This is a genomic window from Tianweitania sediminis (assembly GCF_017813335.1).
Taxonomy (GTDB): Bacteria; Pseudomonadota; Alphaproteobacteria; order Rhizobiales; family Rhizobiaceae; genus Tianweitania; species Tianweitania sediminis.
The window spans coordinates 168,716-224,472 of the sequence record NZ_JAGIYY010000001.1; the positions used below are offsets into that span (position 1 = coordinate 168,716).

At 61.5% G+C, this 55,757-nt stretch carries 51 protein-coding genes, 2 tRNA genes and 1 pseudogene (2 of these 54 running past the window's edge); 21 read left to right on the plus strand and 33 right to left on the minus strand.

Annotated elements, in window-relative coordinates:
* The 7 genes from J5Y06_RS00775 to J5Y06_RS00805 form a co-directional block, all read left to right on the plus strand.
* A protein-coding gene (locus tag J5Y06_RS00775) for an HpcH/HpaI aldolase family protein (RefSeq protein WP_209333217.1) crosses the window boundary here: on the plus strand, positions 1–118 show its 3' end. Its footprint begins 674 nt before the window's first position; only the last 118 of its 792 coding nucleotides appear in the window; the start codon falls outside the window, past its left edge; its stop codon occupies positions 116–118.
* A gap of 23 nt (positions 119–141) precedes the next feature.
* The gene (locus tag J5Y06_RS00780; protein ID WP_245247498.1) at positions 142–1,086 is read left to right on the plus strand and encodes a DUF6282 family protein; all 945 of its coding nucleotides are present in this window, start codon (positions 142–144) and stop codon (positions 1,084–1,086) included.
* A gap of 26 nt (positions 1,087–1,112) precedes the next feature.
* Positions 1,113–2,045: a 3,5-dioxohexanoate:acetyl-CoA acetone transferase gene (gene kce / locus J5Y06_RS00785; RefSeq protein WP_209333218.1), complete on the plus strand. Its 933-nt coding sequence runs from the start codon at positions 1,113–1,115 to the stop codon at positions 2,043–2,045.
* Complete coding sequence (locus J5Y06_RS00790; protein ID WP_209333219.1) at positions 2,045–2,773, plus strand: NAD(P)H-dependent oxidoreductase; 729 nt, start codon at positions 2,045–2,047, stop codon at positions 2,771–2,773. The genes kce and J5Y06_RS00790 overlap by 1 nt, the downstream gene beginning before the upstream one ends.
* Before the next feature lie 12 nt (positions 2,774–2,785).
* Positions 2,786–3,517 carry an SDR family NAD(P)-dependent oxidoreductase gene (locus J5Y06_RS00795; protein ID WP_209333220.1) on the plus strand — a complete coding sequence of 244 codons (732 nt, stop codon included), beginning with the start codon at positions 2,786–2,788 and terminating at the stop codon, positions 3,515–3,517.
* A 639-nt stretch (positions 3,518–4,156) separates the two neighbouring features.
* On the plus strand, positions 4,157–4,822 hold the full coding sequence (locus J5Y06_RS00800; protein ID WP_209333221.1) for an HAD family hydrolase: 666 nt from the start codon (positions 4,157–4,159) through the stop codon (positions 4,820–4,822).
* Positions 4,823–5,614, plus strand: coding sequence for a DUF72 domain-containing protein (locus tag J5Y06_RS00805; protein WP_209333222.1), 792 nt, complete (start codon positions 4,823–4,825; stop codon positions 5,612–5,614).
* A 279-nt stretch (positions 5,615–5,893) separates the two neighbouring features.
* Here the strand turns inward: J5Y06_RS00805 and J5Y06_RS00810 are convergent, their stop codons facing one another.
* On the minus strand, positions 5,894–6,616 hold the full coding sequence (locus J5Y06_RS00810; protein ID WP_209333223.1) for an ArsR/SmtB family transcription factor: 723 nt from the start codon (positions 6,614–6,616) through the stop codon (positions 5,894–5,896).
* A gap of 131 nt (positions 6,617–6,747) precedes the next feature.
* Between J5Y06_RS00810 and J5Y06_RS00815 the strand changes: the two genes are divergently transcribed.
* Positions 6,748–7,077, plus strand: a complete 330-nt coding sequence (locus J5Y06_RS00815; protein WP_209333224.1) for an NIPSNAP family protein — start codon at positions 6,748–6,750, stop codon at positions 7,075–7,077.
* The gene (locus J5Y06_RS00820; RefSeq protein WP_209333225.1) at positions 7,074–7,421 is read left to right on the plus strand and encodes an antibiotic biosynthesis monooxygenase family protein; all 348 of its coding nucleotides are present in this window, start codon (positions 7,074–7,076) and stop codon (positions 7,419–7,421) included. The genes J5Y06_RS00815 and J5Y06_RS00820 overlap by 4 nt, the downstream gene beginning before the upstream one ends.
* 969 nt (positions 7,422–8,390) lie before the next feature.
* Here J5Y06_RS00820 and J5Y06_RS00825 read toward each other — a convergent pair.
* The 7 genes from J5Y06_RS00825 to J5Y06_RS00855 all read right to left on the minus strand — a co-directional run bounded on the left by J5Y06_RS00825 (position 8,391) and on the right by J5Y06_RS00855 (position 16,907).
* Positions 8,391–9,914 (minus strand): M81 family metallopeptidase, encoded by a 1,524-nt coding sequence (locus J5Y06_RS00825; RefSeq protein WP_209333226.1) that lies wholly within the window; start codon positions 9,912–9,914, stop codon positions 8,391–8,393.
* 8 nt (positions 9,915–9,922) lie between these two features.
* Positions 9,923–10,873, minus strand: a complete 951-nt coding sequence (locus tag J5Y06_RS00830) for an ABC transporter ATP-binding protein (protein ID WP_209333227.1) — start codon at positions 10,871–10,873, stop codon at positions 9,923–9,925.
* Positions 10,870–11,784, minus strand: coding sequence for an ABC transporter ATP-binding protein (locus J5Y06_RS00835; RefSeq protein ID WP_209333228.1), 915 nt, complete (start codon positions 11,782–11,784; stop codon positions 10,870–10,872). Before J5Y06_RS00835 ends, J5Y06_RS00830 begins: the two co-directional genes overlap by 4 nt.
* Positions 11,781–12,602 carry an ABC transporter permease gene (locus J5Y06_RS00840; protein WP_209333229.1) on the minus strand — a complete coding sequence of 274 codons (822 nt, stop codon included), beginning with the start codon at positions 12,600–12,602 and terminating at the stop codon, positions 11,781–11,783. Before J5Y06_RS00840 ends, J5Y06_RS00835 begins: the two co-directional genes overlap by 4 nt.
* Positions 12,603–12,605: 3 nt before the next feature.
* Positions 12,606–13,541, minus strand: a complete 936-nt coding sequence (locus J5Y06_RS00845; protein ID WP_209333230.1) for an ABC transporter permease — start codon at positions 13,539–13,541, stop codon at positions 12,606–12,608.
* Between the two features lie 81 nt (positions 13,542–13,622).
* The gene (locus J5Y06_RS00850) at positions 13,623–15,215 is read right to left on the minus strand and encodes an ABC transporter substrate-binding protein (protein ID WP_209334304.1); all 1,593 of its coding nucleotides are present in this window, start codon (positions 15,213–15,215) and stop codon (positions 13,623–13,625) included.
* A gap of 66 nt (positions 15,216–15,281) precedes the next feature.
* On the minus strand, positions 15,282–16,907 hold the full coding sequence (locus J5Y06_RS00855; RefSeq protein WP_209333231.1) for an amidohydrolase: 1,626 nt from the start codon (positions 16,905–16,907) through the stop codon (positions 15,282–15,284).
* A gap of 258 nt (positions 16,908–17,165) precedes the next feature.
* Between J5Y06_RS00855 and J5Y06_RS00860 the strand changes: the two genes are divergently transcribed.
* Positions 17,166–18,086 carry a LysR family transcriptional regulator gene (locus J5Y06_RS00860; protein WP_209333232.1) on the plus strand — a complete coding sequence of 307 codons (921 nt, stop codon included), beginning with the start codon at positions 17,166–17,168 and terminating at the stop codon, positions 18,084–18,086.
* A gap of 57 nt (positions 18,087–18,143) precedes the next feature.
* Here J5Y06_RS00860 and J5Y06_RS00865 read toward each other — a convergent pair whose 3' ends face one another.
* From J5Y06_RS00865 to J5Y06_RS00875, 3 genes are all read right to left on the minus strand, one after another.
* On the minus strand, positions 18,144–19,181 hold the full coding sequence (locus J5Y06_RS00865; RefSeq protein ID WP_209334305.1) for a DmpA family aminopeptidase: 1,038 nt from the start codon (positions 19,179–19,181) through the stop codon (positions 18,144–18,146).
* Positions 19,182–19,195: 14 nt separating this feature from the next.
* Positions 19,196–20,086: a D-amino-acid transaminase gene (locus J5Y06_RS00870; protein WP_209333233.1), complete on the minus strand. Its 891-nt coding sequence runs from the start codon at positions 20,084–20,086 to the stop codon at positions 19,196–19,198.
* Positions 20,087–20,236: 150 nt separating this feature from the next.
* Complete coding sequence (locus J5Y06_RS00875; protein WP_209333234.1) at positions 20,237–20,659, minus strand: Lrp/AsnC family transcriptional regulator; 423 nt, start codon at positions 20,657–20,659, stop codon at positions 20,237–20,239.
* Between the two features lie 129 nt (positions 20,660–20,788).
* On the opposite strand from J5Y06_RS00875, the gene J5Y06_RS00880 reads away from it, so the two are divergent.
* A complete protein-coding gene (locus J5Y06_RS00880) occupies positions 20,789–21,889 on the plus strand; it encodes a saccharopine dehydrogenase family protein (protein WP_209333235.1) in 1,101 nt (366 codons plus the stop codon).
* A 413-nt stretch (positions 21,890–22,302) separates the two neighbouring features.
* On the opposite strand, the gene J5Y06_RS00885 is transcribed toward J5Y06_RS00880, so the two are convergent.
* On the minus strand, positions 22,303–24,345 hold the full coding sequence (locus J5Y06_RS00885; protein WP_209333236.1) for a putative bifunctional diguanylate cyclase/phosphodiesterase: 2,043 nt from the start codon (positions 24,343–24,345) through the stop codon (positions 22,303–22,305).
* Positions 24,346–25,130: 785 nt separating this feature from the next.
* Between J5Y06_RS00885 and J5Y06_RS00890 the strand changes: the two genes are divergently transcribed.
* Entirely contained in the window at positions 25,131–25,613 is a 483-nt protein-coding gene (locus tag J5Y06_RS00890) for a LysR substrate-binding domain-containing protein (protein ID WP_342453375.1), read from the plus strand.
* 450 nt (positions 25,614–26,063) lie between these two features.
* Here J5Y06_RS00890 and J5Y06_RS00895 read toward each other — a convergent pair.
* Together J5Y06_RS00895 and J5Y06_RS00900 are read right to left on the minus strand one after the other, a co-directional pair.
* A pseudogene (locus J5Y06_RS00895) lies at positions 26,064–26,538 on the minus strand (SRPBCC family protein).
* A gap of 39 nt (positions 26,539–26,577) precedes the next feature.
* Positions 26,578–27,441: an SDR family oxidoreductase gene (locus J5Y06_RS00900; RefSeq protein WP_209333237.1), complete on the minus strand. Its 864-nt coding sequence runs from the start codon at positions 27,439–27,441 to the stop codon at positions 26,578–26,580.
* A gap of 105 nt (positions 27,442–27,546) precedes the next feature.
* On the opposite strand from J5Y06_RS00900, the gene J5Y06_RS00905 reads away from it, so the two are divergent.
* Entirely contained in the window at positions 27,547–28,437 is an 891-nt protein-coding gene (locus tag J5Y06_RS00905; RefSeq protein ID WP_209333238.1) for a LysR family transcriptional regulator, read from the plus strand.
* Between the two features lie 133 nt (positions 28,438–28,570).
* Here J5Y06_RS00905 and J5Y06_RS00910 read toward each other — a convergent pair whose 3' ends face one another.
* Genes J5Y06_RS00910 through J5Y06_RS00920 form a run of 3 tightly spaced genes read right to left on the minus strand, consistent with a single transcriptional unit; the run spans position 28,571 to position 31,514 of the window.
* Positions 28,571–29,323, minus strand: coding sequence for an ABC transporter ATP-binding protein (locus tag J5Y06_RS00910; protein WP_209333239.1), 753 nt, complete (start codon positions 29,321–29,323; stop codon positions 28,571–28,573).
* On the minus strand, positions 29,317–30,354 hold the full coding sequence (locus J5Y06_RS00915) for a FecCD family ABC transporter permease (protein WP_245247610.1): 1,038 nt from the start codon (positions 30,352–30,354) through the stop codon (positions 29,317–29,319). Before J5Y06_RS00915 ends, J5Y06_RS00910 begins: the two co-directional genes overlap by 7 nt.
* A 26-nt stretch (positions 30,355–30,380) precedes the next feature.
* On the minus strand, positions 30,381–31,514 hold the full coding sequence (locus J5Y06_RS00920; protein ID WP_209333241.1) for an ABC transporter substrate-binding protein: 1,134 nt from the start codon (positions 31,512–31,514) through the stop codon (positions 30,381–30,383).
* 98 nt (positions 31,515–31,612) lie between these two features.
* Between J5Y06_RS00920 and J5Y06_RS00925 the strand changes: the two genes are divergently transcribed.
* Together J5Y06_RS00925 and J5Y06_RS00930 are read left to right on the plus strand one after the other, a co-directional pair.
* Entirely contained in the window at positions 31,613–32,422 is an 810-nt protein-coding gene (locus J5Y06_RS00925) for a class I SAM-dependent methyltransferase (protein ID WP_209333242.1), read from the plus strand.
* 212 nt (positions 32,423–32,634) lie between these two features.
* A complete protein-coding gene (locus J5Y06_RS00930) occupies positions 32,635–33,942 on the plus strand; it encodes a cation:proton antiporter (RefSeq protein ID WP_209333243.1) in 1,308 nt (435 codons plus the stop codon).
* 378 nt (positions 33,943–34,320) lie between these two features.
* On the opposite strand, the gene J5Y06_RS00935 is transcribed toward J5Y06_RS00930, so the two are convergent.
* The 10 genes from J5Y06_RS00935 to J5Y06_RS00980 form a co-directional block, all read right to left on the minus strand.
* A complete protein-coding gene (locus J5Y06_RS00935; protein ID WP_209333244.1) occupies positions 34,321–34,686 on the minus strand; it encodes a DUF6538 domain-containing protein in 366 nt (121 codons plus the stop codon).
* Between the two features lie 93 nt (positions 34,687–34,779).
* Positions 34,780–34,864: transfer RNA gene (locus tag J5Y06_RS00940), tRNA-Leu, on the minus strand.
* Positions 34,865–34,987: 123 nt separating this feature from the next.
* The gene (locus J5Y06_RS00945; RefSeq protein ID WP_209333245.1) at positions 34,988–35,602 is read right to left on the minus strand and encodes a 2,3-bisphosphoglycerate-dependent phosphoglycerate mutase; all 615 of its coding nucleotides are present in this window, start codon (positions 35,600–35,602) and stop codon (positions 34,988–34,990) included.
* 44 nt (positions 35,603–35,646) lie between these two features.
* Positions 35,647–36,459, minus strand: coding sequence for a 4-hydroxy-tetrahydrodipicolinate reductase (gene dapB / locus J5Y06_RS00950; protein ID WP_209333246.1), 813 nt, complete (start codon positions 36,457–36,459; stop codon positions 35,647–35,649).
* The gene (locus J5Y06_RS00955) at positions 36,459–38,240 is read right to left on the minus strand and encodes an ABC transporter ATP-binding protein (RefSeq protein ID WP_209334306.1); all 1,782 of its coding nucleotides are present in this window, start codon (positions 38,238–38,240) and stop codon (positions 36,459–36,461) included. The genes dapB and J5Y06_RS00955 overlap by 1 nt, the downstream gene beginning before the upstream one ends.
* Before the next feature lie 179 nt (positions 38,241–38,419).
* Complete coding sequence (locus tag J5Y06_RS00960; RefSeq protein ID WP_209333247.1) at positions 38,420–39,442, minus strand: glucokinase; 1,023 nt, start codon at positions 39,440–39,442, stop codon at positions 38,420–38,422.
* Between the two features lie 55 nt (positions 39,443–39,497).
* A complete protein-coding gene (gene mepA / locus J5Y06_RS00965; RefSeq protein WP_245247500.1) occupies positions 39,498–40,517 on the minus strand; it encodes a penicillin-insensitive murein endopeptidase in 1,020 nt (339 codons plus the stop codon).
* A gap of 88 nt (positions 40,518–40,605) precedes the next feature.
* Entirely contained in the window at positions 40,606–41,484 is an 879-nt protein-coding gene (locus J5Y06_RS00970; protein WP_209333248.1) for an SDR family NAD(P)-dependent oxidoreductase, read from the minus strand.
* A 1-nt stretch (position 41,485) separates the two neighbouring features.
* Positions 41,486–42,637 carry a tRNA epoxyqueuosine(34) reductase QueG gene (gene queG / locus J5Y06_RS00975; RefSeq protein ID WP_209333249.1) on the minus strand — a complete coding sequence of 384 codons (1,152 nt, stop codon included), beginning with the start codon at positions 42,635–42,637 and terminating at the stop codon, positions 41,486–41,488.
* 4 nt (positions 42,638–42,641) lie between these two features.
* Entirely contained in the window at positions 42,642–43,334 is a 693-nt protein-coding gene (locus tag J5Y06_RS00980) for a glutathione S-transferase family protein (protein ID WP_209333250.1), read from the minus strand.
* A gap of 189 nt (positions 43,335–43,523) precedes the next feature.
* Here J5Y06_RS00980 and J5Y06_RS00985 point away from each other — a divergent pair, with 189 nt between their 5' ends.
* The gene (locus tag J5Y06_RS00985; RefSeq protein ID WP_209333251.1) at positions 43,524–44,330 is read left to right on the plus strand and encodes an undecaprenyl-diphosphate phosphatase; all 807 of its coding nucleotides are present in this window, start codon (positions 43,524–43,526) and stop codon (positions 44,328–44,330) included.
* Positions 44,331–44,346: 16 nt separating this feature from the next.
* Here J5Y06_RS00985 and J5Y06_RS00990 read toward each other — a convergent pair whose 3' ends face one another.
* Positions 44,347–45,321, minus strand: coding sequence for a complex I NDUFA9 subunit family protein (locus J5Y06_RS00990; RefSeq protein ID WP_209333252.1), 975 nt, complete (start codon positions 45,319–45,321; stop codon positions 44,347–44,349).
* Between the two features lie 257 nt (positions 45,322–45,578).
* Here J5Y06_RS00990 and J5Y06_RS00995 point away from each other — a divergent pair, with 257 nt between their 5' ends.
* The gene (locus J5Y06_RS00995; protein ID WP_209333253.1) at positions 45,579–46,028 is read left to right on the plus strand and encodes a DoxX family protein; all 450 of its coding nucleotides are present in this window, start codon (positions 45,579–45,581) and stop codon (positions 46,026–46,028) included.
* Between the two features lie 77 nt (positions 46,029–46,105).
* On the opposite strand, the gene rpsA is transcribed toward J5Y06_RS00995, so the two are convergent.
* The 3 genes from rpsA to aroA all read right to left on the minus strand — a co-directional run bounded on the left by rpsA (position 46,106) and on the right by aroA (position 50,073).
* Positions 46,106–47,806 carry a 30S ribosomal protein S1 gene (gene rpsA, locus J5Y06_RS01000; RefSeq protein WP_209333254.1) on the minus strand — a complete coding sequence of 567 codons (1,701 nt, stop codon included), beginning with the start codon at positions 47,804–47,806 and terminating at the stop codon, positions 46,106–46,108.
* Positions 47,807–48,008: 202 nt separating this feature from the next.
* Positions 48,009–48,659 (minus strand): (d)CMP kinase, encoded by a 651-nt coding sequence (cmk, locus tag J5Y06_RS01005; RefSeq protein WP_209333255.1) that lies wholly within the window; start codon positions 48,657–48,659, stop codon positions 48,009–48,011.
* Between the two features lie 58 nt (positions 48,660–48,717).
* The gene (aroA, locus tag J5Y06_RS01010; RefSeq protein WP_209333256.1) at positions 48,718–50,073 is read right to left on the minus strand and encodes a 3-phosphoshikimate 1-carboxyvinyltransferase; all 1,356 of its coding nucleotides are present in this window, start codon (positions 50,071–50,073) and stop codon (positions 48,718–48,720) included.
* A 283-nt stretch (positions 50,074–50,356) separates the two neighbouring features.
* On the opposite strand from aroA, the gene J5Y06_RS01015 reads away from it, so the two are divergent.
* From J5Y06_RS01015 to J5Y06_RS01025, 3 genes are all read left to right on the plus strand, one after another.
* Positions 50,357–50,755, plus strand: a complete 399-nt coding sequence (locus J5Y06_RS01015) for a TIGR02300 family protein (protein ID WP_209334308.1) — start codon at positions 50,357–50,359, stop codon at positions 50,753–50,755.
* Between the two features lie 164 nt (positions 50,756–50,919).
* Positions 50,920–50,995: transfer RNA gene (locus J5Y06_RS01020), tRNA-Ala, on the plus strand.
* Positions 50,996–51,119: 124 nt separating this feature from the next.
* Positions 51,120–51,434, plus strand: coding sequence for a hypothetical protein (locus tag J5Y06_RS01025; protein ID WP_209333257.1), 315 nt, complete (start codon positions 51,120–51,122; stop codon positions 51,432–51,434).
* Positions 51,435–51,467: 33 nt separating this feature from the next.
* Here J5Y06_RS01025 and J5Y06_RS01030 read toward each other — a convergent pair whose 3' ends face one another.
* On the minus strand, positions 51,468–53,888 hold the full coding sequence (locus tag J5Y06_RS01030; RefSeq protein WP_209333258.1) for a GcvT family protein: 2,421 nt from the start codon (positions 53,886–53,888) through the stop codon (positions 51,468–51,470).
* A gap of 191 nt (positions 53,889–54,079) precedes the next feature.
* Here J5Y06_RS01030 and J5Y06_RS01035 point away from each other — a divergent pair, with 191 nt between their 5' ends.
* Entirely contained in the window at positions 54,080–54,967 is an 888-nt protein-coding gene (locus tag J5Y06_RS01035; RefSeq protein WP_209333259.1) for a LysR substrate-binding domain-containing protein, read from the plus strand.
* On the opposite strand, the gene J5Y06_RS01040 is transcribed toward J5Y06_RS01035, so the two are convergent.
* Positions 54,968–55,757, minus strand: partial view of a 2-dehydropantoate 2-reductase gene (locus tag J5Y06_RS01040; protein WP_209333260.1) — the 3' portion only. Its footprint extends 122 nt past the window's final position; only the last 790 of its 912 coding nucleotides appear in the window; its start codon lies beyond the right edge, outside the window — the gene reads right to left on this strand; its stop codon occupies positions 54,968–54,970.

Consider the following 55,757-nt stretch of genomic DNA (forward strand, 5'->3'; position numbering starts at 1 on the left):
CCGCTTTCACGCCATGGGTGCGACCACGTTCATCGTCGCATCCGATCAGGGTTTCCTGCGCTTGGCCGCATCGAAAGCCTATGCCGACATTTCCGCCGTGGGCGCCAAGAGCGCCTGAGCGGAACAACGAGGAGACGAACAATGGCCGACAACACCACAGACTATCCGATGATCGTGCCGCTTCCGGAAATGACTCCGGAACGCGCGGCCGAAGTGGCCGAACTTCTGGTCGACGCCGTTGATCTTCATTGCCACTCGGGACCGGCGGCGATGCCGCGCATTCTCGGCCACCTCGAAGCGTTCCAAATGGCCGAAGATGCCGGCTTCAAGGCGCTGCTCTATAAGGACCATTATTATGTCGGCATGCCGCATTGCGCGGTGCTGAAGGACATCTATCCCGACTCGGAGGTCGAGCTGTATTCGGGCGTCGCGCTCAACAACGCGTCGGGCGGCATCAACCCGCATGCGGTCGACCACAACATCAAGCTCGGCGGCAAGATAGTCTGGTTCCCGACCTTTGCGGCCAAGAACCATATCGAGGCCTATGCCTCGAAGAGCTTCCCTAAAACTGCCAAGCCGATGCTGCCGCCCATCCCGCTCACCGTGCTCGACGCCAATGGCAAGCTGATCGACGAGGCCAAACAGATCTGCGACCTGATCGCGGAAGGCGACATCATCCTGGCCGGCGGGCACCTGCATGTATCCGAGCTGTTCGTGCTTTTCGAGGAAGCCGCAAAGCGTGGCGTCAGGAAAATGTTGGTGAACCATCCTTCCTACATCATCGGCTGTTCTGACGAGGATATCCGCGGGCTGGTTGGACTCGGGGCCTATATGGAACACTCGATCTGCATGTTCATTCCCGGCCGCGCCAAGCAGCACGAAACGGAAGACCTCATCCACATGATGGAGGTGGCGGGCGTGGACCGCACCGTACTCGGCTCAGACCTCGGCCTGACGCAGGCGCCGAAGCCGGTGGATGGCTACCGCATGATCGTGTCGGACCTGCTCGACCATCAGGTCGACAAGGCCGATATCAAGAAGATCATCTCCACCAACGCCACCGGCCTGCTCAATCTCGCAGCCTGAACAGAACCAATCGAGGAGGAAAAGGGATGGCTGCTGCTCGTAAAGTGATCATCACCTGCGCGGTGACGGGCTCGATCCACACCCCGTCTATGTCGCCGCATCTGCCGGTGACGCCGGAAGAAATCGCCGATGCCGCGATCGGGGCGGCGGAAGCCGGTGCTGCGATCGTGCATCTGCATGCGCGCAATCCGCAGGACGGGTCGGCCGACCAATCGCCTGAAGCGTTCGAGCCGTTTCTGAAGGTGATCAAGCAGCGTTCCGACTGCGTGGTGAATATCACCACGGGCGGGGCCGCGACCATGACAATCGAGGAGCGGCTGCGGCCGGTCTCGACCTTCAAGCCCGAAGTGGCCTCACTCAACATGGGGTCGATGAATTTCGGGCTTTACCCCATGCTGAACCGCTACAAGGAGTTCAAGCACGAGTGGGAGCGCGACTATCTCGAAGGCTCGCGCGACCGCATCTTCAAGAACACCTTCGCCGATATCGAGAACATCCTGACCACCTGCGCCGAGAACGGAACCCGCTTCGAGGTGGAATGCTACGATATCGGCCACCTCTACACGCTTGCGCATTTCGTGGATCGCGGCATCGTCAAGCCGCCTTTCTTCGTGCAAAGCGTGTTCGGCATTCTGGGCGGCATCGGCCAGCATCCGGAAGACGTTATGCATATGAAAAGGACGGCCGACCGGCTGTTCGGCGATCAGTATTCCTGGTCGGTGCTGGGCGCTGGTTCAAACCAGATGCGCATTGCGGCGCAAGCGGCGGCGATCGGCGGCAATGTGCGGGTGGGTCTGGAAGATTCACTGTGGATCGGACCGGGCCAGCTTGCAAAAAGCAATGCCGAGCAGGTCACCAAGGTTCGTGGCATCATCGAAGGGCTGGGCCTTTCAATCGCCACGCCGGATGAAGCGCGCGAGATCCTGCAGCTCAAGGGCGCGGACCGAGTGGCGTTCTAGTGGCGGCCAAGACCATCCTGATCGTTTACGCCCATCCCGAGCCCGCTTCCTTCAACGCAGCGTTGCGCGACCGTGCGCACGAGGCGTTGGAGGGGGCCGGGCACCGGGTTGTTGTGTCGGATCTTTATGCCGAGGGCTTCAACCCATTGGCTGGGCGGCACGATTTCACCAGCGTCGCCAATCCCGCCATCTTCCACTACCAGACCGAGCAGGCGCATGCGGCCCGCCACGGCACTTTTGCGCCCGACATCGCGCGCGAACAAAAGCGGGTCGCGGATGCGGATCTGATCCTCTTCCAGTTCCCGCTGTGGTGGGGCGGACCGCCGGCGATCATCAAGGGCTGGGGCGAGCGCGTACTGGCCTACGGCTTCGGTTACGCGGATGGGTTGCGCTACGACACCGGCGTGTTTCGCGGCCGGCGGGCAATGGTGTCGATGACATCAGGTGGGACGACCGCACGGTTCGGCGCGGGCAATGCTTATGGCGACCTCCAAAGCCAGGTGCTTTGGCAACTGCAGCATCTCGGGCTGGAATACATGGGCTATGAACTCGAAGAGCCCTTCGTCGCCTATGGCGCGCCCCGCACCGATCATGCAGGGCGACTTGAATATCTCAGCCAGCTGGAAACCCGCGTTCTGGCCGCCGCCGCAAAGCCGGTCGACCGCAGCCTGACGATCACCAATCCGCTCGACCTCGTGCCGGATGGCGCCTGGAAGCAACAGCGATAGGAGAGGGCAAGAATGGACAAGGGAAAGGTCGCGCTTGTCGCGGGCGGATCGCGCGGCATCGGCACGGCCGTTGCGCGTCGGCTGGCGAGGGACGGGTTGGCGGTTGCCGTGGGCTACCGCAACTCGGCGTCGGAAGCCGAGGCGATCGCGCACGACATCGAGGCAGCGGGCGGCCGGGCGTTTGCCGTTCAGGGTGATGTGGGGCGCGATGGCGATCCGGCGCGGATGGTGGACGAAACGGTCCAGCGCTTTGGGCCGCTCGACGTGCTGGTGAATACGGCAGGCATCGGGCCGTACCGCGCTCTGGATGCCGTGGATGAAGCTTACATCCGAGCGATGTTCGACACCAATGTCACCGGCGCGATCATGCTGACCAAGGCTGCCGCTGCTGTGATGCGGGAAGGCGGGCGGATCGTTCAAGTGTCTTCGCGACTTGCCTACAGCCCGATCCCGACCAGCACGGTTTATGCGGCTTCCAAGGCTGCCGTTCAGGCGATGGTGCATGGCTTCGCCAAGGAGCTCGGGCCGCGCGGGATCACCGTGAACGCCGTGGCGCCGGGAGTCATCGAAACCGACATGACCACGAAGATCATTGCCGAACGCGGCGATCAGATCCGCGCCACCACCCCGCTTGGCCGCACCGGCCAGCCCGACGATATCGCCGGCATTGTCGCCTTCCTCGCTTCCAACGATGCAGGCTGGATCACGGGACGAACGATACTGGCGGATGGTGGAATGACATGAGCCTGTTCAGCCTAGTTAAGGCACCTAGGACCTTCCTTTCCGCGCCGCGCGGTTAGGATGGGGTCGCATTCTTCGTCACCGATGCTGAACGTGCTCGGCTTGGCGCTGCCGCATTGGGGTCGCTGCCATGTTCGGTCCTTCGCAGGTGCTAAGCGCCTGATCAATATGGTCTTCGACACCTTGCTGGCTGCTGCCGGCTCTGCAGTCCTCTCGGCAATCTCAATCATTTTGGAAATTCTTGTCCTCCCATTCGCAGTTGGCTCTGGGGTGCAGTCGCGTTCGCGGTCTGCCTGGGGCTTGGATCAGGCATCAACAGCATCGCGCGCAGGGAAGCCTGCCGCTCTACCTGTTCAGATGGGGAGCTACGGAACATCACCGGAAACGAGCGGCGCTTGCGGATTATCGCGTAGGTCGCTTCATCCGCGACCAGTCCACGATCCGCTAGCCTCGCTGGCCTCCTTCAGCCCGCGGCGAGCTAGTAGGAGGAAGGCATGGAACAGACTTCAGTCCTTTAGGTTTGCTGGCTGAATTATCCTGGCCCGGAAGGCTGGGATGCTCCGGTAGGCGATGACATGGAAGCGATCCATTGCGACCTAGTAAGCGCCTGAGTTCATCGCCCCTATTTGAAGTCCCTGCCTTATGATTATCAAAGCCGTAATCTTCGACATCGACGGCACGCTCGTCGAGAGCAACGACATGCACGTCCTTGCTTGGCAGGAGGCTTTCGCCAGCGTCGGAGCAAAGTTCGATAAAGCCGCTATTCATGAACAGATCGGCAAGGGCACAGACATGCTCGTTCCGACCTTGCTTCCAGAGGCTGACGAAAAAATGCTGAAGAAGCTCGGAGAAGTCCATGGCGAGATCTTCAAGCGGAAGTTCCTTCAGGCCGTAAAGGCCTTTCCAGGCGCCCATGACCTTCTCGCCCGTGTCCGCGCGGCAGGCAAACTGGCGGTGCTGGCGTCCTCGGCGTCGGCTGGCGATCTCGACCACTACCTCGACCTTTTGAAGGCGCGTGATCTCGTGGCGGCGACCACCAGCGCGGACGACGTCGAGCACACAAAGCCTGCGCCCGACATCTTCGCGTCGGCTCTCGCAAAAGTGGCGCCACTCACATCAGATCAGGTTCTTGTGGTGGGTGACACGCCCTATGATGTTCAGGCAGCCACCCGATGCGGGATCGCCGCCGTTGCCGTGCGGTCGGGCAACTTTTCAGACGAGGTGCTTCGGCATGCCGGCCCCCTAGCACTTTACGACGACGTAGCCGCTTTGCTGGCCGGCTTCGACAACTCTCCGCTAGCCCAATAGATGGAGCCGAGCTTCGCCGCCGCTGAGGTAACGAATGGCGTCGGTCCCTGCACCTTGCGCGTCGGGACGGCTGGCTGGAACATCCCCAAAGCCGTATCAGACCGGTTCCCCGGTGAAGGGACGCATCTGCAGCGTTACGCGACCACGTTTCGTGCAGCGGAGATCAATTCGTCGTTCTACAAGCCGCACCGTCGTGTGACCTACGAGAGGTGGGCAGAAAGCGTTCCGCAGGACTTCAGGTTTTCAGTTAAGCTTCCGAAGTCAATCTCTCACGCGGCGTCAGCCGAAGAGCAGGACGCTCTCGTTCATCGCTTCTCGGAAGAAGTTCATGGCCTCGGACACCGACTGGGCGTCGTGCTCGTCCAGTTCCCGCCCAAGCGAAGTTTCGGACGTGCAGAGATGGATCGGCTCTTCGCGAGGCTATCTGCAACGTTCTCCTGCGCGATCGCCTGCGAGCCCCGCCATGTCAGCTGGTTCGAAGCGCTAGCGGAGCGGTTCCTAATCGACCGCCAAATTGCTCGGGTAGCGGCTGACCCTCCCCTGTTTTCTCAGGCAAGCGGTCCAGGCGGTTGCTCGGGGCTGCGTTATTACCGCCTGCATGGCTCCCCCATCGTCTATCGCTCCAGCTATGATGATGGCCGGCTGGAACAGATCGCCAAAACGCTCGAGGCCGCAGCCGCCTCGGGGGGCCAAACCTGGTGTATTTTCGACAATACAGCCGCCTCCGCCGCGGCAATAAACGCCTTGGCGCTCACCGACGTCTTATGCAAGTCCGTGGCGCCTGACGAATGAAAGCGAGTATCTCTGCTGGATTTCGACCACGTCCAACAGAACGGCTTAGGGATCGACCTACGACGGACTCGGCTTCAACGTCTCCTTCCCGTGGCTAACCAGGCACGAACAGCCTGTCCCGTTCCCACCAGTCCGAATCAATGGCGCCCGCTCAATCAGACGCGCTGGGAAATGATATCCTGAGGCAGATCTGGGGCCGGAAGCGGAGCGTCTGCTGTTGGGCTATCAGAGAGCGGAACGCTGAGGCTGGCCGGGCACAGGATGACGATCTCAGAAGGCTCAAGCACGTCGAGACTGAGGATCGCAGAGGAACATATCGAAGGTCGACGCAAAGCCGGATCGCCCAGGTACAGTAACCCGGAGAGCTCGGCTATCCGGCACGCGCTCGACCCACTTCAGTTCCAGAAAGCGATCAAGGAGCGCGGCACCGAGCTTACCGGCAATGTGTGGGCGTCGCTCGCTCCAGTCGAGACAGGTGCGGCACAAGGGTCGTTTCGACGTACCTTGGAGGGCGGCCAGATCGATCCCGAACCTCATAAAGAAGCGCTCGCCCTCAGCACTGACGAACCCTGCGCCGTCCGTCAGCGTCAGGTGCCCTCGTTCACAAAGCACGTCGGCCAGCGCAAGCGCCAATCTGCCCGCGAGATGATCGTAGCAGGTGCGCGCGTTGCGCAAAGCTTCGTCGCGCGGGCCGATCGGGTGGTGACGCTTCGGCCCGTTCGCCGCGACCGTCATCAAAGCATGGATCGCCTGTGCAACGTCGGGTGTCGCCAGCCGGTAGTACCGATGCCGACCCTGCTTCTCCAAAGCGACGAGCTCGGAGTCCGCGAGCTTAGCCAAATGTCCGCTGGTCGTCTGCGACGTGACGCCGGCATGGCGAGCCAGTTCACCGGCGGTGAGAGCCTGTCCGCCCATCAGCGCCGACAGGATGTTTGCACGGGCCGTGTCACCGATCAGCGCGGCGACTTCTGCGATCGTGTTTCCAGAGGCCATGTTTCCCATGTCTGATCCTAACAGCCGGATCAAGCTTCGTCATCACGGGACAGTTCGGCCGCGAGCGAAGCATTCGGTGCGTCACGTGAACTATGACAGGAGGGCCAACTTAGCTTTAGCCTTCTCGCGAGGAGTCTGCCGTGATTACCTGCTTCATCCGCTACGAAATCGATCCGTTCAAACGAGAAGCCTTCGAGACCTACGCGCGGACCTGGGGAGAAGCGATCCCGCGCTGCGGAGCGGATCTCGTCGGCTATTTCGCGCCTCACGAGGGTTCCAGCATCGTTGCATACGGCGTCTATCACGTCGAAAGTCTAGCGGCATACGAAGCCTACCGGGCGCGCCTCGCGGCTGATGCGGCAGGGCAGGAGAATTATGAGTTCGCCAAGCGGGAGCGGTTTATCCACCGAGAAGATCGAATGTTCCTGAAGCTCGTCTCGGCCCCACACAGTTCCCTGGTGCGGCGATGATCGCCGTCCTCTTCGAGGTCTGGCCTGCCGAGGGCGAGCAGGACACCTATCTGGAACTCGCCGCCAAGCTGCGCGCAGAGTTGGCCGAGGTGGACGGCTTCATATCCGTCGAGCGCTTCGAGAGCTTGTCCGAACCGGGCAAGCTCCTGTCGCTGTCCTTCTTCCGGGACGAGGCAGCAATCGAAAGCTGGCGGAACCGACCTGTTCACCGGGCGACACAAGCGCGTGGAAGAGCAGGAGTATTTCGGGATTATCGCCTGCGCATCGCAGCCGTCACGCGCGACTACGGGTTGGCAGACCGGATCGAAGCCCCATCCGACAGCCGGTCAGCTCATCCGATTTGACCAACGACAACAGCTAGCGTCCGTAGTCGAGCGGACACCGCTTACGATGATCCAGCATTTCGCCAATGCAGTCTTCTGCTGACGCCCTCTCCAAAGCCGAAAGTCAGGAAATCACCCACGCTCCGTCACTGGCGCCCGCTCCATTATCCCGCTTGGGAAATGATTTCCTGAGGCAGCTCTGGGGCCGGAAGCGGTTTGTCTGCTCCCAGGAACTAAGGCAGGGAAAGCAGACGTTTGTCTCGTGACCTAAAGTCGGCAGTTTCCGCCAAGAAATGGATCTGCTTCAGACCTGCCAGTCTGGAGGAGCCCACCCGACACCCTCTTTTGGCCGGTAGGCAAACTTTGACTGAAAGGGGGCCAACAGCGGACGGTTGCTCTCAGGATCCAGCACAACTGATAACTGCCATTCGTCTCCCAATCCATTGTCGGCAGGATATCTCAGTCGCTTGCCACTCAGCTGACCATTCGCCTCCTAAGCGCGCAGTAGGCCCGAAAGCACTACGATCATAGGACGTTGGCTGAGTGCAATGCAGCGATCAGCTTCGCGAAGTGGAACGGAGAGTGCTGCGATAATTGCAAACGCAAACTGGTCTTCCCGAGTGAAGGCGAACCGTTTTGGGCTTTCCGCGAAGAGCACACAGGCGGCGGCGGTTGCAGTTGCCGAAAGCGAGGTGGAAGTAGGCGCGGCCACCGCCCCTCCGGCGCCAATGGCGCCGCCCGGAGGGCGCCTGCCGGACTACAAGGACAACCTTGAAACACGCCTCCTACTCCTGCGGAGACGACTTGAAGAGAAGGCTGCGCCTGTCCAGCCCGTATGTATGGGTGCTGCCGCTCTCCATGCAGGGAGGGCCGGTTGCCGCGATGTCTCCGAATTCACTGACCGCGGATATTGTACCATGCTGGGCGGAGCAAAACGGTTGCCTTATTGTTCAGGCATCGTCTTTCCATCGATCCGCCCCGACGCTCCAGCTAAGCTAGCAGCTTGCCCGCGTCGGTCCGTTCGAAGTCCTTGTCGATCGGCCACAAGGGTCGAGGTACCTGGTTGTAGGCACGGCGCTCAGCCCTTGGCGTCGCCAAACCGCCGGCATCGCAAACGACCACCTTTCCGGCGATCGGCTCGAACGCCGCGCGAAAGTGCTGCATCGACTTCAGCGCGAGCACGCGGCGCGATTCCGGTTCGATGCCGAAGGCGCGCAACTGCTGCAGGTCCACCATCTGCTGGGCTTCGGATACGATCAGCACTTCGATGCCGTCCACGTCGAGCACGGCCGTCGGCCCGAAGCTGTGCTTCAAGCCACCCTGTATTGGCCCATCGCCGGTGTACTGACCGTCAGAAAGCTTGCGCAGAACGCCCGTGACGTTCAGAGGTCCGCCCCCGAACTTGGGATCGCCTCTGCCGCCAATCATAATCGTGACGATGTCCCCTTCCTTGGAGCGGTGCAACGTCTGCGCCGCAGAGGGATCGACCAAGGGCGCAAAGACCGCATCTTCAACCGCTCCGTCGATCAGCCCCTTCAGAAGCGCTGTTGAATCCCCGTAAGCACCCGCCCCTGGGTTGTCGGCATAGTCGGCGATTACGAGAGGCTTTTCGCCGCGCCAGTTTCGCGCTTCGGACACCGCTTCCTCGACGTCGATGAAGACGTTGCGCTTTTTCGTGCGCCCGTTCCAAATTCGGTCGGCGAGTTCCGATGTGACGCGCTTTGCTTTTGCTTCTGCATCCCGGTCAAGGCTGTCATAGGTCGCCAGAACCGTCGGACCCACACAGAACACGTCTGCGCCCGTGAAGGCGGCGTTTACCGACACCGCAAGCAACCCGTCAGCTTCTGCCGCGCGGGCATGGTCGTATAGCGCAAGCGTTTCCGGAACATCCGTGCGGCCGGAGTTGGCTTCATCGAGCATGGGGACGTGCGCCCGAATTGTACGCGGCGCGATCTGGCCCTCCATGGCGCGACCCAGGATCCGGCCAGCGTGCGCGCCGGTTTCACGCATGTCGACGTGGGGGTAGGTCTTGAAAGACACCAGGATGTTTGCGTGTCGCACCATGTCCTCGGAGACCATGGCGTGAAGATCAAGCGTGGCTGCGATCGGGATGCTGGTTCCGAGTTCTTCCCGCAGAAGGCCAAGGAGATAGCCTTCGCCGTCCTGGCAGAAGTCGGGCACCATGGAGCCGTGCAATCCGAGGAACACCCCGTCTAGTTGATCCTTGTTTGCGCGTGCCGCTTCCAGAACAACGCCTGCAATGTGCTCATAAGCCCGTTTCGCGACGCGCCCACCGGGCACGGCATGCGCCGACACGGCGTGGATGACGGTCCAGCCTGCTGGCTCCGCAACATCCATGAAGCCTGCGAGTTCGGTGTTGGCGTTGCGACGGACGCGGATCGCGTCATCGCCATAATGCAGTGTGTCCACCTGGAACTGCGGCATATCGGTGAGCGAACGTGAGAACGTGTTGCTCTCGTGCATGAACTCGCAGGTGAGAACGGTAAACGTCATGGCAGTCTCTATTTTGCAAGCCGGACCCGGTGGTCGGGCCCGATCGGGACAAGGTGGCTTGGCGCATCCTCCACGTGAGGATCGGCGGGGTGCGAGAGGTCTGGAAAAAAGATGGCGTCCGACGGAAGGTGCTCAGCATCCGGCACGGGGCGAGCACCCGTCAGAACAGCGTCTGGATCGGGAACCGAACCGATCAAGCGGCGCGTGTAAGGGTGGGTCGGGCGGCTGAAGATCGAATGCCAATGGCCCTCCTCCACCACGCGCCCGAAATACATGACGGCAACCCGGTCACTGACGTGCTCGACGACGCTGAGATCGTGCGAGATCATGATGTAGCTGAGCTTCAGCGTTTCCTGCAGGTCCATCAGCAGGTTGATGACCTGGGCCTGGATCGACACGTCGAGCGCTGAAACCGGCTCGTCCAGCACCAAGATCTTCGGGTCAAGCATCAAGGCGCGGGCTATCCCGATGCGCTGGCGCTGCCCGCCGGAAAACTCATGCGGGAAACGGTTGGCGTGATCGGGCGTCAAGCCAACGCGCGTCAGCATTTCGGCGACGCGGTGGTTGGCGTCGCTTCCGCTGGCGATCCCGTGCAGCGCAAGCTGGGAAGACAACATGCGGCCGATCGTTTGGCGTGGGTTGAGGGACGCGTAAGGGTCCTGGAACACCATCTGCGCAATGCGGGCGCGATCCTTGCGGGCCGGAGCGTTCGGTCCGGTCAGCGGCTTGCCCTTAAAAAGGATCTCCCCTGACGTGGGCTCCTGCAACCCCATGATGGTGAGGGCTGTCGTGGATTTGCCGCAGCCGGACTCGCCCACGATTGACAGGCACTCGCCCTGGTTCAAGGTAAGGCTGACGCCTTGCACCGCTTTCAGCGTCCGCTTGGGTGCAAACGGAAACGAGCGGGAAATTGGAAAGTGAACGTGGAGGTCGCGGACCTCCAACAAGGGCCCACTCACGGCGTCGCTCCTGAAAAAACACGCGGCGTCACCAGCGTAGGCTGGTCGCGTCCGCGCTCGTCGCTGGAAACAACTTCGTCGAGCTCCGTCAAACGACCGCGTTGCGCAAGCGTGCGGGACCCCAGCCTTGGGCGTGCCGCAAGAAGGCCCCTGGTGTAGGGATGCAGCGGCCTTTCAAAAAGCGCGCGGGTATCCTGTTCCTCCACAAGCCGTCCCTGATCCATGACGCCGACGCGCCGGCACATGTTGGCAATCACTCCCAGGTCGTGGCTGACCAGCAGGACGGCTGTTCCTTCGGCCTGGGAAAGCTCGGCAATCAGCTCGAGCACGCCCGCCTGCACCGTCACATCGAGTGCTGTCGTCGGCTCGTCCGCAATCAGCAGATCGGGGCGGCAGGCCAAGGCCATCGCAATCATGACGCGCTGGCGCATGCCACCGGAAAGCTGATGCGGATAGGAGCGGGCACGCTCTTCGGGGCTGGGCACGCGGACGTTCTCGAGCGCCTCGACCGCCTTTGTGCGCGCTTGCGACCAGCGGAGTCCGCGATGAATGACGAACATCTCGGCAATCTGCCGACCCACCGTCGCCAAGGGGTTGAGCGCCGTCATTGGCTCCTGGAAGACCATCGCCATGCGGTCTCCCCGCAAGCGCCGCCTGGCCCGGCTGTTCAAGGTCAGAAGTTCCTGCCCGCGAAACAGGATCGATCCGCCGGTTACTTGCAAGGGACGCTTCAGCAGCCCCATGACGGAAAGGCCGGTGATGCTTTTGCCCGATCCGGATTCCCCTACCAGGCCATAGGTTTCGCCGGGTAGGATATCAAAGGAAACCCCGTGCAGGATCGCGTTCTGTTTGCCGATCCCGATGCGCAGATCACGTACGGACAGAACAGGCTCGGACTCCTTGTGTGTCATACCTTTCGTGTCCTCATGTGAGGATCCAACAGGTCTCGCATTCCGTCGCCAAGGAGGTTGAAGCCAAGCACGGTGATGAAGATGGCCAAGCCTGGATAGATGGCAGCCCAGGGAGCGGCACGAAGAAGCTCGCGTGCGTCGGTCAGCATGTTGCCCCAGCTGGGCTGTGGCGGCCGAATGCCTACGCCGAGAAAGGAAAGCGCTGCTTCGGCCAGAACCGCACTTCCGATGCCAAGCGTCGCCATCACGAGAACCGGCCCGAGGATGTTCGGCAGAATCTGGGTTCGCATGATGTTGAAGTCGCCGAAACCTGCGGAAACGGCGGCCTGAACGAAGCCCTGGTTCTTGAGCGACAATGTGCTGCTCCGCGCGATGCGGCAGGTCCAGGACCAGTTTGTCAGCCCGAGTGCGATCAAGAGACTGGGCAGACCGGGTCCAAGCACTGCCATGATCGCGAGCGCAAAGACCAGCGAGGGGATGGCCAGCATGACATTGGTCAAGCCGTTGACCAGGTCATCCCACCATCCGCCAAAATAACCCGCCGACACGCCCAGCGCTGTGCCGATGAACGAGTTGATCAGCTGAGAAACGAGGCCAACTGTTAGTGACACCTGCGCACCATAGAGCACGCGGGAAAAGACATCGCGCCCTTGTCCATCTGTTCCCATCGGATGCTCCCAGCTCGGGGGCATTTCGGAATTCATCAGATCTGCATGAAGCACCGGATCGTAGGGCGCGATCCATCCCGCCCCGAGCGCGCATACGATAACAAGCAATGCGAGCGTCAGCCCGAGCACCAGATTGAACCGCAGCCGCATGGATCAGGTCACCTTGATCCGCGGGTCCACCGCGGCATAAGCCACATCAACCAGCATGTTGATGACCAGGAACCAGAGGACGATCACGATCACCGCGCCTTGAACAACAGGGATGTCGCGTGCGGCAACACTGTCCACGAGGAGCGAGCCAATGCCTGGCCAGGAAAACAGCTTCTCGATCACGATCGCCTGCCCCATCAGCGAGCCGACCTGCAGTCCGAGTGTTGTGAGAACGAGCACCAGCACGTTGCGGGCGACATGACTGCGGACCAGACGCGGCTCCGAAACACCCTTGGCACGCGCGGTGCGGACGAAATCGGCATTCATCACATCGAGCACGCCGGCGCGCGTCGTTCGCGCCAACAGGGCCATTGGAGATACGCCCAGCGCAATAGCGGGCAAGATAAGGTGCTGAAAGCTGTCGGCGTTGTAGCCAAAGCTTGGCAGCCATCCGAGCTGGAGCGCGAAAACATACATCAGCAACAGGCCGAACCAGAACTCGGGAAGGGACAGGCCCGAGATCGCCACCATCATCGTACCGGTGTCGATCACGCTCCCGGGCTTCAGCGCCGCGACGAAGCCAAGAGGAATTCCCACGAGCGCCGCGAAAAACATCGCCGCCAATGCAAGCTTGATCGAAGGCCAAAGCCGGGGTTCGATCACATTCCAAACCGGCTCGCGGGTCCGATAAGAAATGCCGAGATCGAAATGCGCCAGGCCCCAGAGATAATCCCACAGGCGAACCAGTAGCGGCTTGTCCAAGCCAAACTGCTGATTGAGGTGCGCCATCACGTCCGCATTCGTGGCATTGCGCCCTTCCGACATCAGGCTCGAAATGAAGCTGCCGGGAACGACGCTGAAAATGACGAAGATGATGAGCACGACCACAAGCAAGGTCGGAATCATCTGCAGCGTACGACGAAGGATGAAGCGCATCATGCGCGAAGGCTGCCTTTCCCCAAAGACCAGGTTGAAGGCAGGCGCCACCGGAACACCGGTACCGCCTGCCTTCATGCAGGCCTATTTGCGCGATGCCGGCGCGTCTGCGTCGATCCAGAGATCCTCATAGTCCTGGACCGCCAACTCCATGGCGTTCGGCTTCAAACCATGAACCCAGGGCTGGTAAGCCATGACAGCCTTGTTGTAGTTGAAGAACCAGAGCGGCGCTTCCTCCTGCAAGAGATTGTTGGCTTGCTTCAGAAGGTCGATCTGCTTGGCAGCATCGGTTTCACTGCCCGCTTGATCCAGGAGTTTGTCGAACTCGGGATTGGAGAACTTGACGTAGTTACAAGCGGTTTGCGGCGTTTGGGAATGGAAGCAGGTCAGGTATTTCAGTGCATCCGGGCCTGACGAATTCGACCAGATATAGGCTTGGAAGTTGTCGGACAGGATCTTGTCGGACAGAACGGCGCTTTCCACCGGGTCTGCCGTGACTTCCACGCCAACCTTCGCCAGCATTGGAATGATCGCTTCGACGATGGGGATCCCCCAGCTTTCGTTTGGCGTCGCCGTGACGGCAAACTTCAGGCCCGTTTCGAATCCGGCTTCCTTGAGAAGCTCCTTGGCCTTTTCCGGGTCATAGGCATATGGCTCCGCGTCCTTGTCGAAGGCGGGAGACGAGATCGGCAACCAGGAGACCGCTGGATAAGCCTTGTTCTTGAGCAGCTTCTCGACGATCAGATCCTTGTTGATCGCGTGATTGATTGCCTGCCGGACGCGCTTGTCCTTGAACGCTTCGACGTTCTGGTTGAAGCCGATGTTTCGCGTGTAAACCTCTGCCACTTCGAGGATGCGGTCCTTGAGAGCCGGATCTTCGCCGTAAGCCTCATATTGAACCGGTCCGAGGATGTTGACGTCGATCTCGCCGTTGCGGAAAGCGACGTCGCGTGCCGAAGCCTCACCCATCAGCATGATATCGAGCTTGTCGAGGTGCGGCTTGCCCCCCTCGAAGTAGTCCTCGAACTTCTCCAACTCGACTTTCGAGCCGGCAACGTAGTTTGCCAGCTTGAAGGGGCCGAGCCCGTTCGGCTTCGATGCAAGCTGGTCTTCCGGGTAATCCTTGGAATAGATCGGCGCGTAATTCGACATCAGGTTCCAGCCTGGATCAGCCAGGTTGGTGGTGGTGATCTCGATCGTTTTGTCGTCGATCTTTTTCAGTCCGGAAATTTCAGTGGCCGTGCCGGCCTGGAACTCGGCGACGCCGGCGATCTGCAGCATCTGTTCGGCGCCTGGCAGCGCCTTCTTGGGATCGGCGAGGCGGTTGTAGGACCAGATCACATCATCTGCGTCGAACTTGTCGCCGTTGTGGAAGGTCGCATCCTTCAGCTTGTAAGTATAGGTCTTGCCGTCTGCCGACTTCTCCACGGACTCCGCGAGATCAAGCTCAGGCTTGCCGCTTTCCGGGTTCCATTTGTAGAGCGAGCGATTGATGGCTTTGGCGACAATCTCGTCTTGCGTATGCGGCGTCGCCGTGATGTCGAGCGAGGTGATGGAGTTGCCGTAGGGCGCGGTGAACACGAGCTTGCCACCATCTTGCGGCTTGGCATCCTGTGCCAAGGCGATCGTTGCAGTCCCGAGCATCAATGCCGAGATCAGGCTCAATCTTGTCATCATCATCATTCTTGTTTCCCCTTGTGGTTCTGTGATCAGTCAGCCGTCGGACCTTTGCGCAGGCGTTCGTCACGCCCTCTCGTAAACAATGCGACCGTCGAGGATCGTCATCTCGCAGTACGTCGCCTGAAGGATATCCTCGGGCGAAGCGGTCAGGAGATCATTCGAGAACACAGCGATGTCGGCCAGCATCCCCGGCTCCAGACGTCCCTTCACCTGCTCCGCGCACTGGGAATAGGCGCCATGCTCAGTGTAAGCGCGGAGCGCCTGCTCCGGCGTCAGGATTTCCGAAGCGTCCATCACCGTCCCCTTGTGGGTTTTGCGGGTGATCATCGCGTATAGGTTCGGGAAGGGGTTCGGCGAACACACAGGCGAGTCGCTGCCGGTGGATGGTTTCATTCCAAGCCGGTCCCATGTTGCGATCGGATAGGAGCGAAGGCCGCGCTCCGGTCCTAGAACCGAGATGTAGGCATCGCCGAAGTCGTAGATGAAGGCCTGCTGCGGCGCGGGCAGAATGCCGGCTTGTAGCATCCGCTGGTTCAGTGCCTCATCGGCATAGCCGCAGTGCTCGATGCGGTGACGAAGAGAATGGCTCGACCCAGCCGCACGCAAACGCTCATAGGCGCGCACAAGCTGATCGATGGCAGCATCACCGATGCCGTGACAAACCATCGGGTAGCCCAGCGCCGTATAGCGATCCACCAGTTCAAACAGCTGCTCATCCGGCAGCATCTGGACGCCAAAATTCTGTGGTTCGCCGCTGTAGGGCTGCCGCATCCAGGCTGTTCGCCCACCCGCAGAACCATCCGTGAAAACCTTCACGCCGCCGATGCGGAACATGTCACTGCCGGAGCCGTAGACGAAACCTGCCGCGTGACAGGATTCCACGATTGTTGTGGCGGGATCGCCGAGAAGCGTAGCCCAGACCCGGACTTGCAGCCGGCCCGCTCGTTCGGCCTTTTGATAGGCGTCGATCTCGGTCATGCCGTCGATCTGGCCTGTGGCGGCATCCATGCAGGAGGTGATGCCGAACTGAAGCAGGTGATGACTGCCGGCTTCAATCGCGCCAACGATTTCATCCAGCGCCGGCGTCGGCTGCACGTTGTAAACGAGGTCCTGTGCGTTTTCTGCAAGCAGTCCCGTCAGATGGCCGTTTTGCCGCCCGATAACGCCGCCGTCTGGATCGGGCGTGTTGATGTCTATGCCCGCCAACGACAGCGCCCGCGAGTTGGCGACAGTGACATGGCCGCAAGCGCGCGTGACGGACACCGGATGATCTGGCAAAGCCGCATCGAGTTCTTGCGCGGTCGGCATAAGCCCGTCATCGTATCGCGTCTGGTCAAAGCCGCGCGCGGTGACCCAACCGCCCTTTGGAGTTTCGGCAGCGCGCTTCTGCAAGGCAGCCACCAAGGCAGCTCGCGTTGGCGCGGCAGCGGGTGTTGCATCAACTTTGCCCCGCAACAGCCCGGTGGAGATCAGATGCAGATGCGCATCGTTCAGGCCCGGCATCGCGAAGCGTCCATCCAGATCCACGATCTTCGTGTTAGGACCACACGAGGCTGCTACTTCGGCATCAGACCCTGTCGCCAACACCAAGTTGCCGCGGATCGAAACTGCTTCGACGATCGGATTGCCATAGCCGGTCCAAATCCTGCCTCCGCGCAAAACAAGATCTGCCTCATGAGAGGATTGCATGCTGCTATTGTTCTCCCCGGCAGTACCCGCAGGCACCATCCTCCCCCACCAGCACCGGGCCTGGCCTGGCCTGGTTTCGTTTCAGCTGTTGCCAGTGACTACTGCACAACTGCTTGTTGAACCTACGATGCGACGTATGCGCGGGCGTGGCCAATTCGCTTCTCGCAAAATCTCATGCAAATTTTGCATAGCGCAACCTTGAGCTTCCGTTATGGTCACGCCGCTTCTTCCGGCGGTCTGCAGCCCAGGAACTGTCCTATGGAAATCAAATGGCTCGAAGACTTCGTGACGCTTGCAGAGACCTCAAGCTTCTCGCGGGCGGCGGAAATACGCAACGTCACACAACCTGCCTTCAGCCGCCGTATCAAGCAACTTGAAACCTGGATGGGCGCGCCCCTGATCAGTCGCGCCACCATGCCGGCTGAGTTGACACCGGCCGGGCGGAACTTTCTTCCCCTGGCTCAGGACGCGATCCGGATGTTTTACACGGCGCGGGAAACGCTGCGTCCACCTGCAGAACAGGGCCTGGTGCGCTTTGCGGCACTTCACACGCTGACGGTCACCTTTTTTCCCGTCTGGCTGCAGAAGATCCAGCGTACAAGCCGCAGGTTCGGCACGTCGTTCATCGCCGACCGCGGCGGTATCGAAGCAAATCTTGCCGCTTTGATTGACGGCGAAGCTGACTTCTTTCTGACCTATGCGAGCCGCGAAGTTCCGTTTCATCTTGATCGCAAAAGGTTTGCGCATCTTGTGATCGGCTCTGACCGCCTGATCCCAGTTGCTGCGCCGGCACTGCACGTCAACCAGTCGGTGGCTTTGGCCGAGAACATCATGGATCAGCCAGATGCTGCCGAGCGCTTGCTGCCTTACCTCGGCTACGGCTTCAGTTCGTTCTTCGGAGTTGCCCTCGGCAACTTGTTCTCGAGGCGAACGCCGTTCAAGCGCCAAACCATTCACGAAAGCACGATCAGTGCTGGCCTCAAGGAGCTCGCCTTGACGGGTGCGGGAGTTTGCTGGCTGCCGCAGAGCCTCGTTGAGAATGACCTGCGCAAAAAGGCGCTTGTCGCCTGCTCGGCAGATCCCGGATGGACGCTCGATCTTGAGATCCGGCTTTACCGCAGTTCGGAAAACAAGCGCAGCGGCGTGCTGGAAGCGCTTTGGCAGGCCGCCGGCGGTTAACAGCGGCAGACGGTCCTTGATCTGAGAACCCACCAGCTTCCCGCCGGACGCGCGCCGTCAGAAGTCGGTGGCGTGTTGTGTCAGCCAGTCACCCAAGGCCGGCACCATGCGACCATCGCGCCCCCGTGCAGGCGACGCGAAGCACAAGGCGTTCAAGATCGCTTCGGTTGTGGCTTCCACAGCAGCTTCGAACACGAGATCAATGCTCCCATCGTGGATGCGCTCGATGGACATGAAGGGCGACGCCGAACTGTGCAGCACCGGATCCGCAGTCGTGAAGGCTATCGAGATATCTCCGCTACCATGCCCCCAAAAGGAGCCGAGGCGTGCAAGGCCGGCAGCAGCGCGACGCGCCACCCGACTGAGTTGCCGATTGTCCAGCGGCACGTCCATGCCAAGAATGATGATGATCGACCCGCTCTCAGGCTGCTTTGCTTGCCGAGGGTCGGCCCTGCGCCCGTCCGGCAGGATCAAGTCCCCGGCTCTGCCGAAGTTGGACAACACCAGTGCACCCACAGTGAAGGAGCGGCTTGCAATCGAAATCAGCCGGGATGCACTGCCTATTCCAGATTTGAAGCCGAAGGAGGTCATGCCGGTACCTGCGCCGACATTGCCTTGCTGCACGGAACCGGTGCTTGCCGCGTCCAGCGCAGCCCAAGCGTCCTTTAGGCTGACGCTCATGGCCTGGATATCGTTGATCCTGCCATCGTTGCATTCCAGCACAAGCGGATTGACGGTGCTTGTTTCACGGCCGATTCCGGGATTGCTTTCGACGGCACGCTTGATCAGCGCTTCCGCGCAGGTCGCAACGGAAAACGTGTTCGTCAGCAGTATGGGCGTTTCGATTGTGCCGAGTTCGGCCAGTTGCATCAGCCCGACGGATTTTCCGAAACCGTTGATGATATCGGCTGACGCTCTCACCTTGGTTTGAAACAGGTCGCCGCCGTGGGGCAATACAGCTGTGACACCTGTGGCTGTTGTGCCCTCTGCGAGCGTTGTGTGCCCAACCAGAACACCCGGAACGTCGGTGATCACGTTAAGAGCGCCCGGCGCAAGGCGCCCGACATGAAAGCCGAATTGCCGTGCGGCCATCATCTTGCCCACCCTTTTCATGCGAACGCTTTCGGTGCACCCGTCGGCCGGTCCAGTTCCCCTCGCGCTGCCCGCAAGTAGAGCTCCTGCAAACGACGCGTCAGCGGTCCTGGCCGGCCGTTGCCGATCACTTGTTCCGCTATTCGTACAACGGGCGTCACGAAGGTCGAGGCGGAGGTGGCAAAAGCTTCAGCGGCCTGGAACGCTTCTTCAGGCGAAAAGGCGCGTTCTTCAAAGAAGATGTCCTCTGACTCACACAGAAGCCTCAGAGCCTTGCTTGTACAGCCAGGCAACACAGCATGTGAATTGGGGCGTGTGATGACGCGGTTGTCCTTGGTCACGATGAAGGCGGTTGCCGAACCGCCTTCTGTCACTTGCCCGTTCTCGAAGAACCACACATCCTCGAAGCCGTCCTGACTGGCGGCGCGCTTGGCGAGCACCTGTCCCAGCAACATCACGGTCTTGATGTCGCGCCGCAACCAGCGCGGATCAGGAACCAGATCCACGGCGATCCCCTTTTCCTGCGCCTGCGTGGGAGAAAGCCGGCGGGCACTGGTGAACGCAACAAAGGTGGGCTCGAGATCGTCGGCAAAAAGGAAGTTGCGTTCTCCTTTCCCTCGCGAAACCTGCAGATACACAGTTCCTTCCACGAGCCGGTTGCGCGCCACGAGTTCCGACTGGACAGCTTCGATATCAGCCAGCGACAGGGGCAGCGGCATGCCGAGTTCCGTCAATGAGCGCTCAAGGCGGCTCAGGTGGAAATCGTTGTCGATCAGCCGACCGCCCAAAACCGCGGTGACCTCATAGATGGCGTCCGCGAACAGGAAGCCTCGATCGAAAACGCTGATCCGCGCTTCGCTCTTCGGCACGAAGGCCTTGTTGCAATAAACCTGCTCCGCTTCCGACATCCGTACCGCCCAGCATCCAGCCAACCCTCTTGTAGATGCCAAGGCTGCCGAAGCGGCGCCAATTCCAATATCGCAAGACTTGATGCCGAAAGCACCTAGCCTGTTCTTCCCGGCGACGAGAAGGTCTCCAGCCGCAGCGGGACGTGAGCCTCAACGCTCCACCTTCGTTGCAAGGATCACGGAGGTCTGCGTACGCTCGACACCATCCAGTTCGACGATCGCGTCGATGACCCGATCGAGCGCCTCGACCGACTCCGCTGCCACGGTCGCGATCAGGTCGAACTCGCCGCTAACCGAATGCAGCGTACGCACCTGATGCATGGCGGAAAGTTCAGCGATCGTGCGCGCCGCCGACTTTGGTTTCACGGTAATCAGCACATGTCCCTTGACCACCGCCTTCTCGGCCAAAGCGCCACGCCGCAGTGTGTAGCCTGCGATCACTTTGGTCCGCTCCAGTCGTTCGATCCGCGCCTGAACGGTTGTGCGTGACAGGTTCAGCCGGCGCGCCAGTTCGGCAATCGGAAGGCGGGCGTTTTCCGCCAGGAGCGACAACAGTTCTTCATCCTTGCTCATTGGTCACTTTGCTGACTTTGCTTGGCACATCGACGGAAACCTGCAGTCGAACTTATCACTTGCACGGTTTGAAATGCCAAGTGGGCTGTGTCCTTCTGGCTATGGGCTTACGGTCGGAAGGGCTTCCCTATGAAGAAGATTGTTGTTGTTGGCGCCGGAAACATCGGCTCCACGATCGCCAGCATGCTTGCCAATGCGGGAGATTACGAAATCACCGTGTGCGACCGCGACGCCAGCCGCTTCGAAACGATCGATCAGCATGGAGCGATCAGCACGCAGGTGGTGGACATCACCGACGCACAGGCGCTCGGCACCCTGCTTTCCGACCGCTTTGCCGTTCTGAGCGCAGCTCCCTTCCATCTGACGACCCGCATCGCCGATGCCGCTGCCGCTGCGGGCATCCACTATCTCGACCTGACCGAGGACGTGGCTTCCACCCGGCACGTCAAGCAGTTGGCAAAGGACGCTCGGTCGGCCTTCATCCCGCAATGCGGTCTGGCGCCGGGCTACATCTCGATCCTTGCAAATGATCTCGCTCGCCGCTTTGACGCGTTGGAAACGGTCCGTTTGCGTGTGGGTGCGCTACCGCAGTATCCGTCCAACACCCTCAACTATAATCTGACCTGGAGCACGGACGGCGTCATCAACGAGTATATCGAGCCCTGCGAAGCAGTGGTCGAGGGCCAGTTGACCAAGGTTCCAGCCATGGAGGAGCGGGAGGAGTTCTCGCTTGATGGCATGACCTACGAGGCCTTCAACACCTCGGGTGGCCTAGGCACGCTTTGCGAAACCTATGCCGGTCGCGTGCGCACCCTCAACTACAAGACCATTCGTTACCCTGGACACGCCGCGATCATGAAGACGCTGCTCAACGACCTGAACCTTCGCAGCCGTCGCGACACGCTGAAGGACATCCTTGAAAAGTCCCTTCCCTCCACCAGCCAGGATGTGGTCGTGGTTTTTGTGACGGTCAGCGGCTACAAGGCTGGGCGCCTCGTCCAGGAAACGCATGCGCAGAAGATCTACAGCGGCCTGATCGGCGGTAAGCTCTACAGCGCCATCCAGATCACCACGGCCGCGGCCATCTGCGCCGTTCTTGACATGCTGGCGGGCGGCGAACTTCCGCAAAGCGGTTTCGTGCGGCAAGAAGACGTAAGCTTGGAAGCTTTTCTAAAGAACCGTTTCGGCCAACACTACGCAATTGAAAGGGCTGCCCAGAAGGCAGCCTGATGCCGTGCAACCTCTTTCTGTCTGAACCCCGCCATCGCGCCCGGACCTCGTATTTAACGATATATCGACACTTCTTCTGTGATACATTGCCTCCTGCAGAATAAGATTGTTACTTTTTCGCAAGCCAGCATCATTGTTCGTTCTTGCTTGGTGTTATCAAGATTGGTTGCGGCTCTTTGCTGAAGCAGCGGCGGGACTGGCGGCGATCATTGCGGTGCCGAACCACGCAAGCAACTGCTCTGACTGTCCACCGTCAGCTTCTGCAACGTCTACGCTAAAAAGCCGACGGGCTGCTCCCACCCATTCTGGCCGCACAAGCTGGAGAACAGCTCTGCCTAACCTTGGGGCCGTCTCCAGACGGTCCGCTTCGAGGTTGTATTTGCAGGAAAGCCGTCGTTTTTCGCATAGGTGCTTCAAAGCGGCGAGCGGGCTTGGTTGCCCGTCTTCAGAAACAGTCCTGCATCCGGTTGTGCGCCAGCCTCTCCCCGATGCCTGCGGATCACAGGCTGAAGAAAGTAGACCGGCATGTTCTCAACCGGCAGAGGTCGAGAGAAGAGAAAGCCTTGCAGCTGATCACATCCGATCCCCTGCAGGAACTTCGCCTGCGCCTCTGTCTCCACCCCCTCCGCGGTAATAGACATGCCGAGCGAGCGTCCGAGAGAGCTTATGGCCCGAAGGATATCGCATGCGATCCGGTCATGCTCGATCGCGGAGACGAAGGAGCGATCCATCTTTAGGCGATCGAAGGGGAACTTCCAAAGGTAGGAAAGGCTGGAGTAGCCGGTCCCGAAATCATCCATTGCAACGGAGATGCCCATCCCCTTCAGTTGCCTCAGCTTGTCCAAGACGTCCTCGGGTTGAGCGATAAAAAGGCTCTCGGTTATTTCTAGCTCAAGCCGTTGGGGGTCTAGCCGGGCCTCCGTGATCGCGCTTCGCACTGCTTCGACAATGCTGGAGCCTTCGAACTGCGCCGGCGAAAGGTTAACTGCCACCTTCAGATGTTCCGGCCAGGATGACGCCGTTCGACATGCCTCCTCTATCACCCAGCCGCCAATCGCTTTGATCAGTCCAGTCTGCTCTGCAATTGGAATGAACGTTGAAGGAGGAACAAGCCCGCGGGTTGGATGCTGCCAGCGGAGGAGCGCCTCAAACCCGGCGGGTTCACCAGTACCGGCGGCAATCAGAGGCTGAAAATGAAGGCACAACTCTCCTGCTTCAAGCGCGCTCGCCAACTCAGACCCCAGAAGCCGACGCTCCTGGGCGATGTCATCCATCCCTGTATGGAAGAAGCAGAATGTCGAGCGACCAGCGTCCTTTGCCTGATAAAGAGCAAGATCCGCACTACGAAGAAGAGTTTCCCCATCGGCGCCGTTGGAGGGTGCCATTGCAATTCCAATGGACGCGCTGACCCTGAAGATGTCGCCGTTAACTTCGACTGGCAGGACCGAGGCGTCGATGAGACGCTGCGCCAAGGCAGCTGCGGCATCGGTGGACGTACCTGATCGCTGGAGCACGGCGAACTCGTCACCCCCAAGCCTCGCAAGAGTATCTGGCGGTGCAACTACGGATGAAAACCGAGCCGCGATCTCTTCCAGGAGTCGGTCGCCGGCTGCGTGTCCCATCGTATCGTTCACAGCCTTGAACTGATCAAGGTCGATGAAATGAACTGCGAAGCACGATCCGGAGCGACTTTGGGCAAAGTGATCCGCGATAAGATCGTAGAAACTCGCGCGGTTCACTAACCCTGTTAATGGGTCGAAATGAGCCAAGTACGATAGCCGCTGCTCGGCCAGCTTAGTGTCGGTTACATCAGACGCGACGCCCCTGTAACCGATGTAGGCTCCTGTCTCATCGAAGCAGGGCTCCCCTGTCACACGCCACCATAGCTGTTGACCGCCGAGGGAGATGGGGATGGTGACATCCTTGAACGCTCGACGTGCACGGATGTTCAGCAAAAGATCCTTGGCAGCAGCGGTGCCAAGAGACTGCAGCTTCTTCAGAAGCTTCTGAATCGACGCACCCTCTAGCTCTTTCTGATCCGTGCCAGCAGCTTCTGCAAAGCGGCTAGACACATCACGTAAGCGTCGCTCAGCGTCGATGCGCCATAGCCAATCAGAGGAATTTTCTTCGAAGCTCTTGAGCAGCAACTCGATAACGGAGGTTTTCTCCCGCGCCTCCAACTCGGCTGCAACGCGGCGGATCAACATCTTTGAATGGAGGAGCGAGCCTGCCATGATGATGGCAGTCAAAATCCCAAACATGATTGCGAAGATGCCGTTTACCGGCCCCGCATCTGTTATCATGAAAATCGCCGACCCGGCGATAAGCGGAACCATAAACCCCACGACGGCTTGTGGCAGCGCCGCCAGCGCGAAGGCTCCGCCGCAGATCATCCCCATGATGACGGTATTTACCAGCAGGCGCAGGGTCGGATCCTCGTTCCCGATGAGCAGCATCGGCAGGAGGCCCCAAGCTCCTCCGAGGAAAACCGCGTTGCGGATCGCCCGGCTTGTCGCACGGTTTCGATGCCTGGGATTTCGAGCTCGTTCTTTTGGCGACCGATCGGATTGCAACCGCAGCAAGCGTGACGATTAGCAGTAGCCAGGCAACCACGAGACTGATGCGGGGAGAATAGCGAAGGCTCCATCCGATGACCACGGCGATCGCGATGTTCGCGAGCATCATAGGCACCGTCAGGTGGGAAATGGAGGCTAGTTGCTGGGAGCGAAACCGCCCAGCCATGGCTTCGTCGGTGGCGTCTATCCCGACCTGCAGGTCCAAGGCATCATCGATAACTCTGAAGATCCCTGACATGTCTTCTCCGCGCAGCATCTCGCGCCAGCTTCGCCACTGAAGCACCGTCTCCTATAAGGCTGTAGAAGTCGTTAGTGGCCGCTTGCAAAATGTTCTCCTTCAGGCACTGAGCTGCCAACGACGACGCCGGTATCCCGCGGCGGTCTTCCCTGTGCCACTAAGCGCAACCAGTTCGACAAGGGTCGCGTTCAGGAGCCCACCATATTCGTCTCATCAATTGGGTTAGCAGAGATGTGGAGGTAGTTGCGGCATTCTATGGGAACGTCATGGAAGGCGTACTCCTTCGCGAACCGAGGACTTTTCCGGTGAAAAGGTCTCGCGAGGGAACGGGCTACCTGACTCTGGAATTTGCACGTCTGGCTCAAATTGCTGCAGCGAGGGCGGCCTTTTTCTGGATGCGCCTACGGCCAATCAACTCGACATCGAGATCGCTGCGGACGAAGTCGACACCAACGGGGTCGATGCGCAACCATTTGCGGAAATTCACGCTACGCTCGCCATCCCGCCGGGCCATCCTCCGGCGGAAAAGGTTGTCGTCCATCCAGCCGACCTCGACAAACTGCCATTCGTTGCGCTGGCTCCGGAGGATACGACACGTCACGAGGCCGAGGCCATCTTCCACAAATACGGCGTCGCACCTCAAGTCGTAGTCGAGACCGCCTATTCCAGTACGATCTGCGCGATGGTGCTAGCGGGACTGGGTTGCGGTATCGTTGATCCGGTGACGGCGATAGGTTTCACCGACCGTGGACTCGTCCTTAGACCATTCGCGCCGTCTGTCAGTTTCCGGACGCTGATGCTCTTCCCAAACCAGAAGCGCTCTAGGATCGTCAAGGAGATGGCAGATGCCCTGCATAAGGAGCGGACGCTGTTGAGCCAATCGCATGATATGGCATCGGGATCCACCTGACTCGTCAGCAGCAGCTTAAGGCTTGTGTCGCCCAAAAGCTGCCGGTCGGCTTTCGACCCATTCTCAGTCATTGGTGCCTGCTTACCAGTCGCCCGTGGGAAATGTTTCGCCACGGCTGGAGACAGGGCTGGGAGCGGACGGTCAGCTCTAAGGGTCAGCCACACGAATAGCTGCGTTCCAGTTAGAATCACACTTACGACTGCCTCCCAAGGAGGCCAGCGCCTCGCCGATCCCGGTGCCGCCGCCGTGATGAGAATTGTGTTGTCTTCATAGGTGACTCCTTCAGTATTCGGGTGCCAGATCGCTGGGCGTGCCATCGGCCTAAACCCGACTGCGGGTCATCGGCGCCATCGCGAGGCGGTGCGGCAGTGGCAGGTTGCCGAGCTTTATCGCGGACCAGACATCGGTCATGTGAGTTCTCCTGAGTTTTTGAATGATGAGGGGTGAGGATCAAAGCTTGCCTTCGGCGAGCATCTCGCGGGTGCGCTTCAGCGTTGACAGCAGGGCGGCCTTGTAACCCTTGTCGCTGTCGAACTGCGCCTGCTCGGCCCGTTCCTCGGGGCCGTTCGGCTCCTTGTCGCGGAGGCCGATGTAGCAATAGAACCGAAGCTGAAGCGCCCCGCTGTCATCCTCGAACAGCTCGTTGATGATTGCGCCTTCGCGCGGGCCGGTCGCCTGAAAGAAGGTCACCTTGTTCTGCGGCTCGAGGGTAATGATCTCGCGCAGATCGGCGCCGGCGATTGTGGCTTCGCGCACGAAGTGGGTATTGCTCTCCTCCACAATGTCGCAGCGCGTGCAAAGGCCAGCCGGGAGAAACAGGCGCGCATCGCGGGCTTTCAGCTCAAGACCCTTCCAGGCCTGTTCGCGCGTGAGCTTTGGTTGCGCCGTCGGGGTTCACCGGAACAGTTGCGCTCGAATAGATCATGATCGTGTTTCCTTGGATTGAAGATTGGTGGAGCAGGGCTCAAGCGGAGATCTGGGCGGCGTAGTCGCGATAAGAGCGCAGCGGACGGCCAAGCAGGTTGGTCAGCCGATCGACGTCGCCAGCGGCCGGGATCATGCCGTCAGACAGGAAGCGTTCTGCCATCAGGCGCATGTCGAGTGCCATCCAGCTAGGCATGAACTGGCGCAGGTTCTGCTCGAACCCTGCGGTGTCATCCCCCGGGTAGGCGATCTGCCGGCCAAGAACGTCTGACCAGATCGCCGCGGCATCAGTGCCCGTCAACGTGTCGGGTCCGACCAGATTGATGCGGTTGAGCGGCAGCGGCGTGGCAGAGTGCTCGCGTCGGATCAGTTCGATCGCAGCAATCTCGCCAACATCGCGGGCGTCGATCATGGCGATGCCCTTGTGGCCGATCGGCATCGGATAGATGCCGTAGCCGGTGATGACATCCTTGATCGTGATCTCGTTGTCCATGTAGTAGGCGGGACGCAGAATGGTGGCGTTCATGCCCATCTGCTCGATCATCCGCTCGACTCCGAACTTGCCGGCGAAGTGCGGGACGTTCACATACACGTCGCTGTGGATCACCGAGAGATAGACGATCCGCTCGATGCCGACCTCTCTCGCGATGGCCAATGCGACCAGCGCCTGAGTGTATTCCTCCGCCACCACTCCGTTCAGCAGGAACAATGTGGAGACGCCCGAGAAGGCACGGCGAAGCGAGTCCACGTCGAGCAGGTCGCCCTGGACGACTTCCACGTCTGCGGAAAAGCTGGCTTTGGCCGGATCGCGAACCAGGGCTCGCACTTCGGCGCCGCGGTTCACGAGTTGTTCGACGACGTTGCGGCCGACATTGCCGGTGGCGCCGGTTACGAGAATGGTCATGTGGTCACTCCTGGGTTGAGCCGTTTGGCTGCCCTGGAAGTTAGCGATCCACATGCGCCGCAATAGACGCTATTTTTGGATGGTCCGTCTCATGAGTGGAACGTAATGGACCTTCTTGCGCTTGCCGATTTCATCCTCGTCGCCCGCCACGGTGGGTTCGGCCGCGCCGCACGCGCCACCGGGCGGCCGAAGGCAACGCTGTCCCGCCGGGTGGCAGAGCTCGAGGCGACCTTGGACTTGCGTTTGTTTGAGCGCGGCGCGCGTATGCTCAAGCTGACGGAGGAAGGGCGGGCGCTCTTTGGACGCGCCGGGCAGCTCCTGCTTGAGTTGGAGGAAACCGCGGCGGCTATTTCCTCCGGTGGCGGAAAGCCGAAGGGCCGTTTGCGGATCAGTTCGCCCCTGCTTTTCTCGCAAACTGCGATGGGCAAGCTCGCCGCCGGGTTCGCACTGAAATACCCGGAGGTGCGGCTTGAGGTGACAACTGAGGATCGTGCCGTGGATATGATCGAGGAAGGGTATGACTTGGTGATCCGGGTCAACCCAAACCCGGACGAGAGCCTTGTCGGGCGGGTCTTCCTGCACGACCGTCTGGTTGTCGTGGCAAGCCCTGACTTGGCGCGTCCCTCAGACGGCAGCGCCATCGCCGCAGTGGTTCGCTCAACAGGTGACCGGGTGACGTGGCACCTGAAGGCGGAAAGTGGCCGCACGAGCATCGCGGTCGATCCGGTTCTCGGCCTTTCATCACTTGTTGCCGTTCGCGACGCCGTTCGGGCCGGTGTCGGTGCTGCCCGCCTTCCCCTTTCGCTGGTCATGCATGATGTAGCGGACGGCACATTGGTGACTTGGGGCGATGTGGACGCGCCCGACATTGCGATCTGGACACTTTATCCGTCTCGGCGTCTGCTCAGCGCGCGCGTGTCGGCGTTTCTTGATCATCTGAAGCAAGCCTTTCCGAAGGGAACGCCAGACGAACTCGCCGCCTACGTCGGCAGATAGACCGGTTCGCAGATCAGATTCCCCAGGCGGATCGTAGCGAATGATGTGACCATGGCGTAGGCGCCGAGAAGGGAGCGGACGACGTGTCCGAACGGATGACGCGTGGCGGATGAGGCAACATAGCGGCACGGGCTCATGCCGCGGTGTTGTCTACAATGAGGTGCGGCCGCCCGCGCGAGCAAGTCTCGACGCGCGCTTCGACGCGATAAATCTCGCGCAGCATCGCGGGCGTGATGACCTCGGCCGTGGCCCCACCTGCCCGCATGCGTCCATCAGCGATGACAATCGTATGCTCGCAATAACGCAGCGCATGGTTGAGGTCGTGCAGCGCGATAAGCACCGCCATTCCAGTTTCCCGGGCGCGCCGCTGCATGAAGTCCAGCACCTCGATCTGACGGTACAAATCGAGCGCCGAGGTCGGTTCGTCCATCAAAAGCACGCGCGGTCTTCGCACGAGAGCCTGGGCGATCGATACAAGCTGTCGCTGGCCGCCGGACAGTTCGCCGAGACCGCGAAACGACAAGTCGCCAATCTGAAGCGCAGCGAGGATCGCGTCGATCTCCCCAAGCTCGTGGTCGGCCACGCGCCAGCCGGATCCCTGCTTTGCCGCGAGGAGCACGCTCTCGTAGACGGTGAGAACCGCATTTCCGCCCGTGTCCTGAGGCATGTAGCGGATGGCGTCCTCACCCTCGGCCCCAGTCAGATGGATCCTGCCCGGCCCCGTCACCAGGCCTGCGATGCGCTTGAAGAGCGTCGACTTGCCGGCCGCGTTCGGTCCGATCACTGCTGTCAGCGAGCCTCCCGGCAGCGAGCCCGTTTGGACATCGGAGAGAATCGTGTTCCGCCCATAGCGAGCGCCGAGGCCTTCAAGGGCAATGGCTACCATGCGCGTTTTCGACTCGTGAAGATCAGCACGAAGAAGAAGGGCACGCCGACCAGCGCGGTGATCACTCCGATCGGCAGGATCGCGCCCGGCAGCAACGTTTTCGAAACGACGGATGTCACCGACAGGAGCAGCGCACCGCAAAGAACAGAGGCTGGCAGGAAGAAGCGCTGATCCTCGCCAACGAGCATGCGTGCCATATGCGGCCCGACCAAGCCGATAAAGCCGATCGTTCCCACAAAAGAAACAGGGATAGCGGCCAGAAGGCTGACCGTCATCATGGTTGTGAGGCGCAGACGCCGCACGTCCACGCCGAAGCTCGCCGCCTTCTCCTCGCCCAGGCGCAGGGCTGTGAGCGACCAAGCCTGACGAGCGAAGAGGGGGACCGTGACGATGAGAACAAGCGCCGTGATGGCGACTTTGCCCCAGGTGGCCTTGGTCAGGCTGCCCATTGTCCAGAACACAACGGCGGCAAGCGCCTGTTCGGAGGCGAGGTATTCCAGCAGCGACAGGAGCGCGTTGAAGGTGAAGACCAGAGCAATGCCAAGCAGCACGATCGTTTCCACCGTGACACCGCGCATGGTGGAGGCGAAATGGATGAACATCGCCGCCGCCATGGCCATCAGGAAGGCGTTGATCGGTACCATGTAGGTGACCGCGAAGGGCAGGATCGCGGTGCCCATGACAAGCGCAAGCGCAGCGCCGAAGGAGGCTGCGGCCGAGATGCCGAGTGTGAAGGGGCTGGCGAGCGGATTGGCCAAGATCGTTTGCATCTGCGCGCCCGCGACCGACAGCGATGCGCCAACGGTCACCGCCATCAGGGCGATCGGCATACGAATGTCCCACACCACAACCCGAAGCTGATCGCTGACAGACGCAGCGTTGAACAAGGCGGCGAGGATCTGCTGAATGGTATAGTTTGCGGGTCCGAGCGCCATGTCCACGCAAACGCTGATGCAAAGCGCTGCAAGAAGCGCAGCGAGGAGCGCAGTACGGCGAAGGGCGAGAGCGCGATAGCGCACCCGCCCGTCCATCAGCGCGCGGCTTGTCGCGATTGCGGTCACTCCTTGTCCGTCAGTGAAACGAAATGGCCCGGCTTGTAATCCAGCGGCAGGAAACGGGCGTGCAGTTCCTTGAATGTCGCTTCCGGATCAAGATCACGGAAGAGCTCAGGATGCAGCCACTTGGCGATCTCCTGTATCGCGACGAACTGGTAGGGGTTGTTGTAGAACTGGTGCCAGATGGCGTGGAACTCGCCATTCCTGACGGCCTTGGTTCCGGTAAAGGCGGCTCGGTGAGTGAGCGCCTCCAGCTTCCGGCGTGCCTCGCCCTTGTCCGCGCCGTAGCCGACGCCGACCCAGGCGCCGCCCGGGACATAGGCGCCCCAGTTGCCGCCAGTGATGATCACCTGATCGGGATCCGAGGCGATGATCTGCTCCGGGTTTACCGTGCCGAACGTGCCGGGGATGATGTCTTTGGCCATGTTCCGGCCGCCGGCGATCTCCACCATCTTGCCGAAGTTTTCATCACCGAAGCTCATGCAGCAGTCTTCGGAGTAGCCGCCGGCACGCTCCATGAAGACAAGCGGAACCTCAGGCTTTTCCCTCTCCAAGACATCTGTCACCGCAGCAATGCTCTTTGCACGGAAGTCGATGAAGTCCTCGGCGAGCTTTTCCTTACCGAACAGTTTGCCGATGAGGCGCATGGATGGTTCAGTGTTCACCATCGGCTTCTCGCGGAAATCGACATACACGAGCGGGATGCCGACCTTGGCCAGCGTTTCGATGTAGCCGGCCTCCTCGGTTGCGGTTTTGGCGTCCACATTCATCAGGATGACGTCTGGCTTGAGCGACACGGCCTGCTCGACGTCGAAAGTGCCGTCCTTCATGCCGCCGAAGGTCGGCAAGTCGGCCATCTCAGGATACTTCGCGAGGTAGGCCTTATAAGTTTCGGGATCGGCCTTGCCGAGATCGTCACGCCATCCCACGATGTGCTTGAAGGGTGCTTCGCGTTCCAGCGCCGCCACGAAGTAAATCTGACGTCCTTCGCCCAGGATCACCCGTTGGACGGGCGCCTCGACCTGAACCTCGCGACCTGTCACGTCGGTGACCGTGACGGTCTCCGCAAGCGCCATGTCTGCCGCCGAAAATAGATAAGCGACGACAGCCAGAATTGTGTGAAGGAAGATCCGCATACCAAGCCCCCTTGTGGACGACGCGGCCTTCTACGGATACTGGAACGATTTAGTCAACTATTATGATTTAGAACTATTCAAGACTGGAATGAGCATCGATGGGCGGACAAGCAACGCAAAGCAACTACGGTCTTCGCGACGAGATCCAAGCATTCTGGTCCGAGCGCGCTGCGACCTTCGACGAGTTCCCAGGACACGAGATTTTTTCGGAAGCCGAGCAGCACGCATGGCATCGGCTCCTGACGCGTCATCTTGGACCGGCGGGCGAGCGAACCGTGCTGGACCTTGCTTCGGGCACTGGTGTGATCTCCCACCTGCTCGACGATCTTGGTTTCCGCGTGACAGGACTGGACTGGTCGGAAACGATGCTTGCCCGCGCGAAGGCAAAGGCCGCTGCTCGCAACCGCCGCATCGATTTCCGGTTGGGAGATGTCGAGCGCATTCTGGACGCTGACTCCAGCTTCGATGTTCTCGTCTGCCGGCATCTTGTATGGACGCTGGTTGACCCTGCCGCCTGCTTTCGCGAGTGGTTCCGTGTTCTTCGACCCGGCGGCAGCCTGCTGATCGTGGACGGTGATTTCGTTCGTCTAAGTTTCGCGGAGCGCGTGATATCGCGCATTGATGCTTTCGCAAGGCGCTGGCATACGCCCAGCGCTTCCACGCCCTCCCTTGCCCCTGATCTTGCGGAACGGCATCAAAGTATTCTGTCCCGCGTCCACTTCCGCGACGGAGCAAGGGCAGGCGACGTCGCCGCGATGCTCGCGCAGTCCGGGTTCGTCGACATCCGGATCGACAGGCATCTTGGCGACATCCATCGAGCGCAGGCGCGACACATGCCGTTCACGAAGGGGCTGGCGAGGCAGTTTCAACACCGCTACGCGATCCAGGCTTCGAAATCAGCTCGATGAATTCATCGAAGTGGCGCGCCGACGACGCCACTTGTGTGACGCCCGCGCAAGCCGAGGAGCGCGCCACAGACCGCTTTGTTCTCGCGTCGCTTGAGCCACCGTGCTGCGGCGGGAGAGCTGAGGATTAGCAGCGCAGGAGCAAGGTTCCGCAGGCGGTGAGCCTGATCAGCAGCTTTGAAGGATCCGATCGAGTTCCCGACCGTTCAGGTGCCATGCTGGACCTCAAAGACTTGTCACCTGATCCCTACATCGCGGTGCTGACGGGGCTGGGTTTCTTGATAGCGCTTGTCGCTTGGCTGCCGCTCGCGCTGAAACGTCTGCCACTGTCACTCCCCATTGTTTGCATCGGGCTCGGTGCCGCACTCTTCTCGATCCCGCAGGTCACGGACGAGCCGCTGCCAGTGGCTTATCCAGAAATCACGGAGCGATTTACCGAATTCGTGGTGATTATCGCCCTTATGGGGGCGGGCCTCAAGCTCGACCGGGTGTTCAGTTGGCGACGCTGGTCGGTAACGTGGCGCCTTCTTGCGATAACGATGCCGCTCAGCATCGCAGCCATCACCCTCATCGGCGGATGGTTGGTCGGGCTCCCTTGGATCATCGCCCTGTTGCTGGGCGCGAGTCTCGCTCCAACCGATCCGGTTCTGGCCGCCGACGTCCAAGTCGGTCCTCCGAGGTCTGGCGAGGAAGACGAGGTGAGGTTCGGCCTCACGTCCGAGGCCGGGTTCAACGATGGGCTAGCGTTCCCGTTCGTGAATCTGGCCATCGCGCTAGGTCTTGCGGCATCCACCGGGAAGCCATGGGCGCTGCAGTGGGTCACCCACAGCGTTCTATGGGAGATCGGCGCGGGCGTCGCAGGCGGTTGGCTGGTGGGCCGAGCCTTCGGCTGGCTGACGTTCCATGTTCCCGCCGATACCAAACTTGCCAAGACAGGTGACGGGTTGATCGCCATCGCCGCCACCTTCATCTCCTACGGTCTCACTGAGATGATCCAATGCTACGGGTTCTTGGCGGTCTTCGTCACGGCGCTGACCCTTCGGCATGCGCATCGCAACCACGACTTCCATAGAGAGATGCATGACATCACCGAACAAATCGAACGCCTAGCGATGATGATCCTGCTGCTCATGTTCGGAGGTGCCCTGGTGAAAGGTCTTCTCGCGCCGCTCACCTGGGTCGACATTGTATCTGCCGTCGTGATCCTGCTCGTCGTCCGCCCTGTGACCGGGCTCCTCGGGCTGATCGGGGTGAAGGCGGCATGGAGCGAAAAGCTGACGCTTGCCTTCTTCGGCATACGCGGACTCGGGTCCTTCTACTACCTGGCCTACGGGCTCAACCACATGGATGTGGAGGGCGGCGAGCGCCTTTGGGCGATCGTCGGATTGGTGGTCCTTCTGTCTGTGCTGCTGCATGGACTGACCGTGACACCCATCATGCGAGCCCTCGATCGGCTGCAAGGGCGGGATCCGGACGCAGACGAGGCCATACCGCCGCCCGGGTTGCAAGGTCCGGCGACCTGAACTGCCACCGGGGAATCTTCGACCCGTCTCTGCAGATGCTGGAAGCTGAATATCTACTGGCTCATCCGCTGAAGGGGCGCCCGGGAAAAGGCGCGTCGTAGCATCAACGCAATGTGACTGCCTAGCGGTAGGACTGGCAAATCGATGAGCGGAAGCTAGCGACATCCACCAAGCTGACTGGTGGCGCTGGCTTCACCTATGAGGACAAGGCGGTCGCCTACTATTTGGCCGCGCCTCTTCGCGGTGAACGGTCGATGCTTCAGGCAGGCATCGTCGAGAGCGTGGCGGTCCAGCAGGACGGTCACGGCCATCTTATGGATAGGTGAAGGCGTCGCTCTCACCGTAGCCGAAGTCGGCGGGCGTCGGAAGCCGGACGATCTAACCTCGACACAAGCGACGCGGGTCCGCCGTCGCTACTTCAAAGATGCGGACGCGTTCGGCAAAGGACTGATCTTCGACCTCGACGCCGAACTGGCGCACGATCTGCACCAGCGCTTGTTGATGATAACCACCGGCGTCGTGGCTCATCGCCTCTCGTGTCTTGGCCGTACAAATCGCTTCAAACTGATTTTCTAGGTCGACGGTTGCACGCGCCAACCGCTGCTTGGCCGTCCGCAGGTCCTGCGTGCGCAGCGACGTTACGACGAGTTTCCGGCCGAAGCTGGGAGCGACCTCGGCTGGAACGCAGACGCGGCAGTAGAAGGTCTTGCCGCGGATCATCAGGCGCTCAGGCAGCGCCGGCATGTGAAGAGCCCACTATAACACTTCCTGCTACAAGTGGGCTGGATGCTTGGTAGGAGCTACTCACCTCAACAGAATCAACGACTTACGCGTTGATGGTGCCCAGGAGAGGACTCGAACCTCCACGCCTCGCGGCACACGGACCTGAACCGTGCGCGTCTACCAATTCCGCCACCTGGGCAGGTGAGCGAGGCCGATGTACGTGCCCCGCCGATGCGTGTCAACGACCAAATCCGCCAGCCGCGGCCTTTCTTTGCCCCGGCGAGCCGGCAGGTGCCGAGCGACGCGGCACCCATGCGGGCGCCTAGAGAACTTCCTTAGAGGCCACGGTGGAATCGGCGTTGAGCCGGTACAAGATGGGAACGCCCGTGCCGAGTTCCATCGACACCACTTCTTCTCCGCTCAGGCCGTCCAGCGCCATGATCAGGGCGCGCAGCGAATTGCCGTGGGCCGCCACCAGAACCGTTTCGCCGCGCAGCACATGCGGCTGAATGTCGTGCAAGTAATAGGGCCAAACGCGGGCGCCCGTGTCGCGCAGGCTTTCGCCGCCCGGCGGAGGAACATCGTAGGAGCGGCGCCAGATATGCACCTGTTCCTCGCCCCATTTGGCACGCGCATCGTCCTTGTTGAGGCCCGACAGATCGCCGTAATCGCGTTCGTTCAGCGCCTGGTGGCGCACGGTGGGAAGCGCGTCCTGCTTCAACTCACCGAGGATCAGCGCGCAGGTGTCCTGCGCACGCTTCAGCGAAGATGTGAAGGCGGTGTCAAACCGGAGCCCCTGCGCCGCAAGCTTGGTGCCGGCAGCAATCGCTTCCCTTGTTCCCTGCTCCGTCAAGTCGGGATCGCGCCAGCCGGTGAAGAGGTTCTTCAGGTTCCATTCGCTTTGGCCGTGGCGCACGAGCACGAGGGTGCCGGACATTTCGCTTCTCCCAGGTGGATATCAGTTGATCGGCTTGAAGTTCGTCATGCGAGACCAAGAACGTCGCGCATGGAGTAAAGGCCTGGCTTGCGGCCGCGGCCCCAGAGCGCTGCAGCCAAGGCTCCGCGGGCAAAGATCGCGCGGTCTTCCGCGACGTGGCCAAGCGTGATGCGTTCGCCCGTTCCGGCCAGGATCACCGAATGGTCGCCCACAACAGAACCGCCGCGCAACGTCGCAAAGCCGATCGAACCAGCCTCCCGCGGGCCGGTGTGGCCATCGCGCACGCGCACGCTCTGGTCGGCCAGCGCGATTTCGCGCCCCTTTGCGGCGGCTTCTCCCAGCATCAGGGCCGTTCCGGATGGCGCATCCACCTTTTGACGGTGGTGCATTTCCAGAACCTCGATGTCGAAGTCGGCGGCGGGAAGCGCCTTGGCTGCTTGTTCCACAAGGGCCGCCAGGAGATTGACGCCGAGGCTCATATTGCCGGACTTGATGATCGTGGCGTGGCGCGCTGCGGCGTTAATGCGGGCATCATGCTCCGGCGCACACCCGGTGGTCCCGATCACATGCACGATGCGTGCCTGCGCGGCATAACCGGCGAACTCAACCGTAGCTGCGGGCGAAGTGAAGTCCAGCACGCCATCGGCCTTTGCAAACACCGGCAGCGGATCGTCAGAAACCGGCACGTTCAACGGGCCGACACCCGCCCCTTCGCCGGCATCGCGCCCCAGAACCGCGGAACCGGCGCGTTCCACTGCCCCGACCAGCACGGCATCGTCCGATTGGGCGATCACCCGGATCAGCGCCTGCCCCATTCGGCCGCCGGCACCCACCACAACCAGGCCCATTCTGCTCATCAGCTCAGCTTCCTCATGGGCGCAGCGGTCGGCTCTTGGCGAGGGTTGCGATCATCCACCAGTTCCAAGCCGTTCTTGTGGCCCTGGAGGCGGTGGAAGCGTGCGTAAATGCCGTTTGGATCTGCCAGCAGTTCCTCGTGCCGTCCTTGTTCAACGACCTGGCCGCTGTCCATCACGACGATCTTGTCGGCGCCCACCACGGTCGACATGCGATGCGCGATCACGACGGTGGTGCGCCCCTTCATCACGCGTTCCAAGGCAGCCTGCACCTTGGCTTCGCTTTCGTTGTCCAGCGCAGAGGTTGCCTCGTCCAGCACAAGGATCGGCGCGTCACGGATGATGGCGCGGGCGATCGAGATGCGCTGGCGCTGGCCGCCGGACAGCGTGGCGCCGCTTTCCCCAACCAGTGTCTCATAGCCGTCCGCCTGCGCCCGGATGAACTCGTCGGCAAAGGCGATCCGCGCGGCTTCCTCGACCTCTGCATCCGTGGCACCCGGCCTGCCATAGCGGATGTTGTCGCGAATGGTGCCTTCGAACAAATACGGCTGCTGCGACACATAAGACAGGCGGCTGCGGAGCGACTGCTTGGTGACCGCTGCGATGTCCTGACCATCCACCAGGATGCGGCCTTGGTCGAGATCGTAGAAGCGCAGCAACAGCGCGATCAGCGTGGACTTGCCGGCACCGGAACTGCCAACGATGGCCGTGGTTTCGCCGGCGCGCGCCTCGAAGTCGACGTCGCGCAGGATGGGCAGGGCTTCCTCATAGGCGAAGCTTACGCGCTCGAAGCGAACCGCCCCCTTCTCAACCGCCAGTTCGGTGGCGCCGGGCGCATCGCGTTGGTGCGGCTCGATGTCGAGGATCTCGTAGATCATGCGCGCATTCACCAGCGCTTTTTCCAGATTGACCTGGACGCGCGCCAGCCGGCGCGCCGGATCGTAGGCCAGCATCAAGGCCGTGATGAAGGCGAACACGGCACCGGGCGGCAGCTGCTCGTAGGCTGCGCGGTAGCCGGAATACGCGATCACGCCGGCGACGGCAAAGCCGGCCAGGATTTCAGCAATAGGCGTGGTGCGCTCCGATACCCGCGCGATCTTGTTGGCGCGCTGCTCGGAATCGGCGATCAAAAGGCTGATCCGTTGCGACAGCTGCTCTTCCATCGTGAAGGCCTTCACGATGGCGACGCCCTGCGTGGCTTCCTGGATGGCGCCCACGAGGCGGGAATTCACCACCACGGCCTTGCGGGCTGCCTTGCGCAGCCGCCGCATCAGCGTGTTGACCGCGAAGATCAGAGGCGGCCCGATCAGAAGCGCAAAGGTGGCAAGCAGCGGGTCCTGGTAGATCATTACGGCCAGGAGGGCGATCAGTGACACCGCATCGCGTGCTACGGAGGTCAACGTCATGGACAGAAGGTCACGGACGCCGTTGACGTTTTCGGTGATGCGAGCGGCCAGCTGCCCGGAGCGCTGGTCGGTGAAGAAGCCGATGCCGAGCTTCATGAGGTGGTCGAAGATGCGCTTCTGGTAACGCGCCACAAGGTTGTTGCCGACGCGCGCAAGGATAACCGACTGCGCGTAGGTGGCTAGTCCGCGGATCAGGAAGGCGGCAAAAATCGCGCCGCTGATGACCGCGATCAGGTCAGCGCGGGCATTTACAAAGATCTCGTCGATGACATCGCGCATGATCCAGGCGCTGAAAGCCGTGGTCGCCGCGATGGCGAGAAGACACAGGATCGCCAGAACATAGGACCAGAAATAATCGCGGCCGTTTTCAGCCAGCATGCGCTTCAGGATGGCGAAGGTTTCGCCACGGAAGATGCCAGGCTTCGGCGAACTCGTTGTTGGATGTGGCGCCAAACGGGTGGTCCAGGTCTCGTTGATGTGGCTTGGGAAAGCCACCAGAACGACTTCATAAGGAGGTCGGACGCGGTTTGCCAGCCACGAGCGCGCCAGAAAGAAGATCAGGCCTTCCAGCGCCGCCCCTGTGTTTCCACGCCAAACAGGGCGGGCGTGCGCGCAAAGGCGGCGAGCCCCACCAGCGCAGCCATCGGATGTGTGATCACGTAAACCGGCATCGTGCGCAGGAGATGCGTATGGGGCGCCTTGTCTTCGAAGGCTGCACGGAAGGCGCCGGATTTCAGCGCCGGCACGATCTTCTGAGCAATGCCGCCTGTCAGGAACACGCCGCCGCGGCTCATGAACACCAGCGCCAGATCTCCGGCCGTGCGGCCAAGGCAGGTCACGAACATGTCCACTGCTTCAACGGCCACGGGATCGGACTTGTCGAGTGCGGCACCGGTCATGTCAGCCGGCGTTTCCAGCGCCACCGGCTTGTTGTCGGTCAAGGCCACCGCCCGGTACAAGTTCACAAGCCCGCGACCGCACAGGAGCTGCTCGCCCGAAACGCGGCCCTCGATCCGTTCCAGGTGTGGCCAGACGGCGTAGTCCCGCTCCGTGCGCGGCCCTATATCCATGTGGCCACCCTCGCCCGGCACAGGGATCCAGGTGTGGCAGGCATGGATCAGCCCGGCAACGCCCAAACCGGTGCCCGGTCCAAGCACGACACGGCTTGCCACGCCTTCGCTTGGCTCGCCGCCGATCTGTTCGAGATGATCGGCGCCCAATGCGACCACCGCCAGAGCCTGCGCTTCGAAGTCGTTGAGGACGATGAGCTCCGAAAAGCCCAGATCGGCGAACAACGTTCTTGGGCGAACCACCCAAGGGCAGTTGGTGAGCCGGATTTCGTCGCCTTCCACGGGTCCAGCAACGGCAAGCACAGCAGACACAGGACGAAGCGAGGTCTTGTCGAGGATCGATGCCTGGATCGCCTCGTCCAGCGTCGCGAACTCTGCCGTTTTCACGACGGGATACTCTTTCGGCTCCGCGTGCGGGCCGGTCAGGATGGCAAACCGCGCATTGGTGCCGCCAATGTCGCCCACAAGGATCGGGAAATTCAGCACGGTGTCTTCGAAGGGCTTGGCCATGGCGATCTCCTCGTCCGGTGCTGACCTAGCTCGCTTTGAAGGTCGCGCCAAGCGCTTACTGCGCTGGTCGATCGGAAGGAAGCGGTGGCAGACTGGGCAGTTCCTGCATCGCCGATGGGACTGAGGTCGCTTCCACCGGGTCCGCCGTTGCGCTCAAGCCAACCGTCACGGAGGCTTCCGAGCGGGGCGACGGCGCGTCGAGGACGACGCGGCATTCCTTCGGAAGCGCCTTCATCGTCATGACGTCACGGGCACGCGGCTTCTGCGGACCGGTGGCGGGACGCCAAGGCTCTTCCGTGAACCACCAGGCCAGCGACTTGTCGCACCCATCCCCGCTGCCGGTGGATTCCTGCTCCTTGCAGCCGACGGAACCAGCCGGGCAGCCGATGCGCACGTGGAAATGGTAGTCATGTCCCCAGAAAGGCCGGATCTTGTTCAGCCAGCCACGATCGCCCTTCACCGTCTCGCAGAGCTTCTTCTTGATGCCTGGATGCACAAGAATGCGCTCCACATTGCCATAGCTCGCCGCGCGCTTGAGGATCGCGGCATGGGCCGGCGTCCACAAGCGATCGTCAACGGTCAGCCCGCCGTCCTGGATCATCGACTTGGGCGCAAAGCTTTCGCGCTCTGGCACACTCAAGCGGCGATCCGGCATGGGCGTGAACCAGATGTCGGCGTCGAGCCCGATCTGATGCGAGGCGTGGCCGGACAGCATGGGCCCGCCGCGCGGCTGCGACAGGTCGCCGATCATCAGGCCGTTCCACCCATCCTTTGCCGCGCCGTCACGGGCGAGGCGCTCAAGGGTCTGCACGAGCTCAGGATGCCCCCAGCGGCGGTTGCGCGACAAGCGCATGGCCTGCCAGTTCGGTCCATCAACCGAAATCGCTACGCCGCCACTGAAGCAGCCCTTGGAATAAAAGCCATAGGCTTTGGGAGGCATCGCCGCAGGAAGCGGCTTTGATCCGAAAAGATCCTTTGCCAAAGGCTCGGCTGCAGTGGCCGGCACGTGTGGAGCCGAAACGGCCAAGGCCAGGGCCGCGATCACGGCACGGATCCATTTGCTTGCTGGCATCATGGTGGATCGTCCTCCTATGGGAGCTTCCGGAAAAGCCTTCAACCGTGAAGGTTAACGCATCCTTAACAGTGGCCGCAGCGGAACCGCGTTACTGCTCGTCGCGCCATTGCTTGCGTGCGACCATGTCAGACAGAGCGGTGCGGTAGTCGGGATAACGGAACTCATAGCCGGTTTCGCGCAGGCGCGCATTGGAAACCCGCTTGTTGTCGCCATAGAAACTTCGCGCCATGGGCGACATTTCGGCCGCTTCGAAGGGCACCTCAGGCGGCGCTTCGACGCTGAGGAGGCTTGCAGCAAAGGCAACCACATCCTGCGGCGGCGCGGGTTCATTGTCCGTGATGTTGAACGCTCCACCCAGCTCCTTTTGTGCCAGCAAGGCGGTGGCGCCAGCAATGTCGTCCACATGGATGCGGTTGAAGACCTGGTTTGGCTTGATGACCCGCTTGGCCGTGCCTTCCGCCAGATTGACGAGCGCGTTACGGCCCGGCCCGTAGATTCCCGCGAGCCGGAGCAGCGCGACCGGAACACCACGTCCTGCGCCGAAGCGAAGCCAGGCCTCTTCAGCAGCCACACGCTGGCGTCCGCGTGTGGAGGTCGGATCCAGCCGATCGTCTTCCGCAACCCAGTTGCCGCCGCGGTCGCCGTATACGCCGACCGTGGACAGGTAGCCGATCCAACGAAGGGCCGGCGTCCCGACGCCGAGGTCTCCTTCCAGCGCATTCAGCACCGGATCACCCTCAGCAGAAGGCGCAGCGGACAGGATCAGGTGGGTGGTTCTTGCGAGTTCGGCCCGAAGCTCAGGCGTTCCCTGCACCCCGTCGAACACGAGCGGCTCCAAGGCAGCCAGCCGCAGCCTTTCGAGGCGCTCCGGCGAGCGCGTCGTGCCCACCACAGGATGGCCGTCGGCTGACAATCTTCGGCCGATCGCGCGGCCGGAAAAACCGGCACCAAAGATCAGGACGCGCATCTCAGGCTTCTTCCATCACCGGGACGGCAACCTGCCATTCGGACCGCACGGAGGGATCGGTTTCGTTCCCGTGCTTCTGAGCCAGGTGCCGGAAGGCTCCCCGCTCCATCAGGCGGGACAACGCCCAGACGGCAGCACCGCGCACGATCGGATTCGGATCACTGAGGTGCTTCTGGCACGGAACAACGAGGCTCCCGTCAGCCGAATTGCCGGCGGCAACCAGAACATTGCGCAGGAAGCGGTCGCGCCCGATCCGCTTGATCGGCGAGCCGCTGAAGAGTGCGCGGAACCCGGCATCGTCGAGCGCAAGGAGGTCTGCCAAACGCGGCGCCCGAAGATCCGGGCGGGCCGCAAACTTCAGCTCGGCTGCTTGCTGGGCGAACTTGTTCCAGGGGCAAACAGCCAGGCAATCATCGCAGCCATAAATTCGGTTGCCGATCTTTTCGCGGAGCTCGAGGGGGATCGGCCCTTTGTTTTCGATGGTGAGATAGGAAATGCAGCGCCGGGCATCGAGCCTGTAGGGTGCGGGGAAGGCGTTCGTCGGGCACGCGGTCTGGCAGGCGTTGCAGCGCCCGCAATGATCCTCGTCGGCTGCGTCCGCTTCCAGTTCGGCCGTGGTGAAGATCGAGCCCAGAAACAGCCAGGATCCGAACCGTCGGTTGACCAGGTTGGTGTGTTTGCCCTGCCATCCCAGCCCTGCTTTTTCCGCCAGCGGCTTTTCCATCACAGGCGCCGTGTCGACGAAAACCTTGACGTCGGCATCGAGGCGGGCAGCCAGCTTGCCAGCCAGCGTTTTCAGCTTGCCCTTCACCACGTCGTGGTAATCGCGGTTCTGCGCGTAAACGGAAATCGCGCCACGATCCTTCTGCGCATGCACGGCGCGCGGATCGTGATCCGGACCATAGTTCATGCCGAGCATGATGATGCTGCGCACGTCCGGCCAAAGCGTGCCGGGGTCAGCCCTCTCGCTTGAGCGCACTTCCAGCCAGTCCATGGAGCCGTGGTGGCCGTCCGCCAGAAAGGCTTGCAAACGCGCCGGCGCCTGCCGGATCGCGTCAGGACGCACGATCCCAACTGCTTCGAAGCCAACCGCCCTTGCTTCGGCCTCCAAGAAAGACCGCGAGCGCGCTGCCTTTCCGGAAGCGCCAGCCATCGGCTCAGAAATCCAGATCGGCGTAATGCGACACGGGCGAAATGCCGCGCACGCGATCGGTTAGGAGCGGACGGAAGGATGGGCGCGATTTCATGCGCGTGTACCAATCCTTCGCGGCCGGGCATTCCGACCAGTTGATCTCGCCAAGATAGTCGAGCACCGAGAGCACACCGGCGGCGGCCATGTCGGCATAGGTGATCTTGTCGCCGGCGAGCCAATTGCGGGTGCCTGCCAGCCAATTCGTGTATTTCACATGCTGCTTCAGGTTCGAGCGCGCCGTGCGGATTACCGCGGCTTCCGGCGAGCCACCACCTTCGCCGGCCGGCATCAGCGGCTTGAACACCCGTTCGCGCACAAGATGGCGTGTCACTTCGTTTTCGGCCTTGCCCAGATACCAGTCGATCAGCCGGCGGATTTCCGCCCGATCCAGCGAGCTATCGGCAAACAAGCGACGGTCTCGCTTCAGCACGCCACGCGTTTCGTCGACATATTCGGCAATCACCGTACCGCCCGAGATCGGAACATCGCCTTCGGCCAAAAGAACGGGAATTGCGCCCGCGGGGTTCAAGGCAAGGAACTCCTTGCGGCGCGCCCAGGGCTTTTCCTCGATCAAGGCAATCTCTTCGCCGTATTCCGCGAAGATAAGGCGAATGAACCGGCTTGAGGCGGACATTGGGTGATGGAAAAGGGTCAGCATTTCCGCTTTGGTAATGAGAGGCTGGCGATAAACCGTTGAAGCCGTTAAACGGCGCCGGAATGGGAGCGTCGCGCGATTGTCGCTTCTATAAGTTCCCTTGTCCGGCCTGACAAGCAAATGGCTGGGACAAGCTTGGGGTGACAAGGTCCCGCCGCCCTCCCCAGCCTTTCCATCGAGGTACTTTTCATCATGGCAGACCAGTCGATCGTGGAAGCGCTGCTCCTTGGCGCGCTGGAAGGCCTGACCGAGTTTATTCCGGTGTCTTCCACTGGCCATCTGCTGCTGGCTGGCCATTTCCTCGGCTTCGAATCGACAGGCAAGGCCTTTGAAGTTCTGATCCAGCTGGGTGCTATCCTCGCGATCCTGACCGTTTACGCGAGCCGTTTGTGGGAAATCGCGGTGGCACTGCCTCGCAGCCGTCCGGTGCAGCATTTCGTGCTCGGCATCCTGGTCGCCTTTCTTCCCGCCGCCATCATCGGCGCCCTTGCCCATGACTTCATCAAGACGGTGCTGTTTGAATCGCCGATGACCATCTGCATTGCGCTGATCCTCGGCGGCCTGGTTCTGCTTTGGGTCGACCGGCGCGCGGAACAGCCGCGTTATCACGATCTCATCGACTACCCGCTGTCGCTTTGCCTGAAGATCGGCTTCTTCCAGTGCCTTGCGATGATCCCCGGCACGTCAAGGTCGGGTGCGACCATCGTCGGCGCGCTCCTGATGGGCGCCAGCAAGCGTTCGGCGGCCGAGTTCTCGTTTTTTCTCGCCATGCCCACGATGGCCGGCGCTTTCACGCTCGACCTCCTGAAGAACTGGGACGTGCTGACGGCAGCCGACCTTCCGATCATCGGGGCCGGCTTCATTACGGCGTTCATTGTCGGCGTGTTTGTTGTCCGCTCGCTGCTCGATTTCGTGTCGAAGCGCGGCTACGCCCTGTTCGGCTGGTGGCGCCTGGCGGTGGGAACGGTTGGCCTGCTCGCTCTGCTCGCTTTCGGCTGAGCAGAGCGGGGAACGCTCAGGCCTGCTTGCCGACCCGCGTGTATTGCCCGGCCAGTCGGTAGCGCCACAGATAGCTCGGCAACAGGGCGTCGATGGATTCCGGCGTGATGCCGAGGCCCAACAGCGTCCGGCCGGCCTGTTCCGCTTCTGCTGAAACCACATTGTCGCGTTGCAGCAGCTTCACCTGGTCGCTGGTGAGAAGCTTGCCCGGAAGCATGCCCAGAACAGCACCCTGCAGGCGCGCGATCGGCCAGGGGATCGGGATAAAGACGCGCTTGCGGTCGATTACCTGGAGCATGTGTTCCATGCATTCGCGGAACGTGAGGACCTCGGGGCCGCCGAGTTCATAAAGGCCCGGCGCGACGCGATTTTCACCAGCCATGCCGACCACTTCGCCGATATCGCCGGCATAAACCGGTTGTAATCGGGTGTGGCCGCCGCCAAGCAGCGGCAGGAAGGGTGAAATGCGAGCCATGTCGGCGAAGCGGTTGAAGAACTGGTCTTCGGGGCCGAACACGATCGACGGCCGAAGGATCACCGCATCGGGAATCACCTCCCGCACGCCCTGCTCGCCACGCGCCTTGCTTTGCGCATAGCCCGACTCGGAGTTCGGGTCCGCACCGATTGCAGAAATATGCGTCAGGCCTGCGCCCACGGATCGGGCGGCCTCCGCAACCGCACGCGCTCCTTCATCCTGAACCGACGAGAAGCTTTGGCGACCGCTTTCGGCTAGCAGCCCGACGGCGTTGACCACGTAGTCCGCGCCTTCCACGGCACGATCCACAGACCAGCGGTGGCGCAGATTCGCCTGCACGGCATGGATCTGGCCAACATTGCCCAGCGGCTGCACATGGCCGGCCAGTTCCGGCCTGCGGCACGCGACGCGCACCTGGAAGCCCCGTTTTGCCAGCGAGCGAACGATGTAACGGCCAAGGAAGCCCGAGCCGCCGAATACCGTTGCAAGCTTCGGGGTGGACTTGATGGTGGTCATTGTCTGGGTCTCCGGCGCGGATGCCTGTGCTGGGCAGCGATATATGCGCTTTCCTCGGCGAGGCAAAGCGCGTCTTGCCGCTCTTGTCAGTGCTTTTCAACGCGCTTGAAGGATGCTCTGTCCCGCGAGGGATGAACTTCAGCCCAACAGCCGTCGAACAGTGCGTCTCAACGTTTCAAGGCTTGGTGAGTTGACGTTGCATCGGCTTTCGCCTTGGTCGCGGGTGTATCACCCTCTTGATCCGGAGCTTATTCCACATGCAACCGACCCCCGCGACGTCGTCGCGCCTGTTTATCCCCGCGCTCGGCCGCTTTTACCTTTTCGCCCACGACGGCGTCGAAACGCTGCTGCGCGTGGTGGTTGGCCTTGCCCTTGTCACCCATGGAACAGGCAAAATCGCGAACCCTTTCGGAGCGGCCGGAATGGTGGAAAGCCTCGGCTTTTATCCGGGCTCCTTGTGGTCGCTGCTTCTGGCCTGCACCGAGTTCTTCGGCGGCATCTTCATCGCCATCGGCTTCCTGACCCGCCCTTCCGCCTTCGCCGCCTTCGTGGTCTTGATGGTGACCGTATATTTCCACTGGATCGTCCAGAATGAGGGCTATTCGGGCGCCGAGCTGTCGATCATCTGGGCCGCCGTAATGCTGTTCTTCGCCGTGCGCGGCGCCAATCGCTACTCAGTGGACGCGAAGATCGGGCGGGCCTTCTGAACTGAGCCAGCCGCAAGACAACAAAAAACCCGCCGGATCGCTCCGGCGGGTTTTTATTTTCGATCGTGAACCGGAGCTTAGTTGCCGCCGCGGTTCTTGAGGGCCGCGCCCAGGATGTCGCCGAGCGACGCGCCGGAGTCTGTGGAACCGTATTGAGCCACGGCTTCCTTTTCTTCGAAGATTTCCAGCGCCTTGATGGAAACCTGCAGCTTGCGAGTCTTCTTGTCGAAGGCGATGACGCGCGCGTCCACCTTCTGGCCGACCGAGAAGCGCTCCGGACGCTGCTCATCGCGGTCACGCGACAAGTCGGCGCGACGGATGAAGCTGTCGATGTCGTGGTCAACGAGGCGAACCTCGATGCCGCCATCGGTGATCGCCGTCACTTCACAGGTCACAACCGCGTTCTTGCGCAGTTCACCCGAGGAAGCTGCTTCACCAACGGCATCCTTGCCGAGTTGCTTGATCCCGAGCGAGATGCGCTCCTTCTCGACATCGACGTCGAGAACCTGTGCCTGCACCATGTCACCGCGGTTGAACTCCTCGATGACCTGCTCGCCCGGACGGTTCCAGTCGAGATCCGACAGGTGGACCATGCCATCGACATCGCCATCGAGACCGATGAACAGGCCGAACTCGGTCTTGTTCTTGACCTCGCCTTCGACCTGGCTGCCAACCGGATGGTTGCGTGCGAAGGCTTCCCATGGGTTCTCGAGCGTCTGCTTGAGACCGAGGGAGATGCGGCGCTTGGACGGATCGACCTCGAGCACGACAACATCGACAGCCTGCGTGGTCGACAGGATCTTGCCCGGATGGACGTTCTTCTTCGTCCAAGACATTTCCGACACGTGGATCAGGCCTTCGATGCCCGGCTCCAGCTCAACAAACGCACCGTAATCGGTGATGTTCGTGACGGTGCCGGAGATCTTCTTTCCGATGGGGAACTTGGTGCCGATGTCGGACCACGGATCGCTCTCGAGCTGCTTCATGCCGAGCGAGATACGATGGGTTTCCTGGTTGATGCGGATGATCTGCACCTTGACCGTCTGACCGATGTTGAGGATCTCGGTCGGATGGTTGACGCGGCGCCAGGCCATGTCGGTGACATGGAGCAGGCCGTCGATGCCGCCCAGATCAACGAACGCACCGTAATCGGTGATGTTCTTGACCACACCCTCGACCACCTGACCCTCTTCGAGGTTCTGGACGATCTCGGACCGCTGTTCAGCGCGCGACTCTTCAAGAACCGTGCGGCGTGAAACAACGATGTTGCCGCGACGACGATCCATCTTCAGGATCTCGAACGGCTGCGGGTTGTGCATCAGCGGGGTGACGTCGCGGATCGGGCGGATATCAACCTGGGAGCGCGGCAGGAACGCCACTGCGCCGTCGAGATCGACCGTGAAGCCGCCCTTGACCTGGTTGAAGATGACGCCTTCGACGCGCTCGCCGGCGTTGAACTTCTCTTCCAGGCGAACCCAGCTTTCTTCGCGGCGAGCCTTGTCGCGCGACAGCATGGCTTCGCCCAGCGCGTTTTCGATGCGCTCGACGTAAACTTCAACGGTGTCGCCCACCTTGAGCTGACCGTCCTTTGCCTTGGCGCCGAATTCTTTCAGCGGCACGCGGCCTTCGACCTTCAGGCCGACATCGATGATCGCCATGTCCTTTTCGATGGCGGTCACGGTTCCCCGGACAACGGCGCCCTCGGTGGAAGCGTTTTCAGAAAACGACTCTTCGAGAAGGCTTGCAAAATCGTCGCGGGATGGATTGGCTTTCGACATATAATCTCCTGGAGGCCGCGTGTCCCGTATCCCGGGTGCGGCAGCGCCATGGGTTTGCGTTGCGTTTGCCTGCCGAACATCCCGGGCATCTTGGTGCCCTGCCGCTTGTCGGCGGCTGGTTCGGCGCAGTGGAATGCAGGCAGGCGGTTTCAATCTCGATCGGCGGTTCGGTTCCCGCAGGGGAACCGAAAACGTGCCGAAGCTAGATCTTGCGTTCGGCAGCCAGAGCGTCGTTGATGATCACTTTGGCTGCTGAAAACGCGGCTTCTATATCCATTTGCGACGTATCCAGCAAGTAGGCGTCGACAGCTGGTCGCAAGGGCGAGTCGTCGCGAGCCATGTCCCGCGCGTCTCGGCGCTCGATGTCGGCGAGGATGGCGTCGAAATCATCGCTGCCGTTCTTGGCGAGCAGTTCCTCGTGTCGTCGCCGTGCGCGAACCGGTGCGGCAGCGGTAACGTAAAGCTTCACCTTGGCCTGCGGGCACACAACCGTGCCGATGTCGCGCCCGTCGAGCACAGCTCCAGGCATTGCCGACGCAAACTCCCGCTGCTTGTCGACCAGGATGCGCCGAACGGAGGGCATCACCGCGATCTTGGAAGCGGCTTCTCCGATCTCGTGCTGCGACAGGGTCGTGCGATCGAGGTCATGGAGATCGACCTGCCGCGCCGCCGTTTCGGCAGCCGACAGGTTTTCGAGCGGCAGGCCGTGCTGCAACAGGCGATGCGCCGTTGCCCGATAGGTCAAACCCGTGTCGAGGTGGCGCAAGCCGAGATTTGCCGCGAGCCTGCGCGCCAGCGTCCCTTTTCCGGATGCTGCCGGGCCGTCGATCGCGATGATGAGAGGGGTCTGCATCGTGGGCTCAGATCCAACCTGCACGCATGATGTTTGATCCTTTCGCGCCAGCGCCTGCTTACGCAGCCCGGTCGGTCTGGATTTCGGCACCAAGGCCCGTCATCAAATCCATGAATTCGGGAAAGCTCGTGCTAATCATCGTTTGATCATCCACCGTGACGGCTTTCTCGGCGGCAAGGCCCATCACCAGAAACGCCATGGCGATGCGGTGATCGAGATGCGTGGCGACGGTGCCGCCGCCGAGTCCTTTTCCATCAGGCTGACCGGTCACCGACAAGGACGCTTCGCCTTCGCGGCATTCGACCCCGTTCGCCTTCAGGCCAGCGGCCACCGCGGCGAGCCGATCCGATTCCTTCACCCGCAGTTCGTCCAGACCCTCCATCACCGTTGTGCCTTCCGCAAAAGCGGCTGCCACGGCCAGCACCGGGTATTCATCGATCATGGAGGGCGCGCGCTCCGGCGGAACGACCACGCCGCGCAGATCGGACGAACGGACCCGCAGATCCGCCACGTCCTCACCGCCGGCACTGCGGCGGTCGAGGAGATCGATCGAAGCACCCATCTCCTGCAGGGTGAGGATCAGGCCCGTGCGGGTTGGGTTCATCAGGACATTCTCGATCACGATGTCCGAGCCCGGCACCAGAAGGGCGGCCACCAACGGAAAGGCGGCCGAAGACGGGTCGCCCGGCACGGCAATGACCTGCCCGGTGAGCCGGCCCTGGCCCTGAATGCGAATGGTCCGCAGGCCATTTGCGTCCGTTTCCACCTCCAGCTCGGCACCAAAGCCGCGCAGCATCTTTTCCGTATGGTCCCGCGTCATCACCGGCTCAAGCACCGTGGTGACGCCCGGCGTGTTCAGGCCGGCGAGCAGAACGGCCGACTTCACCTGCGCCGATGCCATGGGCACGCGATAGGTGATCGGCGCTGCGTGTTTTGGTCCGCGCAAGGTGATCGGCATGCGATCGCCCTCGGCCGCGCGCAGCACCTGCACGCCCATTTCCCGCAAAGGGTCGAGCACGCGCGCCATTGGCCGCTTGGACAAGGACGCGTCGCCAACAAAGGTGGTTTCCATGTCGTAGGTGCCCACCAAACCCATGGTCAGCCGCGATCCCGTGCCGGCATTACCGAAATCAAGCGGGGCTTCCGGTTGCAAAAGGCAGCCATTGCCGGTGCCCTGGATCACCCATTCGTCTCCGGTCCGGCTGATCACCGCGCCCATCGCCTTCATGGCTTCACCGGTGCGCAGCACATCCTCGCCTTCCAAAAGGCCGGTGATGCGTGTTTCACCGGATGCCAGCCCGCCAAACATGAAGGCCCGGTGGGAAATTGACTTGTCGCCAGGCACGCGCACGCGGCCCTTCAACGGCGCGCCCTTATGCGCGGTGGCTGGCCTGGCTTGGGTTGAATGCGACATGGGCGGAGCTTCTGGTGCTTGCACGGGTGGACACTGAGTGAGCGCCTCCTAACACCCTTTGGGGAACCGGTCATCCCTGGTTGCCCCTGCTGTTTCCCGCCTTTCCAGGCCCTGCGTTGCCCACTCTTTCGCGCGAGCCCGGCAACACCGGGCCGGTGCCGGTCCAAAGCCTTTGACAGGTGGGGGAACTGTTTGTATGGGGACCCCACTTTTTCAACAGGACTGGCATGAGCATTCCCGGCGGAGGGGAGTGCCGCATGGCTCCATGAGACACGAGGCAACCGTGGCAAATCCAGAGCTGGGCACCAAGCGTGTCTGCCCCGAAACCGGGCGCAAGTTCTACGATCTCAACAAAGATCCGATCGTTTCGCCTTATACCGGCAAGAGCTATCCTTTGAGCTTCTTTGAAACCACCGCGGCGCCGACGCGCGCTGCGGCCCGTGCCGAAGAACCGGAAGAGAAGCCTGAAACGGAAGAGGCCGAAGATGCGGTCGAAACCATTTCGCTGGATGATGTCGACGAAGAGGGCAAGGACGACGAGAACCTGCCGGACATCGACGAAGACGAAGATGACGTGGATCTCGGCGACGATGACGACGACACCTTCCTTGAAGACGAGGAAGATGAAGACGACGACATGAACGACATCGTGCGCGGCGGCGACGACGAGGACGAGGTCTAGGACCTGCCCAAGCGGCAGCCCTGGCATCCCCGCCCAACTGCTTTTACGACGAACCTTCTCGCGAGGGCTTGATCTTCGCGAGAAGCACGGCTAGAAGCCGCGCACCACGATGGCACCGACCGTCTGGCCAGCACCAAACGGCGACACAAGCGCCGTAAAAATCTGGGGCCATAGCTCAGCTGGGAGAGCGCCTGCATGGCATGCAGGAGGTCAGCGGTTCGATCCCGCTTGGCTCCACCATTTCCCTTCCAGAATGTTCCCTCTCATTTGCTTCGAGGCCGAAGCGGCGCTTCGACGGAACGCAGTGCCGGCTCACGGGTTGTTCCGCGCGGTGCAAAGGGTGCCGCGTTTTCAGGAGCAAGCCATGTCTGACGACAGCACAATCACCCTCGTGGGAACCTTCGCGACGCGCGAAGCCGCTGATATCGCGATTGAACACCTGGTGCAGGATTACGGTGTCGAGCGCACGGATGTCTTCGTGCAGGCTTCCGATGCCGAAAACTCGGCCGGAACACAGGTGTCCGGCGGTGATGCTTCCGAGGACGACGCAGAAGGCTCGAAATTCGAGCCCGCGCTCAGCGGCTCCATCACCGTATCGGCCGACATCAGCAAGGACGAGCTCGATCGCGCCCGCACGGCCTTCAAGGACGCAGGCGCAATAAAGATCGATACCAAGTAAGCGGCTCCCGCTGGCTGTACGACGACCGCGATCTCATGCGCGAAGCTTGCGGCCTTCCGGGTCAAACGGCGGCTCGTGCAGGATCACGGCCTTGTGCGGGCGCCCCAGAATGGCGACCGTGACCTCATCGCCGGGCCCAGCGCGGTCGGCCTTCACATAGCCCAGCGCCAGGGAACGTCCCACCGAAAAGCCGTACGCGCCGGATGTCACGTTGCCGAGCGGCGTGCCGTCCGGCAGGAACACCGGCTCACCGCCTGTGGCGTCCGCGTCATCCACCTCGATGGCAAACATCACCAGGCGGTCGCGCGCCGGCTTTTCGGCTATGGCGACATAAGCGTCGCGGTTGAGGAAAGGCCCCTTGTCGAGCTTCACCAGCCGGGCGAAGCCCACTTCCTGCGGCCAGTATTCCGGCGAATATTCGCGACCCCAGCTGCCATAGCCCTTTTCAACGCGCAGCGACATCAGCGCTCGTGAGCCGACAGGGCCACCACCAACCGATCGCACCGCGGCAAGCAGCGCGTTGTAAAGCCTGGCTTGGTCTTCGACCATGCAGTGCAATTCCCAGCCGAGGTCGCCGGTAAAGGAAACACGCAGCGCCAGAACCTCCACGCCGGCGACCGTGATCTCCTGCGAGCGCATGAAGGGAAAGGCTTTGGTTGAAAGATCCGCGTCCGTAAGACCCGCCAGCACGTCCCGGGCGAGCGGACCGGCGATGTTGAAGCCGCACAGCGCTTCCGTTTGGGATGTGAAGGTGGTGCCTTCCGGCAGCGGCACGGCACGGAAGAAGCGCGAGTGGTAGCGCTCGGCCATGCCGGAGCCGATCACCATGAACTCATGCTCGGCAAGGCGGGTCACCGTGAAGTCGCCGGCAATGCCGCCGCGCACCCCGATCAAGGGCGACAGGCAGGAGCGGCCGGCGGCCGTTGGCATGCGGTTCGCGAGAAGAGCGTTCAGCCAGCTTTCCGCGCCCGGGCCTTTCACGCGATATTTGGCATAGTTGGAGATGTCGATGACGCCGACGCGTTCGCGCAACATCTTGACTTCGCGACCCACCGGGCCCCACCAGTTCTGGCGCTTGAAGCCGATTGTTTCCTCCGTCGGCTCGCCTTCGGCCGCGTACCACAGTGGGTGTTCCCAGCCGTAGTTTAGGCCGAAAACGCCGCCCATGGCTTTCTGCATCGCGTGGACCGGACGTGTCCGTACCGGCCGGCCTGCGGCGCGTTCCTCGTTGGGGAAGTGGATCTTGAAGCGATGCGCGTATTGGTCCTGCACGCGCGCCTTCGTGAACGCCTTGTCCGCCCATGAGCCGAAGCGGGCGAGATCCCAGCCGAACATGTCGAGCGTCGGCTCGCCTTCAACGATCCATTCAGCCGACAGGCGGCCCAGGCCGCCGGATTGCGAGAAGCCCGGAATAATGCCGTTGCAGCAAAAGTAGTTGGAAAGCTCAGGCACGGGTCCGAACAAGGCCGCACTGTCGGGCGACCAGATCATCGGCCCATTGATGACGCGCTTGATGCCCGTTTCGCCAACCGCCGGCACACGCTCGATGGCGCGCATCATGTTTTCTTCAATGCGCTCGAGGTCATCCGCGAAAAGCTCGTGGCCAAAATCAAGCGGCGTACTGTCTTCTGCCCAGAACTTCATGCGCCGCTCATAGGCGCCGACCAAGAGACCCAGCCCCTCCTGGCGCAGGTAATATTCGCCATCGCGATCCGCCACTGAAGGCAGGCGATGGCCCATCTCAGCGATGGCGGGGATGGTCTCCGTGACGAAATACTGGTGTTCGGTTGGGATCAGCGGCAGCGTGACGCCGGCCATCGCGGCGACTTCACGCGCCCATAGCCCGGCGGCATTCACCACCCATTGGGTCTTGATCTCGCCCTTGGGTGTACGGACGACCCAGCTTCCGTCACCCTGCTGATTGGTCGCCGTTACCGGCGTGAAGCGATGGATTTCCGCGCCACGCTGGCGCGCGCCGGCTGCATAGGCTGCCGTGACGCCCGACGGATCGACATTGCCGCCTTCCGGTTCGAACATGATGCAGCGGATGCCGTTGAAGTCGACTAGGGGATGTAGCCGCTCGGCTTCGTCACGCGTCACTTCGTAGAAGTTCATGCCGTAGCGGCGGGCCTTGGCTTCCTGAAGCCGCAACTGGTGCTCTCGCGCCTCCGTTTGGGCGAGATAGAGCGAGCCCGGCTGAAAGACGCCGCAGCTTTGGCCGGTTTCCTTTTCGAGCTCCTTGTAGAGCCCCATCGTGTAATGCTGCAGCCGGCTGATGTTCGTGCTGTCGTGGAGCCCATGAATGTTTGCCGCTGCGTGCCAGGTCGAGCCAGAGGTGAGTTCGTCGCGCTCCAAAAGCACGACATCAGTCCAGCCGAGCTTGGTCAGATGGTAAAGGATCGAACAGCCGATCAGCCCGCCGCCGATCACCACCGCCTGAGCATGCGTGCGCATGGAAACGTTCCTCCGAGCCAGTTCCGCTGGCTGCGTTGTAGCGCAGGCCGTGCCTTGCCTGTTTTGATTAAATCTAGGGCTATGACTTCCAGAAAATGAGGGCATTGCATCGGGGCATCCAGCAAATGCTCTGAAAACAACCGCTGAGGGGTCGAACAACAAGGGGCAACTGTGCTTGTCTTGGTGTCACCATGAAGCCCGCCGCCCCGCTCACCTATATCCGCTCCTTTGAGGCCTCCGCCCGGCACCTCAGCTTCACCGCTGCGGCTGTGGAACTGGGCTACACGCAGGCTGCCATCAGCAGCCATGTGAGGGCGCTGGAAAAGCTGATCGGCCGCCCGCTCTTTGTTCGTTACCCGCGCAGCCTTCGTCTGACCGAAATGGGTGAGGCCTTTTTGCCGACGCTGCGCCAAGCGCTCGATCAGATCCAGGATGCCACGGACGCCATCATCGCATCGGCCAAGAACCGCACCGTCGTGATTTCGGCTCCGATCAGCCTTGCGGAGAACTGGCTGCCGCGGTGCCTGGCAGAATTTCGGAGGACGTATCGCGATATCGAGCTTGTTTTACACGGGACTGTTTGGGAAGAGGCCGACCGGACGGTGCCGGACATCACCATCACCGTTGACCGGTTCGACCATCGCCCCGCCGACAGCGTCGCCTTGTGGAACGATCCGCTCGCGCTGCTTTGCGCACCCTCGCTTGCCGCCGAACTCCGGTCGCCCTCCGATCTTCTCCAATTCGATTGGATCGCCGTGCACAGCCGGCAGGAATATTGGCGGCAGTTCTGCGAGGCGCTGGAGCTTGATCCCGCCCGGCAGCGCAAATCCTTCACCACCAATGTTTCCAACATCGCCATGGAGCTGGCGGTTGCGGGGGCAGGTTGCACGGCAGCCCAGCTGTCGATCGCCGAAACCTATCTGCAGCGCGGCTTGCTTGTGGAGCCCTTTGCGGTGCGCCCCGCCAGTCCGTGGACTTATTACCTGGTGGAAAGCGCCCGTGCGAAAGGGCCGGTCGTGCGCGTGGTTCGCGACTGGATCACCAATTGGGCCGAGCGGTATCGCTCGTCCCCCGCTTGATCATTCCGAACCATCCAGCTTGTGGCCGCTCGCGCCGCTGATCAGGGCCAGAATGGTGCGGTTTATCGGCACCGGCACACCCAGCCGGTCAGCGGTCGCGACCACCGCACCGGTGATGTATTCATATTCAAGCGGTCGACCTAGCAGCCGGTCGTACAGCATGGACGAACCGCCACCCGGGGCGTCGGCGAAGCCTGCGAGATTTCGCTCCACATCCTCATTGGTGAGCTTGGCTCCGGCTGCCCGTGCCACAGCCACGACCTCCCTGCCGAGTTCGCGCACCACGGGCGCAACGAGCGGTTCTGTTGTGACCGTAAGGCGGCGAAGCGTCAGCGAGGTGACGGGATTGACCATCGCGTTCGACATCAGCTTCTTCCAGGAAACCGTGAGAAAGTCATCCACCGCTTCGACCTTGAAGGTCGATCCGGTGAAGAGTTCGGCAAAGGCTTCGGACTGCCCGCCGGCCGGGACGGTGATGTGCGCCCGGCCGTGATGGACAATGTAGCCCGGCTTCTTGCGCTCCACCGAGCACACGATGATGGATGGGATCACAGGTGCACCGGCGCCAAGCAGCGGGCGCACGCGCGCCTCGTGATCAATGCCGTTCTGGATCATCACGGTTACGGTTTCCTGGCCACTCAGCGCGGCGAACCATTCCGCGGCGCCGGCAACATCCTGCGCCTTGGTTGTGACAAGGATCCAGTCGACGGGACCGACATCAGCCGGATCGGAGGCGATCCGCACGGGCACCTCCATCTCTTCGCCTTTTTCAACGATCACCAGCTTTTCA

What these genes read in the sequence shown, in the direction of transcription:
- aroA (WP_209333256.1), bottom strand. Translation starts at nt 50,073, where the DNA reads ATGTCGCATTCAACCCAAGCCAGGCCAGCCACCGCGCATAAGGGCGCG.
- J5Y06_RS00935 (WP_209333244.1), bottom strand. Translation starts at nt 34,686, where the DNA reads ATGCCGGCGCTGCCTGAGCGCCTGATGATCCGCGGCAAGACCTTCTAC.
- J5Y06_RS00825 (WP_209333226.1), bottom strand. Translation starts at nt 9,914, where the DNA reads ATGACGTTTACCGTTCTCACCTGCGAGTTCATGCACGAGAGCAACACG.
- J5Y06_RS00845 (WP_209333230.1), bottom strand. Translation starts at nt 13,541, where the DNA reads ATGATGCGCTTCATCCTTCGTCGTACGCTGCAGATGATTCCGACCTTG.
- J5Y06_RS00985 (WP_209333251.1), top strand. Translation starts at nt 43,524, where the DNA reads ATGGCAGACCAGTCGATCGTGGAAGCGCTGCTCCTTGGCGCGCTGGAA.
- J5Y06_RS00900 (WP_209333237.1), bottom strand. Translation starts at nt 27,441, where the DNA reads ATGACCATTCTCGTAACCGGCGCCACCGGCAATGTCGGCCGCAACGTC.
- J5Y06_RS00885 (WP_209333236.1), bottom strand. Translation starts at nt 24,345, where the DNA reads ATGCTGCTCATCGGGAACGAGGATCCGACCCTGCGCCTGCTGGTAAAT.
- mepA (WP_245247500.1), bottom strand. Translation starts at nt 40,517, where the DNA reads ATGATGCCAGCAAGCAAATGGATCCGTGCCGTGATCGCGGCCCTGGCC.
- J5Y06_RS00875 (WP_209333234.1), bottom strand. Translation starts at nt 20,659, where the DNA reads ATGAGCAAGGATGAAGAACTGTTGTCGCTCCTGGCGGAAAACGCCCGC.
- J5Y06_RS00840 (WP_209333229.1), bottom strand. Translation starts at nt 12,602, where the DNA reads ATGCGGCTGCGGTTCAATCTGGTGCTCGGGCTGACGCTCGCATTGCTT.
- J5Y06_RS00835 (WP_209333228.1), bottom strand. Translation starts at nt 11,784, where the DNA reads ATGACACACAAGGAGTCCGAGCCTGTTCTGTCCGTACGTGATCTGCGC.
- J5Y06_RS00810 (WP_209333223.1), bottom strand. Translation starts at nt 6,616, where the DNA reads ATGGGAAACATGGCCTCTGGAAACACGATCGCAGAAGTCGCCGCGCTG.
- J5Y06_RS00800 (WP_209333221.1), top strand. Translation starts at nt 4,157, where the DNA reads ATGATTATCAAAGCCGTAATCTTCGACATCGACGGCACGCTCGTCGAG.
- kce (WP_209333218.1), top strand. Translation starts at nt 1,113, where the DNA reads ATGGCTGCTGCTCGTAAAGTGATCATCACCTGCGCGGTGACGGGCTCG.
- J5Y06_RS00995 (WP_209333253.1), top strand. Translation starts at nt 45,579, where the DNA reads ATGCAACCGACCCCCGCGACGTCGTCGCGCCTGTTTATCCCCGCGCTC.
- queG (WP_209333249.1), bottom strand. Translation starts at nt 42,637, where the DNA reads ATGGCTGGCGCTTCCGGAAAGGCAGCGCGCTCGCGGTCTTTCTTGGAG.
- J5Y06_RS00880 (WP_209333235.1), top strand. Translation starts at nt 20,789, where the DNA reads ATGAAGAAGATTGTTGTTGTTGGCGCCGGAAACATCGGCTCCACGATC.
- J5Y06_RS00850 (WP_209334304.1), bottom strand. Translation starts at nt 15,215, where the DNA reads ATGATGACAAGATTGAGCCTGATCTCGGCATTGATGCTCGGGACTGCA.
- J5Y06_RS00960 (WP_209333247.1), bottom strand. Translation starts at nt 39,442, where the DNA reads ATGGCCAAGCCCTTCGAAGACACCGTGCTGAATTTCCCGATCCTTGTG.
- J5Y06_RS00915 (WP_245247610.1), bottom strand. Translation starts at nt 30,354, where the DNA reads ATGGACGGGCGGGTGCGCTATCGCGCTCTCGCCCTTCGCCGTACTGCG.
- J5Y06_RS00980 (WP_209333250.1), bottom strand. Translation starts at nt 43,334, where the DNA reads ATGCTGACCCTTTTCCATCACCCAATGTCCGCCTCAAGCCGGTTCATT.
- J5Y06_RS00930 (WP_209333243.1), top strand. Translation starts at nt 32,635, where the DNA reads ATGCTGGACCTCAAAGACTTGTCACCTGATCCCTACATCGCGGTGCTG.
- J5Y06_RS00860 (WP_209333232.1), top strand. Translation starts at nt 17,166, where the DNA reads ATGGAAATCAAATGGCTCGAAGACTTCGTGACGCTTGCAGAGACCTCA.
- J5Y06_RS00855 (WP_209333231.1), bottom strand. Translation starts at nt 16,907, where the DNA reads ATGCAATCCTCTCATGAGGCAGATCTTGTTTTGCGCGGAGGCAGGATT.
- J5Y06_RS00905 (WP_209333238.1), top strand. Translation starts at nt 27,547, where the DNA reads ATGGACCTTCTTGCGCTTGCCGATTTCATCCTCGTCGCCCGCCACGGT.
- J5Y06_RS00795 (WP_209333220.1), top strand. Translation starts at nt 2,786, where the DNA reads ATGGACAAGGGAAAGGTCGCGCTTGTCGCGGGCGGATCGCGCGGCATC.
- J5Y06_RS00925 (WP_209333242.1), top strand. Translation starts at nt 31,613, where the DNA reads ATGGGCGGACAAGCAACGCAAAGCAACTACGGTCTTCGCGACGAGATC.
- J5Y06_RS00865 (WP_209334305.1), bottom strand. Translation starts at nt 19,181, where the DNA reads ATGATGGCCGCACGGCAATTCGGCTTTCATGTCGGGCGCCTTGCGCCG.
- J5Y06_RS01030 (WP_209333258.1), bottom strand. Translation starts at nt 53,888, where the DNA reads ATGCGCACGCATGCTCAGGCGGTGGTGATCGGCGGCGGGCTGATCGGC.
- J5Y06_RS00805 (WP_209333222.1), top strand. Translation starts at nt 4,823, where the DNA reads ATGGAGCCGAGCTTCGCCGCCGCTGAGGTAACGAATGGCGTCGGTCCC.
- J5Y06_RS00870 (WP_209333233.1), bottom strand. Translation starts at nt 20,086, where the DNA reads ATGTCGGAAGCGGAGCAGGTTTATTGCAACAAGGCCTTCGTGCCGAAG.
- J5Y06_RS00920 (WP_209333241.1), bottom strand. Translation starts at nt 31,514, where the DNA reads ATGCGGATCTTCCTTCACACAATTCTGGCTGTCGTCGCTTATCTATTT.
- J5Y06_RS01025 (WP_209333257.1), top strand. Translation starts at nt 51,120, where the DNA reads ATGTCTGACGACAGCACAATCACCCTCGTGGGAACCTTCGCGACGCGC.
- J5Y06_RS00945 (WP_209333245.1), bottom strand. Translation starts at nt 35,602, where the DNA reads ATGTCCGGCACCCTCGTGCTCGTGCGCCACGGCCAAAGCGAATGGAAC.
- J5Y06_RS00955 (WP_209334306.1), bottom strand. Translation starts at nt 38,240, where the DNA reads ATGCTGGCTGAAAACGGCCGCGATTATTTCTGGTCCTATGTTCTGGCG.
- dapB (WP_209333246.1), bottom strand. Translation starts at nt 36,459, where the DNA reads ATGAGCAGAATGGGCCTGGTTGTGGTGGGTGCCGGCGGCCGAATGGGG.
- J5Y06_RS00970 (WP_209333248.1), bottom strand. Translation starts at nt 41,484, where the DNA reads ATGCGCGTCCTGATCTTTGGTGCCGGTTTTTCCGGCCGCGCGATCGGC.
- J5Y06_RS00990 (WP_209333252.1), bottom strand. Translation starts at nt 45,321, where the DNA reads ATGACCACCATCAAGTCCACCCCGAAGCTTGCAACGGTATTCGGCGGC.
- J5Y06_RS00910 (WP_209333239.1), bottom strand. Translation starts at nt 29,323, where the DNA reads ATGGTAGCCATTGCCCTTGAAGGCCTCGGCGCTCGCTATGGGCGGAAC.
- cmk (WP_209333255.1), bottom strand. Translation starts at nt 48,659, where the DNA reads ATGCAGACCCCTCTCATCATCGCGATCGACGGCCCGGCAGCATCCGGA.
- J5Y06_RS00780 (WP_245247498.1), top strand. Translation starts at nt 142, where the DNA reads ATGGCCGACAACACCACAGACTATCCGATGATCGTGCCGCTTCCGGAA.
- J5Y06_RS00820 (WP_209333225.1), top strand. Translation starts at nt 7,074, where the DNA reads ATGATCGCCGTCCTCTTCGAGGTCTGGCCTGCCGAGGGCGAGCAGGAC.
- J5Y06_RS01035 (WP_209333259.1), top strand. Translation starts at nt 54,080, where the DNA reads ATGAAGCCCGCCGCCCCGCTCACCTATATCCGCTCCTTTGAGGCCTCC.
- rpsA (WP_209333254.1), bottom strand. Translation starts at nt 47,806, where the DNA reads ATGTCGAAAGCCAATCCATCCCGCGACGATTTTGCAAGCCTTCTCGAA.